Source organism: Streptomyces sp. NPDC038200, from assembly GCF_055600785.1.
On sequence record NZ_JBVJYH010000027.1, the window covers coordinates 7,434 to 65,104 of the forward strand.

Annotated in this window: 44 protein-coding genes and 1 pseudogene; 23 read left to right on the plus strand and 22 right to left on the minus strand. The window is 72.1% G+C overall.

From position 1 onward, the window contains the following. Window positions 1-248: 248 nt before the first annotated feature. Complete coding sequence (locus ACZ7KF_RS36970) at window positions 249-2,525, minus strand: FUSC family protein (RefSeq protein WP_471085461.1); 2,277 nt, start codon at window positions 2,523-2,525, stop codon at window positions 249-251. A gap of 641 nt (window positions 2,526-3,166) precedes the next feature. Between ACZ7KF_RS36970 and ACZ7KF_RS36975 the strand changes: the two genes are divergently transcribed. Continuing rightward, entirely contained in the window at window positions 3,167-3,352 is a 186-nt protein-coding gene (locus ACZ7KF_RS36975) for a hypothetical protein (RefSeq protein WP_471085464.1), read from the plus strand. Between the two features lie 287 nt (window positions 3,353-3,639). On the opposite strand, the gene ACZ7KF_RS36980 is transcribed toward ACZ7KF_RS36975, so the two are convergent. Further along, window positions 3,640-4,224 carry a hypothetical protein gene (locus ACZ7KF_RS36980; protein ID WP_471085467.1) on the minus strand — a complete coding sequence of 195 codons (585 nt, stop codon included), beginning with the start codon at window positions 4,222-4,224 and terminating at the stop codon, window positions 3,640-3,642. Window positions 4,225-4,676: 452 nt separating this feature from the next. Between ACZ7KF_RS36980 and ACZ7KF_RS36985 the strand changes: the two genes are divergently transcribed. The 3 genes from ACZ7KF_RS36985 (at window position 4,677) to ACZ7KF_RS36995 (ending at window position 7,508) form a co-directional block, all read left to right on the plus strand. Beyond that, window positions 4,677-5,846 (plus strand): sensor histidine kinase, encoded by a 1,170-nt coding sequence (locus ACZ7KF_RS36985; RefSeq protein WP_471085470.1) that lies wholly within the window; start codon window positions 4,677-4,679, stop codon window positions 5,844-5,846. Between the two features lie 227 nt (window positions 5,847-6,073). Beyond that, window positions 6,074-6,724 carry a response regulator gene (locus tag ACZ7KF_RS36990; protein WP_471085473.1) on the plus strand — a complete coding sequence of 217 codons (651 nt, stop codon included), beginning with the start codon at window positions 6,074-6,076 and terminating at the stop codon, window positions 6,722-6,724. Between the two features lie 97 nt (window positions 6,725-6,821). Further along, entirely contained in the window at window positions 6,822-7,508 is a 687-nt protein-coding gene (locus ACZ7KF_RS36995; RefSeq protein ID WP_471085476.1) for a YoaK family protein, read from the plus strand. A 93-nt stretch (window positions 7,509-7,601) separates the two neighbouring features. Here the strand turns inward: ACZ7KF_RS36995 and ACZ7KF_RS37000 are convergent, their stop codons facing one another. After that, window positions 7,602-8,468, minus strand: coding sequence for a YoaK family protein (locus tag ACZ7KF_RS37000; RefSeq protein ID WP_471085479.1), 867 nt, complete (start codon window positions 8,466-8,468; stop codon window positions 7,602-7,604). Between the two features lie 434 nt (window positions 8,469-8,902). On the opposite strand from ACZ7KF_RS37000, the gene ACZ7KF_RS37005 reads away from it, so the two are divergent. Beyond that, window positions 8,903-9,391, plus strand: a complete 489-nt coding sequence (locus ACZ7KF_RS37005) for a universal stress protein (RefSeq protein ID WP_471085482.1) — start codon at window positions 8,903-8,905, stop codon at window positions 9,389-9,391. Between the two features lie 160 nt (window positions 9,392-9,551). Further along, entirely contained in the window at window positions 9,552-11,744 is a 2,193-nt protein-coding gene (locus ACZ7KF_RS37010; protein WP_471085485.1) for an ATP-binding SpoIIE family protein phosphatase, read from the plus strand. A 35-nt stretch (window positions 11,745-11,779) separates the two neighbouring features. On the opposite strand, the gene ACZ7KF_RS37015 is transcribed toward ACZ7KF_RS37010, so the two are convergent. From ACZ7KF_RS37015 to ACZ7KF_RS37050, 8 genes are all read right to left on the minus strand, one after another. Then, on the minus strand, window positions 11,780-13,126 hold the full coding sequence (locus tag ACZ7KF_RS37015; RefSeq protein WP_471085488.1) for a vWA domain-containing protein: 1,347 nt from the start codon (window positions 13,124-13,126) through the stop codon (window positions 11,780-11,782). Beyond that, window positions 13,123-14,505, minus strand: a complete 1,383-nt coding sequence (locus tag ACZ7KF_RS37020) for an AAA family ATPase (protein ID WP_471085491.1) — start codon at window positions 14,503-14,505, stop codon at window positions 13,123-13,125. Before ACZ7KF_RS37020 ends, ACZ7KF_RS37015 begins: the two co-directional genes overlap by 4 nt. A gap of 107 nt (window positions 14,506-14,612) precedes the next feature. Next, window positions 14,613-16,103, minus strand: coding sequence for a hypothetical protein (locus tag ACZ7KF_RS37025; protein ID WP_471085494.1), 1,491 nt, complete (start codon window positions 16,101-16,103; stop codon window positions 14,613-14,615). Window positions 16,104-16,485: 382 nt separating this feature from the next. Further along, window positions 16,486-16,788, minus strand: a complete 303-nt coding sequence (locus ACZ7KF_RS37030) for a hypothetical protein (protein WP_471085497.1) — start codon at window positions 16,786-16,788, stop codon at window positions 16,486-16,488. A 114-nt stretch (window positions 16,789-16,902) separates the two neighbouring features. After that, window positions 16,903-17,478: a DUF1579 family protein gene (locus ACZ7KF_RS37035; RefSeq protein WP_471085500.1), complete on the minus strand. Its 576-nt coding sequence runs from the start codon at window positions 17,476-17,478 to the stop codon at window positions 16,903-16,905. Window positions 17,479-17,510: 32 nt separating this feature from the next. After that, window positions 17,511-18,266, minus strand: a complete 756-nt coding sequence (locus ACZ7KF_RS37040; protein WP_471085503.1) for an SDR family oxidoreductase — start codon at window positions 18,264-18,266, stop codon at window positions 17,511-17,513. Between the two features lie 73 nt (window positions 18,267-18,339). Beyond that, window positions 18,340-19,119: an SDR family NAD(P)-dependent oxidoreductase gene (locus tag ACZ7KF_RS37045; RefSeq protein ID WP_471085506.1), complete on the minus strand. Its 780-nt coding sequence runs from the start codon at window positions 19,117-19,119 to the stop codon at window positions 18,340-18,342. A gap of 54 nt (window positions 19,120-19,173) precedes the next feature. Beyond that, complete coding sequence (locus ACZ7KF_RS37050; RefSeq protein ID WP_471085509.1) at window positions 19,174-19,560, minus strand: cupin domain-containing protein; 387 nt, start codon at window positions 19,558-19,560, stop codon at window positions 19,174-19,176. Between the two features lie 336 nt (window positions 19,561-19,896). Here ACZ7KF_RS37050 and ACZ7KF_RS37055 point away from each other — a divergent pair, with 336 nt between their 5' ends. Both ACZ7KF_RS37055 and ACZ7KF_RS37060 read left to right on the plus strand, forming a co-directional pair. Then, window positions 19,897-21,375, plus strand: a complete 1,479-nt coding sequence (locus ACZ7KF_RS37055; protein WP_471085512.1) for an MFS transporter — start codon at window positions 19,897-19,899, stop codon at window positions 21,373-21,375. Between the two features lie 278 nt (window positions 21,376-21,653). Next, a complete protein-coding gene (locus tag ACZ7KF_RS37060; protein ID WP_471085515.1) occupies window positions 21,654-22,397 on the plus strand; it encodes a DUF2306 domain-containing protein in 744 nt (247 codons plus the stop codon). A gap of 53 nt (window positions 22,398-22,450) precedes the next feature. On the opposite strand, the gene ACZ7KF_RS37065 is transcribed toward ACZ7KF_RS37060, so the two are convergent. Further along, on the minus strand, window positions 22,451-22,870 hold the full coding sequence (locus ACZ7KF_RS37065; RefSeq protein ID WP_471085517.1) for an SRPBCC family protein: 420 nt from the start codon (window positions 22,868-22,870) through the stop codon (window positions 22,451-22,453). A 26-nt stretch (window positions 22,871-22,896) separates the two neighbouring features. Continuing rightward, entirely contained in the window at window positions 22,897-23,907 is a 1,011-nt protein-coding gene (locus tag ACZ7KF_RS37070; RefSeq protein WP_471085520.1) for an aldo/keto reductase, read from the minus strand. Between the two features lie 144 nt (window positions 23,908-24,051). Here ACZ7KF_RS37070 and ACZ7KF_RS37075 point away from each other — a divergent pair, with 144 nt between their 5' ends. Beyond that, the gene (locus ACZ7KF_RS37075) at window positions 24,052-25,032 is read left to right on the plus strand and encodes a LysR substrate-binding domain-containing protein (protein ID WP_471085523.1); all 981 of its coding nucleotides are present in this window, start codon (window positions 24,052-24,054) and stop codon (window positions 25,030-25,032) included. A gap of 67 nt (window positions 25,033-25,099) precedes the next feature. Here ACZ7KF_RS37075 and ACZ7KF_RS37080 read toward each other — a convergent pair whose 3' ends face one another. From ACZ7KF_RS37080 to ACZ7KF_RS37105, 6 genes are all read right to left on the minus strand, one after another. After that, window positions 25,100-26,527 carry an MFS transporter gene (locus ACZ7KF_RS37080; RefSeq protein WP_471085526.1) on the minus strand — a complete coding sequence of 476 codons (1,428 nt, stop codon included), beginning with the start codon at window positions 26,525-26,527 and terminating at the stop codon, window positions 25,100-25,102. A gap of 118 nt (window positions 26,528-26,645) precedes the next feature. Next, a complete protein-coding gene (locus ACZ7KF_RS37085) occupies window positions 26,646-27,338 on the minus strand; it encodes an SDR family oxidoreductase (RefSeq protein ID WP_471085529.1) in 693 nt (230 codons plus the stop codon). Window positions 27,339-27,450: 112 nt separating this feature from the next. Continuing rightward, window positions 27,451-29,958, minus strand: a complete 2,508-nt coding sequence (locus ACZ7KF_RS37090) for a sugar phosphate nucleotidyltransferase (protein WP_471085532.1) — start codon at window positions 29,956-29,958, stop codon at window positions 27,451-27,453. A gap of 82 nt (window positions 29,959-30,040) precedes the next feature. Then, the gene (locus ACZ7KF_RS37095) at window positions 30,041-30,484 is read right to left on the minus strand and encodes a nuclear transport factor 2 family protein (protein ID WP_471085535.1); all 444 of its coding nucleotides are present in this window, start codon (window positions 30,482-30,484) and stop codon (window positions 30,041-30,043) included. Between the two features lie 100 nt (window positions 30,485-30,584). Beyond that, a complete protein-coding gene (locus ACZ7KF_RS37100; RefSeq protein WP_471085538.1) occupies window positions 30,585-32,033 on the minus strand; it encodes an ankyrin repeat domain-containing protein in 1,449 nt (482 codons plus the stop codon). 39 nt (window positions 32,034-32,072) lie between these two features. Continuing rightward, a complete protein-coding gene (locus ACZ7KF_RS37105; RefSeq protein ID WP_471085541.1) occupies window positions 32,073-32,384 on the minus strand; it encodes a putative quinol monooxygenase in 312 nt (103 codons plus the stop codon). A gap of 461 nt (window positions 32,385-32,845) precedes the next feature. Between ACZ7KF_RS37105 and mdlC the strand changes: the two genes are divergently transcribed. The 14 genes and pseudogenes from mdlC to ACZ7KF_RS37175 all read left to right on the plus strand — a co-directional run bounded on the left by mdlC (window position 32,846) and on the right by ACZ7KF_RS37175 (window position 54,726). Beyond that, a complete protein-coding gene (gene mdlC, locus ACZ7KF_RS37110; protein ID WP_471085544.1) occupies window positions 32,846-34,498 on the plus strand; it encodes a benzoylformate decarboxylase in 1,653 nt (550 codons plus the stop codon). Window positions 34,499-35,161: 663 nt separating this feature from the next. Beyond that, window positions 35,162-36,061, plus strand: a complete 900-nt coding sequence (locus ACZ7KF_RS37115) for a LysR family transcriptional regulator (protein ID WP_471085547.1) — start codon at window positions 35,162-35,164, stop codon at window positions 36,059-36,061. Window positions 36,062-36,558: 497 nt separating this feature from the next. Then, entirely contained in the window at window positions 36,559-37,716 is a 1,158-nt protein-coding gene (locus ACZ7KF_RS37120) for an IS701 family transposase (protein WP_471085551.1), read from the plus strand. Between the two features lie 125 nt (window positions 37,717-37,841). Then, window positions 37,842-38,150: a muconolactone Delta-isomerase family protein gene (locus tag ACZ7KF_RS37125; protein ID WP_471085554.1), complete on the plus strand. Its 309-nt coding sequence runs from the start codon at window positions 37,842-37,844 to the stop codon at window positions 38,148-38,150. Between the two features lie 205 nt (window positions 38,151-38,355). Continuing rightward, window positions 38,356-39,051, plus strand: coding sequence for an EthD domain-containing protein (locus ACZ7KF_RS37130; RefSeq protein ID WP_471085557.1), 696 nt, complete (start codon window positions 38,356-38,358; stop codon window positions 39,049-39,051). A 384-nt stretch (window positions 39,052-39,435) separates the two neighbouring features. Continuing rightward, window positions 39,436-41,403: a maltotransferase domain-containing protein gene (locus tag ACZ7KF_RS37135; protein ID WP_471085560.1), complete on the plus strand. Its 1,968-nt coding sequence runs from the start codon at window positions 39,436-39,438 to the stop codon at window positions 41,401-41,403. Further along, window positions 41,400-43,184 (plus strand): annotated as a pseudogene (gene treS / locus ACZ7KF_RS37140) (maltose alpha-D-glucosyltransferase); the annotation flags it as partial. The gene ACZ7KF_RS37135 and the pseudogene treS, both read left to right, overlap by 4 nt. Before the next feature lie 326 nt (window positions 43,185-43,510). Beyond that, window positions 43,511-45,082, plus strand: coding sequence for a maltokinase N-terminal cap-like domain-containing protein (locus ACZ7KF_RS37145; protein ID WP_471085563.1), 1,572 nt, complete (start codon window positions 43,511-43,513; stop codon window positions 45,080-45,082). After that, window positions 45,079-47,262, plus strand: coding sequence for a 1,4-alpha-glucan branching protein GlgB (gene glgB / locus ACZ7KF_RS37150; RefSeq protein WP_471085566.1), 2,184 nt, complete (start codon window positions 45,079-45,081; stop codon window positions 47,260-47,262). Before ACZ7KF_RS37145 ends, glgB begins: the two co-directional genes overlap by 4 nt. Before the next feature lie 423 nt (window positions 47,263-47,685). Further along, the gene (locus ACZ7KF_RS37155) at window positions 47,686-48,510 is read left to right on the plus strand and encodes a type 1 glutamine amidotransferase domain-containing protein (protein WP_471085569.1); all 825 of its coding nucleotides are present in this window, start codon (window positions 47,686-47,688) and stop codon (window positions 48,508-48,510) included. A gap of 61 nt (window positions 48,511-48,571) precedes the next feature. Next, window positions 48,572-50,176, plus strand: a complete 1,605-nt coding sequence (locus tag ACZ7KF_RS37160; protein WP_471085572.1) for a thiamine pyrophosphate-binding protein — start codon at window positions 48,572-48,574, stop codon at window positions 50,174-50,176. Between the two features lie 522 nt (window positions 50,177-50,698). Beyond that, window positions 50,699-51,364, plus strand: coding sequence for a DJ-1/PfpI family protein (locus tag ACZ7KF_RS37165; RefSeq protein ID WP_471085574.1), 666 nt, complete (start codon window positions 50,699-50,701; stop codon window positions 51,362-51,364). Further along, complete coding sequence (locus tag ACZ7KF_RS37170) at window positions 51,354-53,204, plus strand: AGE family epimerase/isomerase (protein ID WP_471085577.1); 1,851 nt, start codon at window positions 51,354-51,356, stop codon at window positions 53,202-53,204. The genes ACZ7KF_RS37165 and ACZ7KF_RS37170 overlap by 11 nt, the downstream gene beginning before the upstream one ends. Window positions 53,205-53,283: 79 nt before the next feature. Then, window positions 53,284-54,726: an ATP-binding protein gene (locus ACZ7KF_RS37175; protein ID WP_471085579.1), complete on the plus strand. Its 1,443-nt coding sequence runs from the start codon at window positions 53,284-53,286 to the stop codon at window positions 54,724-54,726. 586 nt (window positions 54,727-55,312) lie between these two features. Here the strand turns inward: ACZ7KF_RS37175 and ACZ7KF_RS37180 are convergent. From ACZ7KF_RS37180 to ACZ7KF_RS37190, 3 genes are all read right to left on the minus strand, one after another. Beyond that, complete coding sequence (locus ACZ7KF_RS37180; protein ID WP_471085581.1) at window positions 55,313-55,861, minus strand: GNAT family N-acetyltransferase; 549 nt, start codon at window positions 55,859-55,861, stop codon at window positions 55,313-55,315. Between the two features lie 60 nt (window positions 55,862-55,921). Continuing rightward, window positions 55,922-56,761, minus strand: coding sequence for a class I SAM-dependent methyltransferase (locus ACZ7KF_RS37185; RefSeq protein WP_471085584.1), 840 nt, complete (start codon window positions 56,759-56,761; stop codon window positions 55,922-55,924). Between the two features lie 218 nt (window positions 56,762-56,979). Next, complete coding sequence (locus ACZ7KF_RS37190) at window positions 56,980-57,318, minus strand: non-heme iron oxygenase ferredoxin subunit (RefSeq protein ID WP_471085587.1); 339 nt, start codon at window positions 57,316-57,318, stop codon at window positions 56,980-56,982. Window positions 57,319-57,671 lie beyond the last annotated feature (353 nt).

Sequence of the window (57,671 nt, forward strand, 5' to 3'; positions counted from 1 at the left end):
CAACACCCAGGGCGGCACCCAGGGCGGCGGCAACGGCAACACCCAGGGCGGCACCCAGGGCGGCGGCAACGGCAACACCCAGGGCGGCACCCAGGGCGGCGGCAACGGCAACACCCAGGGCGGCACCCAGGGCTGAGGGGTGAAAGGAAAGGCGGCACCTCGCGGAGGACAACCTCTGCGAGATGCCGTCTTTTCGTGTGTTCACGGTTGCCGTGGGCCGTAGCGGCCGGGTCTTCTGCGACCGGGGTTCAGGTTCTGTGGGGGCGGGCCTCGGCGAGGGCGGCGGCGATCGCGCCGAGGAGTTCGACGACGGGTCCGTCCTCGCGGATCGCGGCGCGGGCCGGGGTGTCGCCGGTGCGTTCGGCGGCCAGTTCGCGCAGTCGCCGGGCGTGGAGTTCTTCGAGGTGCAGGGACATCTCTTCCAGGGCTCCGGTGAGGGCGTCGGTGTGGTGGGTCGTCTCCTCGGCGAACGTGCCGGCGAGTGCCGGTGCCGCGTGGTGGGTGTAGGTGGCGAGCGCGGGGATGCGGGGGGTGCGGGGAGTGCGGTGTGCGGTCAGGGCGGCGGTCAGCGGGACGAGTGTGTCCAGGGCGTCGAGGACGGCGGCCGCTTCGTCGAGCGTCGCCGGGTCGTGGCCGGGCTCGCGGCGAGCGTGCCGCAGAGTGTCCTGGGCCTGGGTGAGCGCTTGTTCCGCCGCGCCGCGGGCGCGGGCCGTCTCCGGTCGCGGGGCGGGACGGGTGAGGGAACGCAAGGCGGTGTCGAGGTAGGCGGCGGTGGTTCTGCGGGCATGGGTCGTGTGCGCGGCGAGGCGGGGGTGTTCCCAGCTGGGCCACAGCAGGCGGCTGCCGAGCAGGGCCGCGGTCGTGCCCAGGAGGGTCATGGCGATGCGGACGGCCGCGTCCAGCCAGTCGCCGGGGTGGGACACGTCGCCGATCAGCAGCACCAGGGGGGTGCCGAAGACGACCCAGAAGGCGTAGTTCACCGGCCGCAGGGTGAATCCGGCCGTGATGAGCACGAACAGGATCAGGCACAGGGCGGCCGGCTGGTGCACGGCGGCGATCAGCAGGGCGGCACACGTGCCGCCGACGACGTTGCCGACGACCCGCTGGGCGACGCGTTCGCGGGTGACGGCGTACTGGGGGCGCAGTACACGCAGGACGGCCAGGGTGGCCCACTCGCCGTGCGGGAGCGCGGTGGCCTGGGCGAGGGCGAAGACCGCGCCGCTGACGGTGGTGGCGCGCAGGGCATGGCGGAAGGTGGCCGAGGTGAGGGTCGTGGCATCGCGCAGGCGGGCCCGGTGGAAGGGTGCCGGCGCGGTGGCGGGCGTGGGCAGCCGGGTCGCCGCCAGGGCGGCGAGGGCGCAGGCGTCCTTCTGGGCGCTGGTGACGGTGGCGGTGATACGGGTCAGCAGGCGGCGCTGCCGGCCGGCGCGTGCCAGGTCGGCGTAGGCGTGCGTGGCGGAGGCGGAGGCGGTGGCGGAGGGCGTTGCGGAGGCGGTGGCGGTCTGGGCTCGCATGCGGTCGCAGGCGGCCTCCAGCAGAGCGAGCGGGGGGTCCGAGCTCGAGGTGGGTGGGTGCGGTGACGCCGGCGGGCGTAGCGCGGGGGGTGGGCGCGGCGGCGCCGGCGGGTCGATGGTGCCGGTGGGTTCAGGGACGCCGGTGGGTTCGGGGACGCCGGTGGTCGCAATGCGTCCGATGCCGCCGGCGGGTGGGGGGTCTCCGGTGGGTCCGGGGCGGCGGGTGGGTGCGGGGCGGCGGGTGAGGGTGTCGGCGAGGTGGGTGAGCCGTTGCCCGGCGTGGCCGGTGGCCGCGGTGCAGGGCGTGCGGACGGCGGCGGGGGGCGGGCCGGTCGCGGCCAGGGCGGTGGTGAGGTCGGCCAGGGCGGCGGCGTGGTGGACGAGCGGGTCGGTCAGGTCGGCGAGGTGTTCGCTGCCTCCTGGGCCGCGCAGTTGGCGTGTGGCCTCCTCCGCCCCGCGCAGCGCGCCGGCTACGGGCAGGAGGACGGCGTCGGCCGGGCAGGCGGCGAGGGCGCCCAGGTTCCGGCCGATGAGGCGGTAGGGCTGTGCGAGCGCGCCGAGCACGTCCCGCAGCCGGGCGTGCGGAGTCAGCACGGCGGTGGCGGCGGCGTACCACAGGCCGCCGAGCAGGACCAGCACGGTCGCCTGGGTCGTCCCCGTCGCGCCGGTGCCGGCCGCGGCGACGAGCAGCGCGGTGGCCGGCATCGTGCCGAGCCGTTCCAGCGCCGGGTGGATGCTCGATCCCATCGAGGCGAGGAAGACCAGGACGGCGAGCAGGACCAGCGTGAGGGGGTACAGCGCGGCCGTCCACGCGCCGGCCCCGAACGCGGCGGCGTTGACCACGGCGGCGACCAGCAGGCCGCGGGTACGAGGCCGGCGGGCACCGCCCTTGTTGGTGAACGCCGCCACGTAGGCGCCCATCGCCGCCCACGCCCCCGCCGCCGCGTCACCCGCGGCGATGCCGGCCAGCAGCGGCGCGCTGATCGCGATCCCGTTGCCCAGCCCGGCCATGGCGGCCGGCCGGCTCCCCGGTGCGGGGGTGAACAGCCCGGGGCCACGCCTGCCCGCGGTGCGCCGGGTCACGAGCGCCCAAGGCGGCCCCCAGGCGCCGCCCGGTACGGCACGTCCCCTCTCATCGTGGCCTCCCAATTCCCGTGGCCGGGCCGGGGCCGGAGCGGGAACGCCGGGACCGCGTCCGGGGCGTCGTGCGTGCGCGAGGGGGTGATGCGCTGCGTCGGGGGGCGTGGTGGCCGGGCCGGAACGAGTCCCGCCGTCCACCGCGTGCCCGGCAAGGGTCCGGCCCGCCTGCCGGAACGACGGACTGACTCCCGGTCCTCATACCGTCATCGTCCTCCACGCCGGACCGGCGGGCCTGCCCGCGCCGTCCCGGGCAGCGCGGCATGGGCCCACCCCGGCGGCGGGATGGGGCTCGTCGCAGCCGGCGGTGCCGGGCGGCGGTCCTTGTCCCGGCCCATCCACGAAGCCGCTCCCCCCGCCCCCGTCATGCCGTCATGCCGCCTACGGCGGATCCCCCCGACCGGTCCCCCAGTCGCCCGATCCACCGGGCCGGGGGCCGCGCACAGACTGTGAGCAGTTTCCCCGACGGGCTCCCCCGAAGCCCTTCGCACGGCACCGCAGAAGGGGCAGAAATCATGACGGCTCAGTACGCTCCCGCGCACCGCCGGGACGGTTTCACGATTCAGCAGATAGCCGACCGTTTCGAGGTCTACGACCCCAGCGGAGAGTTCTTCGGGGAGTACCTGGTCCGGGACGCGGCGGAAAAGCAGGTCGCCGTTCTCGTGCAGCGCGCCGAGCGCTCCTGCCGCAACGCCCGGTAGCCACCCGTCTCGGGCCGGCAAGGGCCCCGCGGGGCGGCTACGGGCTCATTCAGCCGGTGTCCCGCCGGGCCCGGGCCCTCGTCCAACTGGCGTGCAGGTAGGCGACATGCACGTCCGGTTGTGGGTCCCTCGCCTCCCGACTGCCCCACACCTCGCTGAGGGTCTGCTCTCGGTCGACGAGGAGGCCGACGATCACCGGTCCGGCCCGAGGTGACCTGGTCCGCCGTCCGGACGAAGCCGGCATCCCGCAGAGACTGTCCTCTGCGGGATGCCGGCTTCTTCAGTGATCAGCCCTGTGTACCGCCCTGCGTGTTCCCGTTCCCACCACCCTGCGTACCGCCCTGGGTGTTCCCGTTCCCACCACCCTGCGTACCGCCCTGCGTGTTGCCGTTGCCACCACCCTGCGTACCGCCCTGGGTGTTCCCATTGCCACCACCCTGCGTACCGCCCTGGGTGTTCCCGTTCCCACCACCCTGCGTACCGCCCTGGGTGTTCCCATTGCCACCACCCTGCGTACCGCCCTGGGTGTTCCCGTTGCCACCACCCTGCGTACCGCCCTGGGTGTTCCCGTTCCCACCACCCTGGGTGCCGCCCTGGGTGTTGCCGCCCTTCGGCATGTTCTTCGACGAGTTCGAGTTGTTGTCCTTGTAGGAGTTGCCGCCCTTCGAGTTGTCGTGCCGCGAGTTGTTGTGTTCCGAGTCGTCGTGGCTGCGTGAGCTGTTGTGGTGGTGATGGCTGGTCGCGTACGCGGCCGTGTGGTGCTTCATCATGGGCGCTGCGTCGGCGCCGGCCACCCCGATGGTTCCGGCGGCCAGTGCGGCGATGCAGGAAATACCGGCGATGCGGGCGATGTGACGTCGGGCGTTGAGCATGAGGAATCCTCGGATTTCTGAGTGGTGAGGGGGATGCGGTTCCCGCTGGGGGAACCTTGCGTAATTCATTTCAGCCGCTGCGGCCGCTGCTGTACGTCCCCCGGTCGGAGGAGCGGCAGGCTGAGGGGCGGGTCGGCTCGTCGGCCGGTGAGCGGGAGGGGGCGCGGGTCTTTCGCCGCCGTGGCGGTGTGCCTCGCCTGGCAGGCCGCGGGCCGCCCCGGGCGCGGCCTGCGGCATAAAATGGTCGTCCCGACGGGGCAGTGGCTGACGACCGCCGCCACAGCGAAGTCCGGGCTGCCGCCGGCTTCTTTCGGCCGCGGGCGGGGGGCCGGTCGGCCGTGGTCCGCTGCCGTGAGGCGCGGCGACAGCCGGTAAGGGATGACATGACACGTCCGGACGCATTCCCGACCGTTCGCGAGGGCTGCCGTGCCGATCGTGGGGGCGGGGGTGACATGCCGGCCCTGCATCTGCGGCGGGCGTTCCGGTGGCAGGCGGTGCTGCGTATCGCGATCGTCATCGCGTTCACGGCGGACCTGGCGGTGTTCCCGCCGTCCGAGCGGCTGCAGCTGTCGGTGGCCCTGGCCGCCGCGTACACGCTGTGGACCCTGGGGACGCTGGGGGCGGCCTGGAGGTCGTACCGGTCGTTCCCGAGCTGGGTCTATCCGCTGGTCGACCTGGCTCTGCTGACCGCGTTGATGGCGGTTTCCGGCAACTTCTCCGACCCGGACTGGAGTTCGCCGATATCGGCTGACATTTTTCTTTTCATCCCCGTCCTCGCATCATTTCAGATGCGGCCTGCCCTTACCGCGGCATCCGGGGTTCTGGCCGCGGCGAGCTATGCCATCGGCACGGGTCTCGGGCATCGGCAGCAGCCGTACTGGCATTTCGTGTCCGTGCATACCCTGTTCATTCTGGTGGTCTGTGCGGGGTGTGTCCTGCTGTCGGACGTCCAGCAGCGCAGAGTGAGGTCGATAAGGGAGCTGGCCGAGCATCGTCTGTGGCTGCTGGACCGCATCATGGCGGCGGAGGAGAGGGAGCAGCGGAAAATCGCGGAGGTGCTGCACGACGGAGCCCTGCAGAATGTTCTGGCGGCCCGGCATTTCATTGACGAGGCGGTATCCGGTCCTGAGATGACCGATTCCCTGCACCGCGCCGATGAGGCCCTCACGGCGGCGAGCAGGCAGCTTCGCTCGTCGGTGCGGACCCTGCATCCCGAGGTCCTGGTCTCGGGAGGTCTGGTGTCCGCTTTGGAGCATCTGACCCAGCAGGCGGCGGAGCGGGGAAAGTTTCGTGCGGAGGTCCACTCCGGCATCGCCTCCGCGGGTTCCGCCGATCGGCCGCTCTACTGGCTGGCCCGGGAAATCCTGGAGAACGTCGTGAAGCATGCGCAGGCGAAGAATGTCACCGTGACCCTGCAGGAGTGCGATCCGGGGGGTGTGCGGCTCTCGATTTCCGACGACGGTATCGGGATTTCGCGTGACGCCATGGCCAGGAGTCTGTCGTCGGGGCATATCGGGATCGCCTCGCACCGGGCACGGATCGAGGGCATGGGCGGTGTTTTCACCGTGCGGAACAACGCGTCGGGCGGTACGACGGTGGATGCCGTCGTACCGCTGCGGTGAGCGCCGTTGTGTTCGCGCGCGGCGCTCCGGTTTCCGCAGGACGGCGGGCCGGCCTGGTGCGCGCGGGGGCTGGGGGCCGGCCAGGCTCACTCGACGGGCCGGGCGCGGCGGGCCGGGCGCTGGCCGGGGGGCAACGGCTCACCTACGCTTGACGGAGCCCTCGTGAACCTGTCGGCGGCCATAACGCAGCAACGCAGGCAACGTGCAGACGAAAGGTCGGGATTGCCGTGGCGACGCCGAGTCCTGCCCGTATCAGAGTGGTAATTGCCGACGATCACCCTTTGTTCCGGGAGGGTATCTCACGTGCGCTGCAGCTCAGCGGGTTCATTGATGTGGTGGCCGAGGCGGAAAACGGGCGGGATGCGCTGGAGGTCATCCGGCGGGAAGTGCCGGAAGTGGCCGTGCTGGACTTGCGCATGCCCGAACTCGACGGAATCGCGGTGCTCCATGCGCTGGTCCGGGACCAGGTACGGACGCGTGTTCTTCTGCTCTCCGCTTTCACCGACAGTTCTTCCGTCTACCGTGCCCTGGAGGAGGGGGCCGCGGGTTTTCTGACGAAAGACAGCAAACGCTCGGCGGTCGTGGAAGCGGTGCGGGCGATCTCCCGGGGACAGACGGTCGTGCCGCCCGAGGTCACCGGGGGGCTGGCCGAGGAAATCCGGATGCGGCGGTCCCAGAACGCTCCGTCCCTCAGCGAGCGGGAACGCCAGGTGCTGGACGGCATGGCCCGGGGGCTGAGCATTCCGCAGATCGCCCAGGAGTTGTTTCTCGGCACGAGCACGGTGAAGACACACGCTCAGCGTCTTTACGAGAAGCTGAAGGTGTCGGACCGGGCCGCGGCGGTCGCGGAGGCCATGCGGCGCGGCCTGCTGGAGTGACCGGCCCCGCCCTTCTTTTCCGTCCAGCCCTTTCTTCCGACTCCGCTCTTTCTTCCGGTTCCGCCCTTTCTTCCGGTCCTCGTGCATGCTGTGGTGCATGGCCACGATCCATCGCCGCCCCGACACACTGGCCGTCGGGGTGCTTCTGGCGACAGCCGGTGGGTTTCTGGACGCGTACACGTTCGTCCGGCACAACGTATTCGCCAACCTGCAATCGGGCAACGTGCTGCTGCTCTGCGTGGAGGCCACCGCCCGGCACTGGCACCGGGCGGTGTTGCTGCTGATCCCGATCGCGGCCTTCAGCGTGGGGGTCCTCCTGGTGGAGGTGCTCGGCCTGCCCCGGCCGGCGCGGCTGCTGCGCCGGCCGCTGCGGCTGGTGCTGACGCTGCAGATCGCGGCCCTGGCCATGGTCGCGGCGCTGCCCGCCGACGCGCCGGAGCAGGTGACCACGGTGACGGTGTCGTTCGTGGCCGCGCTGCAGTTCTCCACTTTCACCACGCTGCGTGACGCCCCCTACACGACGCTGGCGGAGAGCGGGAACCTGCGCAAGGCCCTGGTCGCCGCGCACCAGTGGATGACGGCCGGGCAACCGGCGGCGGCGCGGCGCGCGGGACGGTACGCCCTGGTGGTCGGGGCGTTCGTGGCGGGCGCGGTGATCGGCGCGGTCCTGACCCGTCTGGTCGGGGCCCCGGCGGTCGGTGCGGCAGCCGGTCTGCTCGCCGCCGTGCTCGTGCTGCTGATCCGTGAGACGCGGCGGTTGCAGCGGCGCGGGCCGGGGACGTGAGCCGTCCGCGTCCCTCGCCTCCGCGTCTCTCGCCTCCGCGTCTCTCGCCTCCGCACCGCATGCCCTCCCCCACCCGCCCCGGTGCGGATGGGGTCAGCTCGCTGCGGCCCGGCCGGGCCTGCGTGCCGCGCGTTCGTCGTGCACGAAGAGGGCCAGGCCGGCCGTGAGGACGGCGCACGCGGCCCAGACCGCGTGGACACCCCATTCGAAGGTCAGCCAGCCGCCGCCGAACGCCCCGGCGAGGAAGGCGAGGACGACACAGGCGAACTGCCACGACCGGCGCCGGGCGTCCCGGTCGCCGGCGACCACCGCCTGATAGGCGTTCTGCATGGCCGAGCGGAGGTTCCCGGTGGTCATCGTGCTGTTGTAGACGCTGTCGACGAGGGTGCGGAAGGTCGACATCTGCACGGACGCCATGAAGGCGACCAGGACGGTGACGAGCGCGTCGGGGGCACCGGCGGGGATCAGTCCGACCACCGCCAGCACGGCGCATTCCAGCGCCATGGCCACACACGCCGGCCGGCGCAGCACCGCCGCCACCCGGGGCCGGCGCAGGGTTTCGGCGACCAGGACCCCGGCCAGGAAGGCGAGAACCGGTGGGAGGTGGCCCAGCGCCTCCCACCAGTGTTGCCGGGCGGCCGCCACTCCCAGCAGGACGACATTGCCGCTCTGGGCGCTGGCGAAGACGCCCCCGCGGCTGATGAAGGTGTAGGCGTCCAGGCCGCCGCCGACCAGCGCCAGCAGCATGCCCAGCCGCACCGACCGGTCCGTGGCCGGCCCGGCCGCCGCACCCACCGCCCCCGTCCCCGGCCCCACCGCCCCCGCCCCTGGCCCCACCTCCGCCGACCCCGCCGGTCCTGGCTCCGGTCCGGCCGGACCCGTTCCCGCACCCGCCGGACCGGGGGCGGGTGCGGGCCGGTGTTCCGCACCGCTGCCGTACTGCGGCGTGGCGTCCGACATGCCCGTGCACCTTTCGCGTTCGGCGGCCCCGCGGTGCCGTGCCGCCCGGCGGCCCCCGGCCGTGCTCGTCCCCGACCCGCCCCCGGCCGTGCTCGTCCCCGACCCGGCCCCGGCCGTGCTCGTCCCCGACCCGGCCCCGGCGGTGCTCGTCGCCGGCCCGGCCCGCTCGTCTTCTCCTGCCGGGGCGCGGCAGTTCACCGGCGGGCGGGGCCGGCGTTCCTCACCGGTCCGGGGTGTGCGCAGGGGTTCTCCGATCATCCCTCACCCCCGGGGCGGGTGCAGCGTCGTCCGGCGCCGCCTGCCGCTGCCGCCCGGCGGACGACAGGGCCGTCATCCACCCGTTCCCGCGGGCGGGGGACCCCGCGCGGCAGGCCGCGCTCCTAGCGTCGTGACGGCAACGTTCCGAGCCCGACCAGCGGTGAAGCGGGAGTGTCATGCGAAACGAACGAAACGACCAGCACCGGCGTGTCATCGTCGGTGTCGACGACCTGAGGGGAGGCGTGGTGACGCTGCGGTGCGCAGCCGAGGAGGCCCGCCGGCGTCGTGCCGTCCTCGTCGCCGTCACGGTGTGGAGTCCCTTCGGGGGCGACGTCGCCGAGCGCGCCTATCCCTGTCCCGAACTGGACGCGTCCCAGAAGGCATCGGCTCGGCACATGCTCGATGCCGCCTGCGAGCGCGCCGGCCTGCCGGGCGGCCTGCCGGTGGAGCACCGGGTGGAAAGAGGCCTTCTGGGACCGGTCCTGGCGAACCTGGCCCACGGCCCGCAGGACCTGCTGGTGGTCAACCTGCGCTATCGGCGGGCGTTCGCCTGGCTGCGTGTCCCGGCCGACCGGTCCTGCCTGCGCAAGGCGGCGGCGCCCGTGCTCGTCGTCCCGCCCGACTGGGCCTGCGGTGCCGGTGCGCCCGCGCCGGTGTTCCCGTAGCGCCCGGCCCGCCCCCGGTGCCGCGGAGCGTCTCCGGGGGCGGGCCGCGGGCGGGCCAGGCGGATGCGACCGTTCCGCGGCGGGAGGAGCATGGGAGGAACAGTGCCTGACATTCCGCCTCACCCCTGTCTCAGACGGGTGCTCGACCGGGGGCACGGCCATGACAGACCACAGGGACGCCCACGGAACCCTGCACCGTGACACCGCGCTCGCCGTCACCTTGCAGGACGTGATCGAGGAACTGGGGGCGAACACGGGCCTGGCCTATCTGCTGTCGGACGACGGCCGGACCCTGCGCAGTGTGGTCATCGGCGGCGCGCAGCCGGCGATCTTCACCATGCCGGAGCGGCTGGACGTCGACGCCCCTTACGCCACGGCGGCCGCGTTCCGGACGGGGGACATGGCCGTGGCCGGTTTTCCCACGCCCGCCTGTCTCGACCTGAGGCTCGCCAGCCGCATTCCTTTCCCGTATTCGGTGGTGGCCCTGCCCCTCGACCTCGCGAGCGGCCGGATCGGCGTTCTCACGTTCGTCTGGGTTCCGCCGCGCACCCGTTTCCTGCACACCCGGGAGGTGGCCTGGCTGAAGGACAGGGCCGAAGCCCTCGGCCGGGCCCTGCAGTCCATGGCCGGCAGGGCGGTCGACATGCGCCCGGGTATCAAGCCGGCCCTGCTGCCGCTGTACCGGCGCACGCCACGGCCGGTGGGCAGTGCCAACACCGGATGGGGCCTGCCGGACTTTCCCGGGTCCACGGAGGTCAGTTTCATGTACCAGGTGCACCAGCTGGCCGCCGAGCTGAACGAGGCCGCGAGCGTCGGTGACGTCATGGCCGTGACCCGGGCCCGGATCATGACACCGTTCGGTGCCAGCGCCTTCCTCGTCAGCACCCTGCGGGACGGCAGGCTGTGGGTGGCCGGGCACAGCGGATACCCCACCGTCGCCCTCAGGCTGCTGCACGGCGCGGCGGCCGGCCCGCAGCGCCCCGACGCCGACGCGCTGCTGACCCGTACCCCGCTGTTCTTCGAGGACCGCCACGGCCTTGTGCGGTCCTATCCCAGCGCCGTCGACGACGGCCTGGAGGCGAGCGTCCACCTGCCCATCGTCCTCAGCAGCCGGCTGGTGGGGGTCTGCACGCTCGGTTTCGGCCGGCCGCGGAGCTTCAGTTCCGAGGAGCGGGCGGTGGCCATGATGATGATGGATCTCCTCGGCCCCGCCCTGGAGCGGGCGAGCCTGGGTGAGAGCGCGCGCTCGCTGGCCGAGAGCCTGCAGAAGAAGCTGCTGCCCCGTGACCTGGTCGAGGTGCCGGGCATGATCACCACCGCCCGCTACGTGCCCGCTCCCTCCACCGCGGGACTGGGCGGGGACTGGTACGACATGGTGCCCCTGCCCGGCGGCCGGATCGCGTTGGTCGTCGGCGACGTCGAAGGCCACAGCATCGAAAGCTCCGTGGTCATGGGGCAGCTGCGCAGCGCCGTCCGCGCCTACGCCACCGAGGGCCACTCCCCCGGCGTCGTCATGGCGCGCGCCAACCGCCTGCTGTGCGAACTGGACACCGATCTCATGGCCACCTGCTGTCTGATCAGCTTCGACGCGGCGACCGGGCTCGCCGAGACCGCGCTCGCCGGCCATCCCCCGCCCCTGCTGCGTGCCGCGGACGGCACCGTCATCACTTTGCAGCTGCCCGCCAACGTTCCCCTGGGCGTGGACGCCGGCGCCCTGTACACCGTCACGGACATCGCTCTGGCCCGCGACACGCTGCTCATGCTCTACACCGACGGCCTGACCGAGTCGCGTCAGCTCGACACCGCCCTGTGGGCGCGCACCCTGCTGGCGCCCCCGTCCGTCTCCCTGGAAAGACTCGCCGACCACCTCATCGAGCGGGCGTGCGCGCAGGGCGTGCACCGGGACGACGTCGCCCTGCTCCTCGCCCGTTACGAAGGGCCGCAGGCCGGCCCCCACCGCCGTATCACGCGCATGAGTTTTCACCGGCACGATCTGCACGCGGTCAAGGCCGCCCGCCAGTTCGTCAGCGACAGTCTTCACCAGTGGGGACTGGACGAGATGATCGACAGCTTCCAGCTGGTCACCTCCGAGATGGTCACCAACGCTCTCATCCATGCGGACAGCGACGTCGATCTGCGCCTGCGCGAATATCCCGACCACCTCCGTCTCGAAGTACGCGACGCCGATCCCACCCCTCCCGTGCCGGCGCCGATCACCCTGACCGAGGAGTCGAACGAGTACGCCGAACACGGTCGGGGGCTCGTCATCGTCGACGCCCTGTGCTCCGAATGGGGCAACTCCCCCAGCGGCCGCGGAAAGACCGTCTGGGTCGACGTGTACAACAACGCCTGATCCGGGAGGGGGCGGCCAGGGGGGCCGGGGGCAGGTCAGCCGATGGTGACGACGCGTGCCCAGGGCGGTGGGGTGTCCGGGACGTAGTCGGGGTCGTTCTCGTCCGCGGCAGGGGCGGGGCGGGGGAAGAGACCGACGACCGTGCGGCAGGGCGGGGGCGCGGAGGGCCAGGGCGTCTGGCCGTCCGTGAGGGCGACGATCACGTCCGGGCGGGGCCGGGAGTTCAGCGCCCGGGTGAAGCCCGAGCGCAGGTCCGTTCCTCCGCCGCCGATCAGTTCGATGTTCTCGGCGCGGCAGAGCGGGAGGGCGACCCCGGCCGCCGCGTCGCAGGAGATGACGGAGATCAGCTCGCGCCGTCCGCCCACCGCCCGCGAGATCGCCGCCACCTCCAGCAGTGCGCTGCCCAGTTCGGCGTCGCTCACCGAGCCGGAGGTGTCGATCACGACGCAGACCCGGGGCGGGGTGCGGCGCAGGCTCGGCAGCAGCACTCCGGGAAGGGCGGCCGAACGCCGGGAGGGGCGGCGGTAGGTGTGGTCCTCGCCCGTGCCCGGCGCGGCCGCCGCGGAGCGCAGTGCCGCTCCCAGCAGCTGCCGCCACGGCTGTGGCGGGTGGAACGCCTCGTCCGCCCAGCGGCGCCAGCCCTCGGGTGCGTCGCCCGGCCGGCCTGTGATGGCCTCGGCGACGCGGAAGCGGACCGCGTCGCGCTGCTGTCTGCTCAGCCCGTGTGCGCCGGCCGGACCCCGCTCCCAGGGCCGGGGCTGTCCGTCGGCACCGCTGCCGCAGTCCAGCCAGGCCAGGTCCGCGGCCGGCCCGGTCATCGACGCCGTGCGCAGGTACTCCTCCATCAGCAGCCCGTCGGGCAGCCGCAGCAGGGAGGGGTGCACGGCCGCGGCGGGGCGGGGCAGACCGTCGCCGTAGATGTCGTCGTTGATCTCGAAGTCGGCGGCGATGTTCCGCCGCAGCCGCTCGCCCGGCCCGTGCTCGCCGGTGTCGCGGGCGTACCGCTCGCTCCGCCCGTGGTGGTCCCGGAGCAGGTGGGAGACCTCGTGGACCCAGACGCCGGCGAGTTCCTCCACCGCGGTCCGTGCCACGAAGCCGGGACAGACGTAGCAGCGCCAGTGCGCGTCCACCGCCATCGTGGGCACCGAGGGGTCCTCCACCACGTGCAGTGCGAAGAGCGCGCTGGCCAGGTAGGGGCGCACCTTCACCGCGTGCAGCCGGGCGGCCAGCAGCTTGTCGGTGTCCAGCGGCGGTCCGGGCCGGTGCCGGGGCCCGCCGGAGCCGGCCGGCGGCCCCGGCACGGTGGCCCGCACCGGGCGTGGGCGCGGGGGCGGGGGCATCGGGTGCGGCAGCGGGCGCGGGCGCCGGGCGGCCTCGGTCATCGGCGTGCCTTCCTTGCCCGCCCGGCGTCGGCCGCTGTGGCGCGTTGCACGGACTGGTCCGCCTGGCGGGCCAGAGCGATCACCTTGGCCAGCCGCTCCACGCTCCGCGGTACCTCCCAGTCCTCGCGCCGCAGTGCGGCGAGCGCGGCGGCCGGGCCGACCAGCAGGTCCGGGGGGCCGGTTTCCAGGGCCCGGGCCAGTACCTCCCAGCCCGCCTCCCAGCGCTGCCGGGAGGGGTGTGCGCCGACGGCGGCCACCACCGCCTCCAGCGCGGCCTGGCGCAGGTCGCCCCGCGCGGGCAGTTCGGCGCGGGAGGGCTCGGCCAGCAGCGTCTGCGGGTCCGGCAGATCCAACCGGTCCAGATGGGCGAGCAGTTCCAGGCCGGGCCCGTCCCCCACCGCGCCGCGCACCAGCAGTGCCAGCACCTCCCGGGAGACGTCTGCCGCCGTGCCGAAGGCCAGCAGGGTCAGGGCCGCCTGCCAGCTGCGGGGTGAGGGCCAGGCGCCGCCGCGCCGTGTCTCGGTGTTCGGCAGCCGGTGGATCAGCGTCGGGCGGGCTTCGAGGAAGCCGCAGATCACGCGCCGGGCGTGGGCCACCGCCTGCGGCAGCCGCTCCGGCACGAGCCGGGGCAGCTCGGCCCGGGGCCAGATGCCGCCCAGGCCGCGCACCACCACCTCCCGGTCGTGCACCCAGTACAGGTGCACGAACCGGTTGGCCAGGGGCGGGCTCAGTTCCCAGCCGTCCGCCGCCGACGCGCGGGGGTTGGCGGCGGCCACGATCCGTACGCCCGGCGGCAGTTGCAGCGCACCGACCTTCCGCTCCAGGACGACCCTGAGCAGTGCGGCCTGGACGGCCGGGGTGGCGGTGGACAGTTCGTCCAGGAAGAGCAGCCCCCGCCCGGCGTGCAGGAGGTCCACGGCCCACTGGGGCGGCGCCATCGGCACGCCCTGCACCGCGGGGTCCTCGCCCACGATGGGCAGCCCGGAGAAGTCGGAGGGTTCGTGGACGCTGGCGATGACGGTCGTCAGCGGCAGGTCGAGGGAGGCGGCGAGCTGGGTCAGGGCGGCGGTCTTGCCGATGCCCGGCTCGCCCCACAGCAGTACGGGCAGGTCGGCGGCGACGGCCACGGTGAGTGCTTCGAGCTGTTCGTCGGGGCGGGGCTCGGTGGTGGTCGTGCGCAGGAGGGCCAGGAGGTCGTCGGCGAGCGCGAGCTGGGCGCCGGCCGGCGCGGGAGCCACGGGGGCGGGCCGGCCGGTGGCCGCAACGGAAGCGGAGGCCGGAACGGAAGCGGAGGCGGTGGCGGGGGCGGGGGCGGGGGGCCCGTCGGTGGAAGCGGGGGCGGGCTGGTCGGGGGCGGGCAGGAGGGTGCTGGAGGTCATGGGCATCACCTGGGAAGGGGGTGGGGCGGACAGGACGGAAGGGCCCGTGCCGCGGGCCGTACGGCGCGGCGGGCGGGCTCGGGCCGGGTGCGGGCCGGGCGGGAAGGTCAGCGGGGCTGGCCGGTGCGGGGCCGGGCCCGGCTGCTTTGTTTGTGGCGCATCGCGGCAGGGACCCGGCGGTCGAGCCGGGGGCGGTGGCCCGCCTGCGTGCGCCCGGGGGTGGGGGCGCCGGGGTTCGCACCGCCACCGGCGGCGGGGTGTACGGGGACCAGGCCGGCGCGGAAGAGTCCGTGGTCGATGCGGCGGGCCGCGGCCGACTGCAGTGCCTCTCGCAGCGGTCCCTCCCGCAGGAGTGCCGCGGGGCCGAGCAGTCCTTCGACCACGGCCAGCGCCCCGGCGGTGTCGCCGTGGCGGAGCCGTTCGCGGACCGCGGGCAGTGCCTGCGGGGTGCGGTGGGCCTCGTCGATCGCCCGCAGACAGGGCAGTGCCGGTCCGCCGAGCGCCACCAGCAGTTCCTCGCGGCGCAGTTCGGCCGGGTCGTGGTCGATCGCGGTCAGTGTTCCCTCCCGCAGGGCGATGCGGTGGATCTCGCCCCGGCACGGCACCCGGTGCGGGTCGCCGGGCGGGCAAGCCGGCCGGCCGGTGTCCGCTGCGGTGGTGAACCCGGCCAGCGCCGCGGCGACGAGGGGATGCAGCCGATCGGCCGTGACCAGGCGGGCTGCGAGCAGTTCCAGATCCGGTGGGATCCGGGCCGCCGCCTCGGGCAGTACCGCGAGCGCGGCGACCTCCTGCGGCGGCAGTGTCTGCGGCAGGGCTCTGAGTGTGGGGGCGTGGCTGTCGTCGGGGGCGACGAGTTCGAGTACGGCGCGACGGCGCGCGCCGAGCCGCACGGTGAACGCCCCGCGGGAGCGTCCCTCGGCGCGCAGCAGCAGCTCCGCCTCAAGAGCCCAGTTCTCCACCGCCCACGAGGCATCCTGGGCGGTGGCCGGATCCGCGTCTCCGGCAAGGGCCTGGGCGGCACGGCTGCGCGCGGGGGGTGGCGCGGGCGGTGTGGGCCGGGCCGGGCACCGCCGGGCCAGTTCGCCGCTGCGCTGCCCGTCCCACAGATGCCGGTGCAGGTCGAGGCGGAAACGCCGGTCGGGGTGCGGGTGCGGGTGGTGTGCGGCGGTGGTGTCGCCGGGCCCCTGCCACAGGGCCAGGGACATCCGCTGACCGGCGTCGGCCCAGGGCGGCGGTGTGCGCACCACCAGTTGCAGCGTTCTGCCGTCCGGCGAGGGGTAGCGCGCCAGGCAGAGGGTCAGGCCCGGTCTGAGCCGCCCGTGCGGGGCGATCCGGGGCATGTGCCAGCGCAGCAGGTCCGGCGCCAGCCGGCGCAGGTCGCCGCGCAGGCGGCTGAGGGCTTCGGTGCCGTGGTCGGTGCGCACGGCGCGCAGATCGAAGTCGATGTCGATCCGGGCGGCGGCGCAGGCGCCCGCCCAGTCACCGGCCGCACGCCGTGCGGTCGCGGTTTCGATCAGGGACGGTGGTACGGCGTACTCGCGTACGCGCTGCCACATCGACAGGTGGGGCGGAATCGGGTCCGTGGGGTGAGGTGCCATCAGCACTCACCTTGCGCGGACGATTCCCCCCATCCGTGTGAGGAGAAGGTCTTCATCTCCGGCATGGTAATCACGGCGCCGGTGATCTGTCGCCTGTTTAACGATCACCGGTCCGCTGCCGCCGGGAGGCGGCCCCTGTTCGCTCCCGCGCCGCTTCGTGCCCCGCGTACCGTCGCCGTCGTGGGGGGGTTCCCTCCGGGGTGAGGTCGTCGTGTCCGACGGTGTGTGCCTCTGCCTCGAAGCCGGTCGCAGGCCGCGCTGGTGTGGCGCTCGCCGGCGTGGTCGCGCAGGTCGTCGGCTGTCAGCCGGCCGGCGTTGAGCGGCGCCGCCCCTGCCGCCCGTGGGACGGGGCGGGGCGGCGCCGGGCGCGGGGTGCGCGGACTTATCCGGGGAACGGCTTGCTGGCTTCGTCGTCGGCCTTGATGCACGCGTCGAGCCGCTTCTGCAGGGCGGCCGCGTCGGCGAGCGCCTTCCTGGCCGCCGCGGTCTCCCCCAGCTGCTTCAGCTTGGCGGCCTTGGACTTGAGGTCGGCGATCTGCTGGCGCATCTGGTGCTGGTTGCACGTGATGGTTGCCTTGGTCGTCACCGCGCCGGCCGGGGTGGCGGCGTGGGCGGGCACCGAGGTGAGGAAGAAGCCGCCGGCGACGGCCGCGGTGACGGCCAGGGCGGAAAAGCGCTTGGTCATGGGTTGTTTCCCCCGTATAGGGCGTGCAATGGGTCGAGTTGATCTTACTCAGCCCTGTGCAGCGGCCGGTGACCGGCCCCGGCCGTGGGGGTGTCGCCGGCGGTGGTGGGGGGGTCAGGCGGTGCGGCGGGTGCAGATCATGCGGTCGGCCAGGAACTCCGGTTCGCCCGGGGCGGCGAAGTGCATCTCGATGAGGTGCTTGCCGGGTTCGGCGAAGTGGATGCGGGTGCGGATGGCGATGTGTTTGCCGATGTAGTCGTCGCCGAGCACGCCGGGGTCGGTGAACTGCCCCGACATCCAGATGTCGTCGTCGCCGCCGCTGCCGGGTGCGCCCTTGAACTGCATCTGGGCGCTGGTGACGTTGTCGACGGTGACCCATTCGTAGCGGTCGTTCATGGTGGCGTAGCCGAGGGTGCCGCGGCGGAAGTAGGGCTGGCCCAGGAGCAGGCCGCTGTCCTCCACGGTCATGAACCGGCCGCCGGTCTCGGTCAGCCAGCGGATGTGGCAGGTCAGCTGGGAGTGGATGGGGTTGTCGGGGGTGCCGCCGAGGAAGTAGGTGAACTTCTCGACGTCGTACTCGCCCACGAGCTGGTCCAGCCGGCGGTGTCCCTTGCCGGGGATCCCGTTGCGGATCGCCGGGGGCAGGTCCTGCAGGGCCGCGTCGTCGAGGGCGGCGTGGTCGTCGGTCATGGCCGGTGCCTCCAATCTGCCAAGCGGGGTGTCTAGTTCGGGCCGAGGAAGAAGCCGCCGGTGGCCTCGATGGCGTGGCCGGTGATCCAGCGCGCGTCGTCGGAGGCGAGGAACGCCACGATGTCGGCGATGTCGGCGGGCTGTCCGATGCGGCCCAGCGCGGTGGTGGCGGCCACGCCGGCGGCCGCCTCGGGGCTGTCGCGCAGCCAGGCGTTCATGTCGGTGTCGGTGACGCCGGGCTGGACGGTGTTGACGGTGATGCCGCGCGGTCCCAGCTGCTGGGCCAGGGACCGTCCCAGCTGGTCGATGGCGCCCTTGGTCATCTGGTAGAGGGTCTGGGGGATGGCCAGGCGGGTGACGCCGGAGGACATGTTGATGATGCGGCCGCCGTCGCGCAGCAGGGGCAGGGCGCGCTGGGTGAGGAAGAACGGGGCGCGGACGTTGACGGTGAAGGCGTGGTCGAACTCTTCGGGGGTGGTGGTCTCGAACGGGCCGGTGAACACGCCGGCGTTGTTGACCAGGATGTCCAGGCCGTGTCCGGCGAGGTGGTCCTGGAGGGCCGTGAAGAGGGTGTCGAGCGCGCCGTCCTCCTCCAGGCGGGCGCCGAGGGCGAAGGCCTGGCCGCCGGCCTGCTGGATCTCGGTGACGGTCTGTTTGGCGCCGGTCTCGTTGCCCGCGTAGTGGACGGCGATGCGGGCCCCGTCGCGGGCGAGCCGCAGGGCCACTGCCCGGCCCAGTCCGCGGGAGGCTCCGGTGACCAGAGCGGTCTTGCCGGACAGATCTGGCATGGCTTGCTCCTTGGCTAGGTTCGTAGGCGAGCCGGTTGGAGGGGCGGGTGTCCGGGTGCGGAGCGGGCCGGTCTCAGACGGCCTTGAGCAGACCGCCGTCGATGACGAATTCCGAACCGTTGACGTTGTCGATGCGGCGGGAGGCCAGCAGCGTGACCAGGGTGGCGATCTCGGCCGGTGTGGTGGGGGTGCCGGTGGACAGGCCCAGCATGGCCGGGACCCCTTCCAGCAGCGCCGCGCGGCTGATGCCCTGCTGCTTGGCGAGTTCGTCGGCGATGCCGCCGTCGCCCGTCCAGGCGTCGGTCATGACGGGGCCGGCGGAGACGGTGTTGACGCGTACGCCCGCGGGGCCGAACTCCTCGGCGAGGGACTTGGCGAAGGAGAGCAGGGCGGCCTTGGCGGCGGAGTAGTCGATGACCACCGGCAGCGGCAGCCGGCCGTTGGTGCTGCCGATGTTGATCACCGATCCGCGGCGTTCGATGATGCTCGGCAGCATCGCCCGGGTGGCGCGGACGGCGATGAACAAGTTGGTGTCGAAGCCCTTGGCCCAGCCCGCGTCGTCGACGGCCAGGAATCCCCCGGTGCGCATGTCGGGGGCGCCGACGTTGTTGACCAGTACGTCGATCCGGCCGGTGGCCTCGAGCGCGAAGTCGGCGAGCCGGCGGGCGGCGTCGGGCACCGACAGGTCCACCGCCAGGGTGTGGGCGGTGATCTCCTTCAGTTCGGCGCTGAGGGTGCGGGCCGCGCCGACCACGCGGACGCCCTCGGCGGCCAGCGCGCGGGCGATTTCCAGGCCGATGCCGCGGCCGGCTCCGGTGACCACGGCCGTCTTTCCGGAAAGTTGCAGGTCCATCGTCGTTGTGCTCCTTAAGGCCCGGCCCGCCCGCGCAGCGCATGTGCGGGTGCGTCAGGAGGTGTGGGTGTAGTCGTAGGAGGCGTCGTCGTCGGTGTCGGGGTCGAAGACGGTGCGTACGCCGCCGGCGGCGTGGATGTTGACCATCCGCACCGGCGCGGTGCCGGCGTTGGTGAAGGTGTGCGGGGTGCCGGCCGGGACCACGGCGATCTCGTCCGGGGTGATCTCGTGCCAGGTGCCGGCGGCTTCCAGGCGGACGCGTCCGCTGACGACGACGAAGATCTCTTCGTAGGGGTGCTGGTGCCGGCGCGGTCCGGGCATGCCGGGGGCGAGGTGGACGATGAACGCCGAGGAGGCGAGCCCGCCGTTGTGTTCGCCGTCGAAGATGTGGGCGGCGATTTCCCCGCCGATGCGTACCACCGGAAGGCTTTCTTTCTTCACGATCCGCACGGGAACCTCGATTCCTCGCCTGCAGCACCGGAAACGGCTGTGCGCACCGCCCCGGGCCGGGTGCGGGCCGCGGCCGGGGGCGGGGTGATCAGAACGTAGCGCGGCTGCCGGGCGGTGCAGGGTTTCGGTGGCGGGGGCGGTGAGCAATTCGTTAAGTCCCCGGCCGCGCCTGCGGGGATAACCGTTGGTTATAGCGGAAGTCATTGGACGGGTTCCGTCGGGCGGCGGTTAACTGCTGAGGCTGGCCTTGCGGCGCGATTCTCACGCGCGCCCGCCCGCCTTATCTCACGCGCGCCCGCCCGCCAATTCACCGATGGGAGATTCCCCTTGACTACTCAATCCGGCCCCGGTGCGCTCGATGGTCCGTCACGGGGGCCGGGCCACCGTCGTGGTCTCGCGCTCGCCGTCCTGGCCGGGGCGCTCGGGCTCGATCTCAGCGCGCTCGGCGTCCTCAACGCCGCGCTGCCCAAGATCGGTACCGATTTCGACCTGAGCAGTTCCACCCTGCAGTGGACGATGACCTCCTACGCGGTCACCTTCGCGGGGTTCCTGCTCTTCGGCGGCCGGGCCGCCGATGTCCTGGGGCGCCGGCGGGTGTTCACGGTGGGCGTGGTGCTGTTCACCGTGGCCGCGCTCGGCGGTGCGCTCGCGCCCAGTGCCGCGGTCCTCATCGTGGCCCGGGCCCTGCAGGGCATCGGGGCGGCGCTGGTGGGACCGGCCACCCTGGCGCTGCTGGCCGAGGTCTTTCCCGAAGGCCCCGAGCGCAACCGGGCGATGGCCGTCTACGGCTCGGTGGGCGCGGCCAGCTTCAGCGGCGGTGTGGTGTTGGGCGGTGTGCTCACCTCCGCCTTCGGCTGGCGGGCCGTGATGGTCTTCTCCGTCGTCTTCGGTGTCGTGGTCCTGTCGGGGGTGAAGGCGGCGCTGCCCGACGGCGCGCGCCGGCCGCAGCCGCTGGACGCGCCCGGCGCGGTGCTGGTGACGGCCGGGCTCGTGCTGGCCGTCCTGGGGGTCAGCCGTGGCGGCGACGCCGGCTGGAGCGATGCCGGCACCCTGGCGGCGCTCGTGCTGGCCGTCGTGCTGCTGGCCGGGTTCGTGGGGTGGGAGCGGCGCAGTGCCGACCCGCTGCTGCCGCTGTCGCTGTTCAGGTCGGTCCCGGTGCGCATCAGTTCGCTGGCGGCGGTGGTGCACTACACCGCCGCGGTCGGCATGCTCTTCTTCGCCCCGCTGTACATGCAGGACGTGCTGGGCTATTCGCCGCTGGAGTCCGGTGTGGCGGTCGTGCCGCAGTCGATCATCCTGTTCTTCGTCTCCAACCTGCTGACCGGGCGTCTGCTGAGCAGCTACGGCCCGCGGGTGCCGCTGACGATCGGTCTGTTCTTCATCGGTGCGGCGCTGGTGGCGTGGATGTTCACGCCCGCCGACGGCAACTACTGGCTGCATCTGCTGCCCGGCCTGCTGCTGACCGGGATCGGGCAGGGGCTGACCTTCCCCGCCATGACGGTGGGCTCGCTGATGGGGGTGAGCGCCGAGCGGCACGGTGTGGCCGGTGCGGTCAACGTCACCTCGCAGCAGATCGGTTCCAGCGTGGGTGTGGCCGCCCTGGTCGTGGTCGCCTCCGCCGCCACCGGGTCCTCCGCCGTCTCCGACGTCCTGCACGGCTACCACGTCGCCTACCTCGTCGGTGCGCTGGTGTGCCTGGTGGGTGTGGTCGTGGTGGCCGGGGCGCGGCGGGGCTGGAGCGCGGGGGCGGGGCCGGCCGCCCCGAGCGCGGCCTCGGCGCCGGAAGGCGCCTCGGTGACTCCCTGACGGCCGGATGCGGTACCGGCGGTGCCGGTCGAGGCGTGCCGTTGAAATACCGTTGAAGTGCCGTCGAAGTGCCGTGTGGTCGGCCGCGGGCCGTTGTCGCCCGCGGCCGGCCGCCGTTTTCCGGCCCGGCCGCCGTGTGCGGCCCGTCGGCCGGGGGATGGCGGCGGCGGCCGGAGCCGCCGGGAAAGTGCCTGCGCAGTTCGTTAGGACGGCCTTGTCGCGGCCCCGCGGGGCCGCTGAGCATGGCCGCGGTCCCCGCTCACGAATGAGGTGCTCGAATGGTTGTCACCGTCGGCGAGGAGACACCTCCCGCCCACCGCACCGGCACACCCAAGGCGCAGGCACCCTGGTGGCGCCGTCTGTGGCTGCCCGCGCTGGCCGCCTACTGCCTGGCCTTCGCCGTCTACGGCGCCTACCGCTACGTCACCATGGATCCCGACCTGTCGCGGGTGCCGCCCCGCGACGACGTCCCCCTGCACTACCCCTTGCTCACCGCCCATGTGCTCACCGGTGCCGTCGCCATCTGTCTGGCCTGGCTGCAGGTGTGGCCGTGGCTGCGCGAGAACCATCCGCGGGCGCACCGCCGCACGGGCCGTGTGTACTACTTCGCCGGGGTGATCCCCTCGGGGGTGATGGCCTTTCCCGTCGCGGTGCTCACCCCGGCCGGGCAGGGCATCCGCGCCGCTCTGCTGGCGATGGCCACGTTGTGGGCGGCCACCACCGTCCTCGGCCTGCGTGCCGCCCTCGCCCATCGCTACGACGACCACCGTCGCTGGATGCTGCGCAACGTCGCCATGACCACCACCATCGTCACCTCCCGGATCATCGGCGAACTCGGTGTGTGGGTCACCAACCATGTGCTCACCGGCACCTACGCCGGCAAGCAGCGCCTGGTGTTCGAGGAGATGAACGCCACCGGCCTGTGGTCGGCCATCGCCCTGCACCTGCTGTTCGTCGAGTGGTACCTGCTGCGCCCGCGCCGGCGCCGGCGCCCGGCCCGCCCGGCTCCCGCCGCCGCCTGACCCCCCGCCCCGGCCCGGGGGCGGGCGGTGCGGGCGGTGGGCGGGTGCGGGGGTCACGCCCGCAGGGCGCGGGCCAGTGCGGCCAGTCCGTCGGTGTAGATGCCGTGGAAGAGGTCCTCGGCGTCGCGGTCGCCGACGCCGGCCGGGGTGAACGTCCCGGACCACTGCACCCGGCAGGTGTCCGGGGCGCCGGGTGTCTCGTGCACGGTCAGGGTGGAGCGGTAGCCGGTGACCGGGAAGGGGGCCTGCTCGATGGAGTAGGTGTAGCTGCGGGCGGCGTGGTCGAAGGACTGCAGGCGTTCGACGATGGTGGAGCCGTCCTGGTCGGTCAGCCTGCGGGTGCGGCCGCCCTCGCCGAGTTCGCCGGCGGGGATGTAGGGCAGCCAGTCGGGCAGCGAGCCGAAGCCGCCGATCAGCGCCCAGACGGCGTCGGCGGGGCGGGGCAGGTCGATGAAGGCGGTGGTGGATGCCATGGCGGGTGTTCCTCGGGTCGGTCGGGTCAGACGGCGGGGGTGGGGGCGTCGGCGGCGATGAGGTGTTCTGCGCGCAGGGCGTCCCAGAAGGCGGCCGGTACGCGTTCGCCCAGCGCGGCGACGTCCTCGGCGATGCGGCTGGGCCGGGTGGCGCCGGGCACGACGGCCGCGCTCTGGGGGTGGGCCAGGGCGAACTGCAGGGCGGCCGCCTTGACGCTCACCGCGTGCCTGGCGGCCAGGGCCTTGATCCGCTCGACCCTGGCGACGACGTGGGCGGGGGCCTGCTGGTACTCGAAGTGCCGGCCGCCGGCGAGGATGCCGGAGCTGTAGGGGCCGCCGACGACCATGTCGACGTCCTGCGCGGCGGCGGCGGGCAGCAGGCGCTGCAGCGACCGTTCGTGGTCCAGGAGGGTGTAGCGGCCGGCGAGGAGGAACGCGTCCGGCTGCGGTTCGTCCAGCTCGAGGGTCAGCTCGATGGGCTCCACCCGGTTCACGCCCAGCCCCCAGGCCTTGATCACTCCTTCGTCCCGCAGGCGCTGCAGGACGCGGAAGGCGCCGGTGCGGGCGCTTTCGTAGACGGCGAGCCAGTCGTCGCCGTGGAAGTCCTGGGCCGTGTCGTGCACCCACACGATGTCGAGGCGGTCGGTCCTCAGGCGCCGCAGGCTGTCCTCGATGGAGCGCAGCGTCGCGTCGGCGGTGTAGGCGTCGATCATCTTGTTCGGGCGGCCGTGCGCGAACAGGCCTCCCTTCTCGCCCAGGTCGCGTGCGGCGGGGTCCTCCGCCTCGTCGAGGATGACGCGGCCGACCTTGGTGCTGAGCACGTAGTCCTCGCGCGGCCGGCCGGCCAGGACCTCGCCGAGACGGATCTCCGACAGGCCCGCGCCGTAGAAGGGGGCGGTGTCGAAGTAGCGGATGCCCGCGTCCCAGGCGGCCTCGACGGTGGCGGCGGCCTCCTCGTCGGGGATCGCGCGGAACATGTTGCCCAGGGGGGCGGTGCCGAAGCCCAGGCGGCCCGGCAGCAGGGTCTTGATACCCATGAGAAGAAAATCCTCCGGTGATACCTCTCGCGGAGTTCCGGTTGGTTCGTCCGGCTCCGCGGCTCTTGCTCCACCGAGGCTAGGATCGAGGTGTCAGACTGTCCAAGACTTACTTGGACAGAGTTGAGTCCCGGAGAGTCTTACGTGCTTGACCTGCGACAACTGCGTTATTTCGTGGCCGTGGCCGAGGAGGAACACGTCGGCCGGGCCGCCGAGCGCCTGCACATCTCCCAGTCGCCGCTGAGCCGGCAGATCGCCCAGCTGGAGAAGAACCTCGGCCTCGTGCTGTTCGAGCGCACCCAGCAGCGCATCCGGCTCACCTCCGACGGGCGGATCTTCCTCACCGAGGCCCGGGCCCTGCTGCGCCACGCCGGCCGTCTGGAGAACCTCGGCCGGCGCCTGGGCCGCGGCGAGGAGGGCGGTCTGTGCGTGGGCTACGTCGGCGACGCCATGCACACCGGCGTGCTGCCCCGTGCGCTGCGCACCCTGCACGACGAACGGCCCGGTATCCACGTCGCCCTGTACGACCTGCCCGCGGCCGAGCAGTTCGAGGGCCTGCGCCAGCGCAGCCTGGACATCGCGCTCGTCCCGCAGGCACCCGGGCAGGACGATGGGGACCTGCGCGGTGCGCTGCTGCTGGAGGATCCGCTGCTGCTGGCCCTGCCCTGCGGGCACCCCCTGGCCCGGCGGCAGCGGATCCGGCCCGGTGACCTGGAGGGGCAGGCGTGGATCGCGGTGGAGGACAGCCGGGCCCCGGACTGGCGCGACGCCTTCGTCGCCTCCTGTGCCGCGGCCGGGTTCACTCCCGACATCCGCCTGGAAGCGCCCGGGCCGCTCACCGCGCTCGGGCTGGTCGCCTCCGGCCTGGGCTGTGCGCTGGTGCAGCAGAGCATGACCCGTGCCACCACGCCCGGCGTCACCGTCCGCGCGCTGCCCTGGCTGACGTCCTCGGTACGGCTGTGGGCCGCCTGGCACGGCACCGACCTGCGGCCGGTCGTCGCGTCCTTCCGCGCGATCGTGCTCGCCGCCCGGGAGGCCGGCACCGGGACGGAGCCGGGCGCGGAGGCGGAGCCGGGGGCGGGCGCGGGGACGGGGGCGGAGCCGGGGGCGGGCGCGGGGAGCTGACGGGCCGGGCCGGCGGGTCTGCCGGGAGTACGGCGCGGAGGGGGCGGTGGGGTGGGGTGGCTGGTTCTCAGGGGTGGGCGGGGGTGGGGTGGCCGTCGTCTTTCCAGGTGCGTTCCAGGGCGACCAGCAGTGCTCCGGCCAGGCAGGCGATGCCTGCTGCCGCGTAGGCGGCGTGGTAGCCGGTGACCTGGCCGGCCGTGGTGGGGGCGGGGGTGGCCGCGGCCGAGACCACGACGAGAGCGACGACGCCGACGCTGCAGCCGATCTGCTGGGCCACGACGTTGACCGCGCCGGCCACGCCGTGGCGGTGGGCGGGGACGCCGGTCAGGGCCGCCGCGGTCATCGCGGGGAAGACCAGGCCGATGCCCAGGCCGATGACCGCCAGGCCGGGCAGCATCTGGGTGAGGTAGGCGCCCTTGAGCGGCATCCACGCCCAGCGGGCCATACCGAGCGCGATCAGCAGCAGGCCGGCCACCAGTACCGGCTGCTGGCCGAAGCGGGCCAGCAGGTGCCGGGTGAGCAGGTGGGAGGTGGCCAGTACCACGCAGGACATCGGCAGCACGGCCAGGCCGGAGGCCATCGGTGAGTAGCCGAGCACGTCCTGCAGGTACAGGGGGGCGAAGAACAGCAGGCCCACGGCGGCGGCGTACTGGAGGAACGCGGTCAGGGACGCCGCGCGGACCGAGGCGGCGCGGAACAGGGCGGGCGGCAGCAGGGGGTCGGCCGTGCGGTGCTGGCGGACGGCGAAGGCGGCGAGCACCGCCGCCGCGGCGGCCAGCAGGCCGAGTCCGGCCGGACCGGGCCGGCCCGGCTGCCCGGCCAGGCCCACTCCCGCCACGGTCAGGACCAGGCCGGCGCTGACGGCGACGGCTCCGGGGATGTCCACCGTGCCGGGCCGGGCGGTGTGTCCGGGCGGCAGCACGCGGCGGGCGGGCAGCCACAGCAGGCCGGCGAGCAGGACCTGCACGACGAACACCGCGCGCCAGCTCGGCCATTGCACCAGGGCGCCGCCCAGGACCAGGCCCGCGCTGGCGCTGGCCGCGCCGACCGCGCCGTAGACGCCCAGTGCCCGCTCGCGACGGCGGCCGGCGGGGAACACCTCGGTCAGCAGGGCCAGGGCGGCCGGGCCGGACAGGGCCGCGCCCGCTCCCTGGGCGGCGCGGGCGGCGATCAGGACCGCGGCGGTGGGGGCCGCGGACGCGGCCAGGGAGGCGGCGGCGAACACCGCGACGCCGGCGGTGAACAGCCGGCGCCGGCCCGCGACGTCGGCCAGGCGTCCGCTGACCAGGAGCAGGCCGGCGAACGTCACGGCGTAGGAGGTCATGGTCCATTGCAGGCCGACGCTGCCGAGGCGGAAGTGGGTGGCGATGGCGGGCAGTGCGGGGTTGACGATGTTCATTCCGCTGACGTCGAGTGCCAGGGCGCCGGCCAGGACGGCGAGTGCGCGGCGCTCGCCGCCCGCGGGCCGTGCCGTGCCGTCCGTCCGAGCGGTCATGTCCGCCGGCCCCTTTCCCTGGTCTCCTCGGTGCTCTGTGCCGGTGCCGCCGCCCCCTGCCCCCCTTTTTTTTCTCCGGCGTGGGCGTGGGGCGGAGGGGGCGCGGGGGGTGGTCAGGTCACGAGTAGGAGCCGAGGAATTCGCCGCCGTCGACGTCGACGACGGTGCCGGTCACCGCCGGGTTGGACATCAGGGCCAGGGCCATCGAGGCGATGTCCTCGGCCCGGCCCGGGTGGCGGACCAGCTGGCGGTTGATGGGGGTGACTCCGATGCCGCCGGGGCTGATGGTGTTGACCCGCAGCGGGCTCAGCTCCCAGGCGGCGTTGCGGCCCAGCGCGTCGATCGATCCGTGCAGCGCGCCCCAGAAGCCGCGGCCCTCGGAGGGGCGGGTGCTGCTGGAGCCGGACAGCAGGGTGACCGAGCCGCCCTCGGGCAGGCGGCCGGCGGCGGCCCGCAGCAGGTTGTAGCTGAGCCAGAACCGGCCGAAGGAGGCCTGGGCCTCGCCGAGTTCGGTGGTGGCGATGCCGTAGGCGGAGCTGACGTGCCCGGCGCCCGCGAAGACGGCGATGTGGTCGGGCTGGACCTGTTCCACCAGGTGCGTGGCCTGCTCGCCGTCCTCGCAGTCGGCGACGTGGACGGTGACCGTCTCGAGCTGGGCCTCGATGTCGGCCAGGCGTGCGGCCGACCGGCCGGCCAGTGTGACCTTGGCGCCGGCGGCCGACGCCAGCCGGGACGTCGCCACCCCCATCTTGCCGGTGCCGACGACCAGTACGCGGGCACCGGCCAGCGGCGCTGCCGTGTCAGGGGACATGGGTGTTCCTTCGACTGGGGGAAAGGGGCGGGTCGAGTCGTGCGCGAGGTGATGCCCGCGAAGCGATCATCTCCCATGAAAGCACGGCTTGTTGACTTGTCGTCGGATTCTTTCAGCCCGCCTGTGTCGCCGCCCGGAGCACGTGTGTGCGCCAGTCCTGGAGGAGGGTGTGTGCCCTGGCGGCGGTGTCCGCTTCCGCCCACAGGCGCATCACCGGCCGGTGGGGGTCGGGCAGGATGAGTGTCCAGCCGTGCGGGTGCAGGATGCGGATGCCGTCGGTGGTGTCCACCTGTGCCGCTCTGCGGGCCGCTTCCTGCGTCACCGCCCGCATCACCGCTCCCTTCGCCGTCCAGGCGGTGGGCACCTGCCGGTGCAGGACGTGGGTGCGCGGGAGCGCGGCCTCGTGCTTGCTCAGTTGCGTCCCGGAGCGCGCCAGCAGTCCCAGCAGCTGGGCCAGTGCGGCGAACGCGTCGGGGGTGGGGGCCAGGGGGGCGACGACGAAGGCGCCGGCGCCGTCGCCGGCCCCGTCGGCGTGTTCGCGCCGCACGGTGTCGGCGAGGTCGAAGGGGGCGGTGGCGCAGCGGATCACGGTGGCGTCGTGCCGGTCCGCGATGCGTTCGGCGGCGCGGGTGAGGGGGGCGGGCAGCACGATGCGGGTGCCGGGCCGTTCGGCCGTCAGCAGGGTGAGCCAGGTCAGCAGTGCGCGGTCGTCGCCGAGGGGCCGGCCGCGCTCGTCCACCAGCCACAGCCGTTCGGCCACCGCGTCGAAGCGGGCCCCGAGCGCGGCGCGGGCGTCGGCGACCGCCCGGCCCAGGCGGGTCAGTGCGCTGCGGCGGCGTTGGGGGGTGTCGGCGGCGGCGTGTTCGTCGAGGCCGGCGCCCAGGACGACGGCCTCCACGCCGAGCCGGCCCAGCAGGCCCGGCAGGAGCGGGCCGGCGCTGCCGTGGGCGGCGTCCAGGACCACCTTCAGCCCGGCGGAGGCGATGCCGCGCAGGTCCACCGCGCCGTGCAGGGCCTGGAGGTAGGTGTCGCTCAGGTGGGCGGGTGCGTGCCGGGTGCCCAGCCGGCCGGGCGGGGCGTGGCGGAACTCCCCGCGGGCGTGGACGCGTTCGAGGGCGCGTTGGGCGGCCGGGGAGAACGTGGTGCCGCCGGAGTCGAGGAAGAGCAGGTCGATGCTGTCGGGGGCGTCGGGTGTGGTGCGCACCATGATGCCGCCGTCGCTGTGGTGGGCGGTGTGCCGGCGGGCCAGGGGCAGGGGGACGTGGGCCAGGTCGCTGACGTGGACGGCGCCGGCCTGCAGGGCGCTGGCCAGGGCGGGTGTCAGCATGCGGGCGCCGGCGGAGTGGTCGCGGGCGAGGGTGACCTCGGCGCCTGGGGGCAGGGTGGTGGCGAACGCGGCGGCCAGGCGCAGGGCCCGTTCCGGGGTGATCTCGACGTTGAGCAGCCCCGACACCCCGTCGTGGCCGAACAGCCTGGCGGGGGCGGTGGTGGGGTGGATGAGGGAGCCGGTGACGACGGCGTGGTCCTCGACCGTCCTGAAGGGGTGGATGCGGGCCCCGGCGGCGATGTCGGCGCCCTCGCCGATGCGGCAGGAGGCGCCGATGACCGCGCCCTCGCCGATCCGGGCCCCGCGCAGCACCTGGGTGCCGGCGCCCACCACGCCCGCCTGCAGCGAGGTGCGGGGGCCGAGGTAGGCGTGGTCGTGGACGACCGTGTGTGCCAGGCGGGCGCCGGCGGCGACGACGGTGTGGGCGCCCAGGACGGTGTGCGGGCCGATCTCGGCGCCCGCCGCCACGGTGGCGCCGGCGCCGATGCACAGCGGGCCGTGGAGGCGGGCGTCGGGGTGCACGCCGGCGCTCGGGGCGATCCACACGCCGGGGGCGTGTTCGCTGCCGTCGATGTCGAGGGCGACCCGGCCCTGCAGGGCGTCGCTCTGGGCCCTGGTGTAGCTGTCGAGGGTGCCGACGTCCTCCCAGTAGCCGTCGGCGATGTGTCCGTAGACGGGTCTGCCCTCGGCCATGAGGCGGGGGAAGACGTCGTGGGACCAGTCCACCGGTTCGCCGGGGGTGATGTAGTGCAGCACCTCGGGTTCCATGACGTAGATGCCGGTGTTGACGGTGTCGGAGAACACCTGGCCCCAGGTGGGTTTTTCGAGGAACCGTTCGACGCGGCCGTCCCCGTCGAGGAGGGTGATCCCGAAGTCCAGCGGATGGCGGACGCGGGCCAGGCAGACGGTGACCATGGCCTTCTTGCGCCGGTGGAAGGAGATGAGGGCGCTCAGGTCGATGTCGGTCAGCGCGTCACCGGAGATGACGAGGAAGGCGTCGTCCTTGAGGTGGGCTTCGGCGTTCTTGACGCTGCCGGCGGTGCCCAGCGGCTGTTCCTCGTGCACGTAGGAGAGGTCCATGCCCAGCTCTTCGCCGGTGCCGAAGCGGTTCTCCACGAGCTGGGCGAGGAACTGCACCGTCACGACGGTCTGCTGGAGGTGGTGGCGCCCGAGCAGGCGCAGCACATGCTCCATGATGGGCCGGTTGGCGACGGGGAGCAGGGGTTTGGGCAGGCCGGAGGTGAGGGGGCGCAGCCGGGTTCCCTCGCCTCCGGCCATGACGACAGCCTTCACGGCAAGGGCTCCTTCCAGCGTCCCAGCGGGGCTCTGTCCAGCGTCACAGCGGAGCTCTGTCCAGCGTCATGGCGGGGCTCTTTCAGGAGGGCCGGTAGGTGATGTCGGCCAGTGCGAAGGCCTGGCCGGCTTCGATCGGGTCGAAGTACTCCCAGTACTCGCGGACCTTGCCCTGCGCGGTGAAGCGGAAGATGCCGATGTAGCTGTTGCGGTAGGTGCTGCCGTCGCGTTTGACCAGTTCGCCGTCGAACCGGCACACCACGCCGTCGCCGCCGGTGAAGATCTCCCGCACCGGGAAGCGCATGCTGCGGAACATGCCGGGCAGGGCGGCCCAGCGGGCGTGGATGGCGTCCTTGCCCTTGATGCGGGCGGGGAACATCTTCGTGCCGTAGGGGTAGATCTGTTCGGCGTCGTCGTCGAAGAGGCTGATCCAGGAGTCGATGTCGCCCTGCTCCAGGTGGGTCAGGAACGCCCGTACGGTGGCGATGTCGCCGCTGGTGTCGGGGTGGTCGGCGGTGTGGGCCATGGTGGTGTCGTCTTCTCCCGTGGCGGAGCGGTCGGCCCCCGCGGCGCGCGCCGGGGGGCGAGAGGGGGCGTGAAGCGGGGGTGGGGGTGTGGGTGGGGGGTCAGGCGAGCCTGGCGCGGAGGGACTTGGTCACGCGGTGCTCGGGCCCGAACACCTCCACCGCCAGGTCCAGCGGCCTCTTGCCGTCGTGGCCGACCAGGTCCAGGCGGGCCCCGGCCTCCAGTACGGCCAGGGAGCATTCCTCGTAGCCGTGCCACAGGGCGTCGTGCAGCGGGGTGTAGCCGTTGGTGGCGCCCTGGAAGTCGAGGTCGACGCCGGGCCAGGCGGCGATGATGCGGGTGGAGGCGGCGTGCCCGTTGTAGACGGCCTTGTGCAGCGGGACCGCGCCGAACGTCGGTTCGGTGGCGTTGACGTCCGCGCCGGCCTCCAGGAGCAGCCGCACGATGTCGGTGTGGCCGTCGCGGGCGGCGACCAGCAGCGGGGTGTGGGCGTCGTTGAATCCGTTGACCACGGGGAACCGCTCGTCGACGGTGGCGCCCTGGGCGAGCAGGGTGCGTACGCGGTCGGTGTCGCCGGTGGTGACGGCGGCCATCAGCTGCTGGGCCTCGGCGGCGGCCGCGTCGGCGGCCTTGCGGTCGCTGAGGTAGCGCTCGGCGCGCAGGAGGTCTTCCTTGCCGACGGCGTTGACGTTCAGCTCGTAGTCGAAGTGCTGCTGCAGGGAGAAGCCGTAGTGGGTGCTCAGGTTCAGCCCGGCGCCCTGGTCGACGAGGTACTTGGCCAGCTCCGGGTACTTGAACCACACCGCGTCCATCACCGGGGTGTGCCCGGTGGTCGCGGCGACGGCGTCGAGGAACGCCCCGGCCTCGACCAGGGCTCGGACCACGTCCAGGCTGCCGCCCTGGCAGGCCTTGTGCAGGGCGGTGGCGCCGGCGCCGCTGTCGGTGTTCCAGACGTCGGCGCCGGCGTCCAGCAGGAGGCGGACCAGGGCGGCGTCGCCGCGGCCGGCGGCGATCATCAGGGGGGTCAGGCCGCTGGCGGCGTCGCGGTGGTCGACGTGGGCGCCGTGGCCCAGCAGTTCGGCGGCCAGCTCGGTGTCGCCGGCCCACGCCGCGGCCACCAGCCGCTCCTCGCGGTCCTTGGTGAAGGCCGCGATCTCGCCGTTGGGGTCGAAGTAGGCCTTCCAGCGCACGATGTGGCCGCTGTCGTCGACGACGAGGGTGTGGGCGTCCTCGATCTCGAACTCCTCGCGGGTGCGGGTGTGTGCCGCCTTGGTGTAGACGATCGCGATCGCGGTGTCCGCTTCGGCACGCAGGTCCCGCAGCGCGTAGTCGAGGATCTCGGTCGTCTGGGCGCGGATCTCGAAGGCGCGCTGCACGGCGGCGACGCCGACGTGCCGGCCCAGGTAGGGGATGACCTTGTTCCACTGGTCCAGGGGGAGTTCGAACTCGATGTCGGGTGACAGTGCCGCGAGCGCCGCCGGCAGGTCACCTCGCTCCAGGTCGGTGAAGTACTTCTCGACGACCTGCCGCGTGCGCTGGGTGCTGCTCATGGGGGCGGCCCTTTCGCTGGGTGGTGGCCCGTGCCCGGTTCAGGGGCGGGGGCGGGGGCTTTTGACGTGCATGACGTGGGTGTCGATGGCGCGTTCCGCGAGGTCTTGCAGGGCGGTGGTGGCCTGCTTCGGCTCCTCCCTGCCCAGATGGGTGTGCAGGTGGGTGAGGGACTGCCAGATCTCGTGGAAGACCAGGAGGTTGGGGTCCTGCATGTCCTGGTGGACGTGGAAGGCCAGGCAGCCGTCCTCCTCTCGTGCGCGCTGCGCCAGCGCCAGCAGGATCTGTTCGGCCTGCGGGTAGCGGCCCGGCCGGACGGGGACGAGGCCCATCACCGCGACGGGATTGTCCATGCGCTCTTTTCCCTTTCCGGAATTCCTGCGGCCGGCTGCGCGCACGAGGCGGGGCACGGCCGCTTGCGGGGTGAACGGGGGCTGAAAAAAGGCACGGGAGGAAGAAACAGCGAGGGTTTCGGCGGCTTTCCGGGGCTTGGCGGGGCTTGCCCGCCTCTTTTCCCGGCCTCACCGCCCCGACTCTAGGGACGCGGCCCGGCACCGGGCACGGCATGGCACGGCACGGGCCGTCAGGTCGTTAAGTCGCCCGCCCCGGCCGGGGTGCAGGTGACGAAGTATCCCGGTCGAGGGCCCGTTTCCTTGTCCGCTCCCCGCGGCGGGGCCGAGGCTTCCAACTGGCCACCACCACATGTCGACGCCTGCCTGGGGCGGGCGCTCAGAGCGCGACACCGTTCCCTCGCGCCCTTCTTTTCGACGACGACCGATCTTTTCGACGACGACCGAGCAGGAGTGTGTTGACCGTGACCCAGGAGCAGACGAGCTTTCGCACCGTGCGGGACGCGACGCTGGATCTCTTACGGGATCTGGAACTGACCACCATCTTCAGCAATCCCAGTCACACCGAGATGAAGCTGTTCGACGACTGGCCCGCGGACTTCACCTTCGTGACCGGGCTGCAGGAGGCCACCGTCGTCGGCATGGCCGACGGCTACGCGCAGGCCACCGGCCGCCCCTCACTGGTGATGATCAACGGCGGGCCCGGGCTGGGCAACGCGATGGGGTCGGTCTACACCGCCGCCAGCGCCCACACCCCGATGGTCATCGTCGGCGGCCAGCAGGCCCGCAAGCTGCTGCTGGGCGAGCCGTTCCTCAACGCCACCGAGGCCCCCTCCCTGCCCCGGCCCTACATCAAGTGGTCCGCCGAGCCGGCGCGTCCGCAGGACGTCCCCGCCCTGCTGGAGAAGGCCTACCACATCGCCCGGCAGGAACCGGCCGGCCCGGTGTTCGTCGCCGTTCCCGAGGACGACTGGATCCGCCCCGCCTCCCCCACCCCGCTCAAGCCCCGCACCGTGCGCAGCGCCGTCGTGCCCGACCCGGCGGTCGTCCAGGAGATCGCCGCCGCCCTCAACGGCGCCCAGCGGCCCGCGCTGGTCGCCGGCCCCGGCGTGGAGAAGGGCGGCGCGCGCCGGGAGCTGGTACGGCTGGCGGAGAAGCTGAACGCCACCGTCTACGGCAGCCCCGTGTGGCCGCGCGGCAGCTTCCCCGAGACCCACCCCCTCTTCGGCGGCGTCCTGGCCCCGATGCCCGAGCTGATCAACCAGCGGCTGGCCGAACACGACGTGGTCGTCGTGCTGGGCAGCCCCGCCTTCACCCTGTTCACCACCGCCGACCTGTTCTCCACCAGCCCCGCCCCGCTCGACGAGAGCGACCAGCCCGCCCTGCCGGAGAACACCCGCGTCATCCACGTCACCGACGACCCCACCGCCGCGGCCTGGTCGATGGCCGGCACCGCCGTGATCTGCCCGCCGGCCAGGGCCGTCCGCGACCTCGTCCCGCTCGCCGAGGAGGGCCGGCGCAGCGCGTTCACCGTCGCCCGGCCCGAGGTGGCGGTGCCCGAGCCGTCCACGCCGCTCACCCAGGCCTACCTCTTCCACCTGCTGGCCCAGGAACTGCCCGAGGACGCCCAGCTGTTCGAGGAACTGCCCATCGCCCGGGCCGACTTCCACGAGCAGATCCCGCTGGGCCCCGACAACGGCTACTTCGCCACCGCCAGCGGCGCCCTCGGTTTCCCCTTCGCCGGCGGTGTCGGCTACGCCCTGGCCCGCCCCGACCAGCGGGTCGTCGTCGTCACCGGCGAGGGCTCGGCCCAGTACACGCTGCACGCGCTGTGGACGGCGGCCAAGTACAACCTGCCCGTCACCTTCGTCATCCCGAACAACTCCGGCTACCTGTCGCTGAAGTACTACCTCGACCAGGGCGCGCAGAACGCCTGGCAGGCCGGATGGGACCTCAGCGACGTCGACATGGCCCAGCTCGCGCGTGGCTTCGGCTGCCCCGCCGAACGCATCGAGACGCCGCAGCAGCTGCGTGACGCCCTCAAGGGCGCGCTCAGCGCCGACGGCCCCATGCTGCTGGACGTCGTCGTGGCCGATCCCGGACTGTTCCGCCTCTGACCCCCGCTTCTCCGTCACGCGAAAGGGGGACCGCGCCCGGCGGCCGGCGGGCGCCCCCGATGACAGGGGGCCGGCCGGTGCCGGATGCCGCACCACCGCACCGCCGCACCGCACAAAAAAAAGGGGGGCCGCCCCACGCCACAGCGCGTGGGGCGGCCCCCCGCTGTCATCCCCGCCAACCACCCTCCCCCTCATTCCCCACCCCCGCTCTTCCTCCCCCTCCCCCATCCCTCTTCGCGCTGCTTGCCTGCACGCCCGTCGGTCACCGGCCCGGAGCGGAACCGGGGGGGCAGCCGGGGCGAGGGCCGGTATGGGGAGCGGCCGAGGGTAGGGCGGGGGGCCGGTGTGCGGCCCGGGGGTGCGGCCGGTGTGCGACCGGGGGTGGGGCCGGTGTGCGACCGGGGGGTGTGGCCGGTGTGCGACCGGGGGTGGGGCCGGTGTGCGGTCAGTGCGCGGCCCGGTGGTGGGGCCGGTGTGCGACCGGGGGTGGGGCCGGTGTGCGGCGCGCGGCCGGCGGGGGCGTGGGGCGGGCCGGGGGGTGGGCCCGGGGGGTGGGGACCTCACGAAGTGGGCGCGCGGCTGCGTCCTCGCGCGGGTGCGGCACCGGCGTCTGTCATGTCTTCCTGCTATAGCTGGAGTTCCACGCCGACCCGGGGGCCCGTCATGGACGTCAGGACACGGACGATGCGGTACTTCGTCACCGTGGCCGAGGAGATGAGTTTCAGTCTCGCCGCGGTGCGCCTGGGTGTCTCCCAGCCGGCGATCAGCCGCCAGATCCGGCAGCTGGAGGACGACCTGGGCACCCTGCTGTTCCGGCGCGGCAGCCGCGACGTCCAGCTCACCGCCGCCGGCTCGGCGTTCCTGGAACCGGCCCGGCAGCTGCTGTCGGCCTGGGAGTCGGCCCAGCGCGCGGCCCGCACCGCCGCCGCGGCCGAGGCACTCGTCCTCCGGGTCGGCTACGACGTCACCGGCGCCGCTCTGCTCGCCGCCCGCGCCGAGAGCGCCTTCGCCGCCCGCTTCCCCGACGTCGTCGTCAAGCCCGAGCAGTTCGGCTGGGGCGGTGAGGTGGAGGCCCTGCACCAGGGACTCGTCGACGTCGCTTTCGTCTGGCTGCCGGCCGACACCACCGGGCTGGTCACCGAGGTCGTCGCCCACGAACCCCGGGTGGTCGGGGTGTGCGCCACCCACCGGCTGGCCGGCCGGGACCGGGTGCGGACGGCCGACCTGCGCGGCGAGGTCGTCCCGCGCGCCCGCCGCCTGCAGGTGGAGTGGGTCAACCGGTGGGCCGAGATCCCCCTGCCCCCCGACGGCGGGCCCCGGCCGGGCCCGGAGGCCGACAACGCCGAGGAACTCCTCGAATACGTCGCCGCCGGTCTCGGTATCTGCATCGTGCCCCGCGCCATGGCCGACTGCTTTCCCCGCCCCGACCTGACCTGGCTGCCGCTGGCCGACGCCGAGCCCCTGCGCATCGCCGTCGTCCGGCCCGCCGACAGCCGCAACACCCTGGCCGCGCACTTCGTCTCCGTGGTCAGCCAACTCGCCCCGCCCCAGCCCGCCTTCTGACCCCGCCGGGGCGGACGGGACACCCCCCGCCCCCTGACGGGACGACCCCCACCCCCTGGGGACGGTCCCCTTCTCCCCCTGACGGACGCTCCCCACCCCCTGGGACGCTCCCCACCCCTGACGGCGGGGCGGCCCTCTCCCCCTGGCGGGAGGGTCCCCTCTCCCTGGTGGGGCGGGCGGGCGTGGCGCGTTCTCATGCACACTCCCGGCGGCCGGCAAAGCCGGAAATCACGATGTCGCACCCGTTTTCGAGCAGGTCACGATGTCGTACGGCATATTCGACGTAGTACTCCGGCGCGCTGGCGCGCCCGAACTCCTTTTCGCCAGTATGAATCCGACGGCAGGAACAGCACGGACACAAAACAGTCCGGCTCCTGTCTCCTCGCCCCGGGAAATGTGCGAGAGGAGCGACGGAGCGGATCGATGCCGCACCAGATCTTGTCGGGTCGCAGCGATACGGAGGAACAATGCCCGCCCCCCATGCCGGACCAGATGCGATGGACCTGCCGAGCGTTCCACGGTTTTCGGAGTTCTGCCGGGACGTTTTCAGTTCGATGACACGCTCGGACCAGAGGCGTTGGGGTGAAGTATACGCGCGGGGGCTGCTCAGCGTACCCGGGCGGAAGTCCATCCGGCGTATCGCCGACCTCGCGCCGGGCACCGACTCCATCCAGTCTCTGCAGCAATTCGTGAACCAGAGTCCGTGGGAATGGAGTTCGGTGCGCCAGGCCCTGGCCCGGCGTATGGACCGCGTCCTGCGCCCGAAGGCGTGGGTGGTGCAGGAGGTCGCCTTTCCCAAGAACGGCGACGGATCGGTGGCCGTCGCCCGCCAGTACGCCTCCTCCGAGGGCAGGGTCCTCAACTGCCAGCGGGCGCTGGGGGTGTTCCTCGTCGGTGAGGACGGCATCAGCGCGGCCAACTGGCGGCTGGTGATACCGCCGAGCTGGAACCGGGAGGGGCACCGCCGGGCCAAGGCGCGGGTGCCGCAGCACGAGCGGTCCCGGCCGGACTGGCAGTATCTGCTGGACGCCCTGGACGAGATGGTCGACGTGTGGAACCTGCCGCCCGCGCCGGTGATCGTGCAGGTGGACAACGAGCGTGACGTCCAGCCGCTGCTGGGCGGGCTGGAGGAACGCAACCTGTCCTACCTGGTGCAGGTGCCGCCCTCCACGCCCGTCGCCGGCACCGGCGAGCCCCGCTCCACCGTGGGCCGGCTCGCCGCGCTCGCCGCCCGCCAGGGCCGTACGACGCTGTCGCTACGCGAGCACCCCCAGGGCCGGCCCACCCGGGCCCGCTATGTCACCACCACCGTCCCCGGGCACAGCGCGGTCGGTATCAGCCACGGCCGGATCCACCGCCGCTCACGCCGGGTGCTGGCCGAGTGGCCGGCCGGCTCGCTGCGGCCGGGCACGGTGTGGCTGACCGACCTGGTGGCCTTCGGCACCGCCGAACTCGCCGCGCTGCTGCGCACCACCCGCCGTCTCGACGGTGACCTGCCCGAGCTGACCGAGGGCGTGGGACTGCGGCACTTCGAGGGCCGCTCCTTTCGCGGCTGGCACCACCACGTCACCCTCGCCTCCGTCGCCCACGGATACCGGCTCGCCCGCCGCCTGCACCACCGCCTGGGCGATCGCCTGCTGTCCGTCCCGGCATGACCGCTCACCCGGCGCACCGGGGCACCGCCTGAAAGACGCTCCGCCCGAGAGGCGACCTGTCCGAAAGGTGCCCTGTCCGAAAGCGTCTTCGTCGTGAAGACGTCTCGTTTCGATCGGAGAAACAGATGCTGTTCTACGTCCAGATGAAGTGGAAGCACGAGGGGCGGATCAGCCTCGACGAGCTGTGGGAGATCGAGGCCGAGGAGGCCGAACACGCCCAGGAGACCGTCGATTCCGGTTTCTGCGTGGGGATCTGGAAGGTCGCCGCGCAAAAGCGTGTCATCGCGATCATCGACTCCCCCGACGCCGAGGAACTGGACCGGACCGCCCTGGGCCGTCTCCCCATGCGTGAATACCTGGAATTCGAGGAGGTCTGGCCGCTGCGGGACTACGTCGGCTTCGCCGAGGACGTCGTCAAGCGGTACAAGGTCTGACCCGCGCATTCCCACACGGTCTGACCCGCGCATTCCCACACGGTCTGACCCGCGCATTCCCACACGGTCTGACCCGCGCATTCCCACACGGTCTGACCCGCGCATTCCCGCACGGTCTGACCCGCGCATTCCCGCACGCGCCCGAGAACGGCACGACTGTCCTGTCCTGCCTGTCCCTTTCTTTTTCTTCTCCCTGGAGCGGACAATGATTCATCAGCTGATCTTCGCCGCGCCCAAGCCGGGCATGTCCGAAGAGGAATTCCAGCGGTACTGGCTCGAGGTGCACGCCGTCCGGTACGCCAGCAAGATCCCGCAGATCAGGAAGTACATGATCGACACGCGGATCCCGTTCGGCAGCGAGGACGGTGAGCCGCTGTGGAGCGGCGTGGCCGAGATCTGGCTGGCCAACGAGGAGGAGCAGCTCGCCTCCCTGCAGACGGAGGAGTTCTTGCAGGGCGCCCGGCTGGACGAGCCGCGCTGGGCGGCGTTCTGGCGCACCGTCGTGCTGGACACCGACGCGCACGTGCTGCGCGAGCCGCCCGTGCACGAGGGCCGTGGCGCGGGTGTGAAGCTGCTGCGCCTGGTCAAGCGCCGCCAGGGCCTTGGTCTGGCCGAGTTCCGCGAGCGCAGTCTGGGCCGCTACGCCGAGCTGCTGCTCGAGGTGCCCGGGCTGCGCGGCCATGTGCAGGGCCACACCCGTGACGGCGCCTACGGCATCGGCGAGGCCGTGCTGGACGCCGCCCACCAGCTGTGGTTCGACAGCACCGACGCGCTCGCCGCGGCGTTGGACTCCCCCGAGTTCCTCGCCGCGGACAAGGAGCTGGCCACGCTGATCGAGCCGCGTTACGACCACCGGCTGGTCACCCGCGAGCACTGGGTCATCGGCCCGGACAGCCGCTGAGAGCGCCGCACACCCCAGGGACCGCCGTAAGCCCGCGGGCACGCACCCCAGGGACCCGTCGTGGCCCGCGGGTGTGCCCGGCCGCTGGTGCGGCTGGCGGGCGCGGCTGGCGGGCGCGGATGGGGGGCGCGGATGGGGGGGGTGGGGGTGGGGGGTGGGGCCTGCCCGGCGGGAGGGGGCGCCGGGCAGGCCGTGCGGTGGCGTGGCCTCGCCAGGGGGTCCGGGCGCGGATCCGGGCGCCCCTGAAAAGGGGTGGCCCCCCCGACGCAGCCGCCCCGACGCGGCCCCCGTCGGGGCGGCTGCGGGGGGGTGGGCTGTGGGGGCCGGTCCGGTCCTCGGGGCGGGTGGGCCGGGGTGCAGGAAAGACAGAGGGAGGGGACGCGTATGAGGAGAATCGCCGTCGAGGAGGTTGCGCCGGTGGTGGCCCGGGGCCGGTACCCGAGCAAGGCCGTGGTCGGTGAACTGGTGCCCGTCACGGCCACGGTGTGGCGTGAGGGGCACGAGGCGGTCGCCGCCACGATCGTCTGGCAGGGTCCGGGCGATGCGCGGGGGCGGCGGACGCCGATGACGCCGGCCGGTGCGGGCACGGACCGCTGGCAGGGGGTGATCGAGCCGGACGAGGAGGGGCTGTGGACGTTCAGGGTGGAGGGCTGGGGTGATCCCTGGGCCACCTGGTGCCGGCTGATCGAGGCGAAGGCGGGGGCGGGGCAGCACCCGGCCGAGCTGGCCGCCGATCTGGAGAGCGGGGCGCGGCTGCTGGAGCGGGCCGCGCGTCGCCCCGGGCATCCGCTGCGCCCGGAGCTGCGGGCGGCGGCCGGGCGGCTGCGTGATGCGGGGCTGGTGCTGGCTGAACGGCTGGAGCCGGCGCTGTCGCCGCCGGTGCGCCGGGCGATGCGGGAGCATCCGGTGCGCGAGTTCGTCACCCGCGGCCCCGAGCAGCGGATCCGGGTGGAGCGGCGGCGGGCGGCGTTCGGGTCCTGGTATGAGTTCTTCCCCCGTTCCACCGGCGGCCGGGACGCCGCGGGCGCGGCGGTGCACGGCACGTTCGCCACCGCCGCCGCCGAGCTGGAGCGGGTGGCGCGGATGGGTTTCGACGTCGTCTACCTGCCGCCGGTCCATCCCATCGGGCAGGTCAACCGCAAGGGACGCAACAACGCGGTCGTCGCGGCCGAGGGGGACGTCGGCTCGCCCTGGGCGATCGGGTCGGCGGCCGGCGGGCACGACGCCGTCCACCCCGAGCTGGGCACCCTCGCCGACTTCGACGCCTTCGTGGAGCGGGCCGGGCAGCTGGGTCTGGAGGTGGCGCTGGATCTGGCGCTGCAGTGCGCCCCCGACCACCCGTGGGTGCGTGAGCACCCGCAGTGGTTCACCACCCGCCCCGACGGCTCGATCGCGTATGCGGAGAACCCGCCCAAGCGGTACGAGGACATCTATCCCCTCAACTTCGACAACGACCGCGACGGGCTGTATGCGCAGGTCCTGCGGGTGGTGCGGCACTGGGTCGCGCACGGGGTGCGGATCTTCCGTGTCGACAACCCCCACACCAAGCCGCCCGGCTTGTGGCACTGGCTCATCGGCGAGGTGAAGCGGACGGCGCCCGACGTCCTCTTCCTCGCCGAGGCCTTCACCCGCCCGGCCCGTCTGTACGGGCTGGCCCGGCTCGGTTTCAGCCAGTCCTACACCTACTTCACCTGGCGCACGAGCAAGCAGGAGCTGACCGCGTTCGGGCGGGAGCTGGTCGCCCACGCCGACGAGGCCCGCCCGAACCTGTTCGTCAACACTCCCGACATCCTGCCCGCGCATCTGCAGCACGGCGGGCCCGCCGCGTTCGCGATCCGTGCCGCGCTCGCCGCGACACTGTCGCCGGCCTGGGGCGTGTACGCCGGTTTCGAGCTGTATGAGAACCAGGTGCTGCGCGAGGGCGGTGAGGAGTACCGGGACTCGGAGAAGTACCAGCTCTACGCCCGTGACTTCGCCGCCGCGCTGGCCCAGGGCCGCTCGCTGGAGCCGTGGATCAGCCGGCTCAACGCGGTGCGCCGTGCGCATCCGGCGCTGCAGCAGCTGCGCGACCTGCACTTCCACCCCACCGACAACGACGCGGTGATCGCCTACTCCAAACGGGACGCGGCCGGCGACGACACCGTGCTCGTCGTGGTCACCCTCGATCCGTATCAGACCCAGGAGGCGACCGTGAGCTGGGATCCCACCCTGCTCGGCCTGGCCGGCGACACCCCCTCGTTCACGGTGTCCGACGAGGTCGGCGGCGAGCAGTACACCTGGGGGCGGGCGGCGTACGTGAAACTGGACCCCCACCGGCAGGTCGCGCACATCGCCCAGGTGGTGCGCCCATGACCCCCGCCACCCCCGGCACACCCGCCACCCCCGGCACTGCCGCCACTCCCGGCACTGCCGCCACTGGTGCCACTGGCGCTTTCGTGCCGGGGCCGCGTCCGGCGCAGGCGTCCGGGCGGGCCCGGCCGGTCCAGGCCGATCCGCAGTGGTTCAAGCGGGCCGTCTTCTACGAGGTGCTCCTGCGGGCGTTCCAGGACTGCGACGGCAACGGCACCGGTGACCTGGCGGGGCTGACCGCACGCCTGGACTATCTGCAGTGGCTGGGGGTGGACTGCCTGTGGGTGCCCCCCTTCTACGCCTCGCCGCTGCGCGACGGCGGCTACGACATCAGCGACTTCCGCCAGGTGCTGCCGGAGTTCGGCACGGTCGCCGACTTCGTGACGTTCCTGGACGAGGCCCACCGGCGCGGCATCCGCGTCATGATCGACATGGTCCTCAACCACACCTCCGACGAGCACCCGTGGTTCGTGCAGTCCCGGAGCGATCCCACCGGCCCCTACGGCGACTTCTACATGTGGGCCGACGACGACAGCGGCTACCCGGACGCCCGGATCATCTTCGTCGACACCGAGTCCTCCAACTGGTCCTACGACACCGTGCGCGGCCAGTACTACTGGCACCGCTTCTTCCACCACCAGCCCGACCTCAACTACGACAACCCCCGAGTGCAGGAGGCCATGCTCGACGTCCTGCGGTTCTGGCTGGACCTGGGCGTGGACGGACTGCGCCTGGACGCGGTGCCCTACCTGTTCGCCGAGGAGGGCACCAACTGCGAGAACCTGCCGCGCACGCACGCCTTCCTCAAGCTGTGCCGCAAGGTCGTGGACGACGAGTACACCGACCGGGTGCTGCTGGCGGAGGCCAACCAGTGGCCCGCCGACGTGGTGGAGTACTTCGGGGACGCCTCCACCGGCGGCGACGAGTGCCACATGGCGTTCCACTTCCCGCTCATGCCGCGGATCTTCATGGCGCTGGGCCGCGAGTCGCGCTACCCCATCTCCGAGGTCCTCGCCCAGACCCCCGCCATCCCCGACGGCTGCCAGTGGGGCATCTTCCTGCGCAACCACGACGAACTGACCCTGGAGATGGTCAGCGACGAGGACCGCGCCTACATGTACGCCCAGTACGCCGGCGATCCGCGGATGCGCGCCAACGTCGGTATCCGCCGCCGGCTGGCGCCGCTGCTGGGAGGCGACCGGGCCCGGCTGGAACTCGTCAACGCCCTGCTGCTGTCCCTGCCCGGCTCCCCCGTGCTGTACTACGGCGACGAGATCGGCATGGGCGACAACATCTGGCTCGCCGACCGGGACGCGGTCCGCACGCCCATGCAGTGGAGCGCCGACCACAACGCCGGGTTCTCCGGCGCCGACCCCGGCCGCCTGTACCTGCCGGTGGTCATGGACAGGGTCTACGGCTATCAGTCGGTCAACGTCCAGGCGCAGCGCAGCGTGGCGGGCAGTCTGCTGCACTGGACGCGGGACATGCTGCACCTGCGTGCCCGTCACCCGGCTTTCGGGCTGGGTGATTTCACCGAGGTGGACAGCACCAACGTGCACGTCCTCGCCTTCGTGCGCGCCCACACCCCGCCCGGCGGGCAGGGTGAGGAGAGGGTGCTGTGCGTGTACAACCTCTGCGCCCGTCCGCAGTCGGTCCGGCTGGATCTGTCCGCGCACGCCGGGCGGGAGCTGGTGGAACTGACCGGCGGGGAGAGCTTCGGCCCGGTGACCGGGGAACCGGTGACACTGACCCTGCCCCGGCACGGCTGGTGCTGGCTGTCCCTCACCACCACGAGGACGGCGACGGCGACACCCGCGCCGGACACCGGCCCGGCCCGCACCCCCACGGCCCCACCGGACACCGACACCAACACCGACACCAACACCGGCACCGGCACCGGCACCGGCACGCACACGGCCGGGACGCACACGCCGACGGGGGAACCGGAGGTAGGCCCGGCGGAGCCGGGTGGGGAGCCGGGCGCGGGCCCGGCGGGGCCGGGTGGAAGGCCGGCGGGGCCGGGTGGAAGGCCGGCGGGGCCGGGTGGAAGGCCGGTCGAACCAGGTGGGGGGCCGGGTGGGGGGCCGGGCGGGCCGGGTGGGGTGGCCTCGTGAGGGGGCTGGCCGGGCAGCTCGCGCGGTGGCTGGTGGCCCAGCGCTGGTTCGCCGGGAAGAACCGTCCGCTCGCGGGGGTGGACATCCGCTCGCGGACCGAGATCGTGGACGAACGCGCCCACGGCGGCCCGCTCGGCCTGGTCCTCATCGTCACCGCGCGTTTCACCGACCACAGCCCCGCCCAGCACTACCAGCTGCTGCTGGGCGTACGCGCGGCGCTGCCCGCCTGGCTGGACACCCCGGTGGTGGCCCGGGCGGGCGCGGCCCTCTACTACGAGGCGAGCGCGGACGCGGAACTGATGACGGCCCTGCTCGCGCGCCTGGCCGCCGCACACACGCACGCGGGCATCACCTTCCGCCCCGACAACCCCCGCGCGCTCACACCGGCACAGCGGGCCGCGCTGACGGTACGCGCGCAGCGGGCGGAGCAGTCCAACACCTCCGTCGTCTTCGGCGACCGGTTCATCCTGAAGCTGTTCCGCCGCATCATGCCGGGCGTCAACCCCGACCTGGAGGTCCACCGCCGGCTCGCCGGCCACGCCGCCGCCCACCTCGCCCCCCTGGTCGGTGCCATCGAGGCCGACACCCCCGAGGGACCGGTGACCCTGGGCCTGCTGCAGGAGTTCGCCGCCGGCGCCGCCGACGGCTGGCAGCTGGCCACCACCACCGGCCCGGACGGCACCCTCCTGCTGAGCGAGGACCGGCTCACCCACCTGGGCGCCACCGTGCGCCGCGTCCACGACGCACTGGCCGACGCCTTCGGCACCACCCCCCTGAGCCAGGACGCCCTCACCGGCATCCGTGCCGGCATGCACACACGCCTGGCCGCCGCAGCCGACGAAGTACCCGCGCTCCGGCCCCTCCAGCCACGCCTGCACAGCGCCTTCACCCGGCTGACCGCCACCGTCCCGCCCGGCGAGACCCTCCAGCGCATCCACGCGGACCTGCACCTGGGACAGGTCCTGCACACCGGAACACACTGGCTCGTCATCGACTTCGAGGGCGAACCCTCCGCACCGATCACCGAACGCACCCGCCCGCGCCCCGCCCTGACGGACCTCGCCGGCATGCTGCGCTCCCTGGACTACGCCCAGGCGTACACCCACCTCACCCCCACCCCACCCCACCCCGCACACCCCTCGCACCCCGCGCACCCCGCGCAGCCCGCGCATGTGCATCCCGCGGGCTGGGCCGGGCGGGCGAAGACGGCGTTCCTCACCGGCTACGGCGAGATCGCACCCGCCCGCCGGGCCCTGCTGCGCGCCTACGAACTGGACAAGGCGGTCTACGAAGTGACCTACGAACACCGCAACCGGCCCGACTGGGCCGACGTCCCCCTCACCGCCCTGCGCACCCTGACCACCACCGACACCGGGACGGATGCAGGCACAGCCACAGGTACGCGGACCGGCACAGACGCGGGGACGGACACAGGTACGGAAACAGGCACAGGTGCGGGCACCGGCACAGGTGCGGGCACCGGCACAGATGCGGGCACCGGCACCGGCAGTGGCAGTGGCAGTGGCACCGGGGCGGGTGCCGGCGGGGTGCGGGGGTGGCGGGGGTGAGTACACCGGTGCTCGATGCCGCCGCCGTCCCGGCCCAGGAGGTCCACCGGCTGCTCAGCGGCCGGCACCCCGACCCGCACGCCCTGCTGGGCGCCCGCCCGGCGGGAGCGGACATGGTGGTACGCACGCTGCAGCCCGGCGCGGACAGCGTGGAGGTCCACACCGCCGCCGGGCAGCTCTTCCCCCTGCGCCAGGTGCACCCCGGCGGGCTGTTCGCCGCCCGGCTCCCGGTGCCCGTACAGCCCTACCGCCTGCGGGTGCGCCGCGCCGGCCGGGACCGGCTCCTGCAGGACGGCTACCGCTTCGCGCCCACCCTGGGCGAACTGGACGTGCACCTGATCGCCGAGGGCACCCACCGCCGGCTGTGGCAGGTACTGGGCGCCAACCGGCGCCGGCTCACCGCCGGCGCCGGCGAGCCCGTGGAGGGAGTCGCCTTCGCCGTGTGGGCACCGGCCGCCCAAGGCGTCCAGGTCCGCGGCGACTTCAACGACTGGGACGGGCGCGGCCATCCGCTGCGCCGGCTGGGCACCTCGGGAATCTGGGAGGTGTTCGTCCCGGGCGTGGCCGAGGGATCCCGCTACCGGTTCGCGGTCCGGGGCGCCGACGGGCACTGGCGGGAGAAGGCCGACCCGATGGCCCGCGCCGGCGAACGGGTGCCCGCCAACGCCTCCGTCGTCCACACCCCCGCCCACCGCTGGCACGACCACACCTGGTGCGAACGCCGCGCCGCCACCGACCGGCAGCAGCAGCCGATGAGCGTCTACGAGGTCCACCTGGGATCCTGGCTGCGCGGGAGCGACCACGGCTGGCTCGGCTACCGCCGCCTCGCCCACCACCTCGCCTCCTACACCAAACGGCTGGGCTTCACACACGTGCAGCTGATGCCCGTGGCCGAACACCCCTTCAGCGGCTCCTGGGGTTATCAGGTCACCTCCTACTACGCCCCCACCGCACGGTTCGGCACCCCCGACGACTTCCGCTACCTCGTCGACCACCTGCACCACCACGGCATCGGCGTGCTGATGGACATCGTCCCCGCCCACTTCCCCCGCGACGCCTGGGCACTGGCCCGCTTCGACGGCACCGCCCTGTACGAGCATCCCGACCCGCGCCGCGGCGAGCACCCCGACTGGGGCACCCTCATCTTCGACTACGGCCGGCCCGAGGTCCGCAACTTCCTGATCGCCAACGCGCTGTACTGGCTGGAGGAATTCCACGTGGACGGCTTCCGCGTCGACGCCGTCTCTTCCATGCTCTACCTGGACTACTCCCGCGGCGAGGGACAGTGGACGCCCAACGCGCACGGCGGCCGGGAGAACCTGGAGGCCATCGCCTTCCTGCGCGAACTCAACCGCACCGTCCACGAGGAGTACCCCCACGCCCTGGTCATCGCCGAGGAATCCACCGCGTTCGCCGGCGTCACCGACACCGCCGGCCTCGGCTTCGACCTGAAGTGGAACATGGGCTGGATGCACGACACCCTCACCTACCTGAGCACCGACCCCGCGCAGCGCTCCCGCACCGACGGACTCGGCTTCTCCTTCGTCTACGCCTTCCACGAACACTTCATGCTGCCGCTGTCCCACGACGAAGTCGTCCACGGCAAAGGCTCCCTGTGGCAGAAACTGCCCGGGACCCGGACCGAGAAAGCGGCCGGGCTGCGGGCACTGCTCGCCTACATGTGGGCCTACCCGGGCAAAAAACTGCTGTTCATGGGCGGCGAGTTCGGCCAGAACAGCGAATGGGACGCCGAACGGCAACTGCCCTGGCAACTCGCCGACACCCCGCCCCACACCCGGATACGCCTGCTCGTGACCCGCCTGAACACCCTCTACCGGCAGCTGCCCGCCCTGCACGCCGGCGACCTGCGCCCCCAGTCCTTCACCCGCCTCCCCCACGACACCGACGACGCGGCCCTGCAGATCTTCGCCCGCCACCACGAGGACCACACCCTGGTGTGCGTGGCGAACTTCTCCGCCACCGACCACCCTGCCGTACGCGTGGCCCTGCCCCGGCCCGGCCTCTGGCAGGTCCTGCTGGACACCGCCGCGCCCGCTTTCGGCGGCACCCGGCCGGCCCGTACCACCGTCACCGCCCAGCCCCACCCCTTCGAGCACCACCCCGCCTCAGCACAACTCGACATCCCCGCCTCCACCGTGCTCTGGCTACACACCCCCTAACCCCCACCCCCACACCCACCCCGCACCACTTGGGCCGCCCCGCACCACCACCGGCCCGCCTCGCCCCGCCCCCCTGCCCGGACCTGCCCTGCCCTGTCCTGTCCTGTGCCGGGCCGTTGTCCTCGATGGTTCCCGAAGGCCCGTTTCCCTCATTTCTCGTGCGGCAGACCCGCGGAATTCGAGGGAGACGGGCCTTCTCCGTGCACGGATCCACCGCCCCCGCTCTCCCTGCCCGGGGGGACTTAATTGAGTACGCAAGGCGGCGGAGCGATCCCTTGCCGCCCGGAACACACCGGCGGTTTCCTTGTCAGGACCGGCCAGGAAACACCCTTTCCCGGGACAGGGCGGAAGCCGGAAAAACGACACCCCCCTGCGTTTCCCCGGGCAGCCGGTACGGGCTTTCACCACCCCTAAGGAGAAGGAATGCCCAGGAAGATCCTGACGATTCTCTCGGAATACGGGTACTGGGGGGAGGAACTCCTCGGCCCGCTGGTCGCGTTCGACCGGAAGGGCTACGAGACCGTCTTCGCCACCCCCACCGGCAAGCGGCCCCAGGCACTGCCGCCGAGCCTGGACCCCGGCTACATCGACCCGCCGCTGGGCCGGTCGGTGACCACCCCCGAAGTCGCCGTGGCCGCCCGCGAACTCGACGAGTCCGACCGGCTCGCCAACCCCCTGGACCTCTCGGCGTGGATCCCCGAACGGCCCTACGACAGCGACCCCAACCCGCTGCGGCTGATGGAGGCCTACTACCGGGAACTGGCCACCCTGGACACCGACATCGAGCAGTACGACGCACTCGTCATCGTCGGCGGCAGCGGACCCATCGTGGACCTGGCCAACAACGGCCGGCTGCACGAACTCATCCTGGCCTTCGTACGGGCCGACAAGCCGGTCCTGGCCGAATGCTACGGAGTCGCCGCCCTCGCCTTCGCCCGGGACTGGGACGACCGCGCCAGCATCATCTGGGGCAAGCACGTCACCGGGCACTGCAAGGAATACGACTACAAGGACGGCACCGGCTTCATCGGCGTCGACTTCAACATGGGCCCGCCGCCGTACCCGCTGGAGTACATCCTGCGCGACGCCACCGGCCCCGACGGCCGCTTCCACGGCAACGTCGGCAAGGAAACCTCCGTGATCGTCGACTACCCCTTCATCACCGCCCGCTCCACACCCGACTCCTTCCTCGGCGGGGAAAAACTCGTCGAGGCCCTCGAATCCGGCCTGCGCCGCTTCGGCTGGTAACCCCCGCACACCCCCGCTCCGGCCCGCCCGGACCGGCACGAGTGGAAGGACCCCCCATCTCATGAGCGCGCGGCCGGCCAAGGAAGCGATCTTCGAACAGTTCCGAGCCGACAACATCACGCGGATGTTCGGCAACCCCGGAACCGTGGAACAGGGCTTCCTCGACGTCCTGGAACAACTCCCCGACTTCGAATACCTCCTGGCCCTGCACGAAGGCGTCGCGGTCGGCATCGCCGACGGCTACGCCCGCGCCAGCGCCGGCCCCGCGCTGGTCCAGCTCCACACCGGCGTCGGCCTGGGCAACGGCATCGGCATGCTCTACCAGGCAAAACGCGGACACTCACCCCTCGTCGTGATCGCCGGAGACGCCGGCGTCGCCTACGACGCCATGGACGCCCAGATGGCCGTCGACCTCGTCGAAATGGCCCGCCCCGTCACCAAATACGCCACCCGCGTCACCCACCCCGACTCCGTACTACGCGTCCTGCGCCGCGCGGTGAAAACCGCCATGACCCCACCCCGCGGCCCCGTCTTCGTCGCCCTGCCCATGGACATCCTCGACGCCGACACCAGCGAAGCGGCACGAGCCAGCACCCTGCCCACCCGACGCGTGGTACCCGTACCCGCCGAACTCGACGCCGCCGCCACCGCCCTCGCCCGAGCCGAACACCCCCTGATCCTCATGGGCGACGGCGTCGCCGTCTCCGGCGCCCAGGACGAACTCGTCCGCATCGCCGAACTCCTCCACGCCCCCGTCTGGGGACTGGACAACTCCGAACTCAACATGGACACCACCCACCCCCTCTACCGCGGACAACTGGGCCACATGTTCGGCGAGGTCAGCGCCGCCGCCGTCGCCGACGCCGACACCGTACTGATCATCGGCACCTACGTCTTCCCCGAAGTCTTCCCCTCACTGACCAACCCGTTCCGCCCCGACGCCACCCTCATCCACATCGACCTCGACGACTGGGAAATCGCCAAGAACTTCCCCGTCGACATCGCCCTCGTCGCCGACCCCGCACCCACCCTCGCCGCACTCGCCGACCGCCTCACCCCCCACACCCCCACCCCGCCCCCACCCCCCGCCCCCCACCGGCCGGCCCTCACCCCGAACAGCCCGATCATCGAACACTTCGCCGCCGAACTCGCCACCCAGACCCACCACAACCTCATCGTCTTCGACGAAGCCCTCACCGCCTCACCCGGCCTCGTCAGCCAACTCCCCCCCACCACACCCGGCAGCTACTTCCTCACCCGCGGCGGCTCCCTCGGCATCGGCATCCCCGGCGCCATCGGCGCCAAACTCGCCCGCCCCGACACCCACGTCGTCGGCTTCACCGGCGACGGCGGCAGCATGTACACCATCCAGGCCCTGTGGACCGCCGCCCACTACAACATCGCCGCGAAATTCGTCATCTGCAACAACCACCGCTACCAACTCCTCGACCACAACATCGAGCAGTACTGGCGCGAACGCAACATCCCCACCCACACCCACCCCCACGGCTTCGACCTCACCCAACCCGACATCGACTTCACCCAACTCGCCACCTCCCTCGGCGTCCCCGCCACCCGCGTCGACACACCCGAACAAATCAAAAACGCCATACACCACATGCTCACCCACCCCGGCCCCTACCTCATCGACCTCATCACCACCTAACCCACCCACCCACCACACGCGCCAACCACCAACCAGGGCCACGGCCACGGCCACGGCCACGGCCACGGCCACGGCTACGGCTACGGCTACGGCTACGGCCAGCACACACCACGCGCGCCACACACACCACGCGCCTCAGCCCACACCACAGAGCACCGGGCACACAGGCCCCGGCACCGGCACCGGGGCACAGGCGCAGAGCACAGAGCACAGAGCACAGGACGCAGGACGCAGGACGCAGGACGCAGAGCGCAGGACGCAGAGCACAGGACGCAGAGCACAGGACGCAGGACGCAGGACGCAGGACGCAGGACGCAGAGCGCAGGGCGCAGGGCGCAGGGCGCAGGGCGCAGGGCGCAGGCAGACCACACATACCGCACGCCCACAGCCCACAGCCCAAGCCCCAGCCCCAGCCCCAGCCCCAGCCCAAGCCCAAGCCCAAGCCCAAGCCCAAGCCCACAGCAAGATCACACACGCCGCGTGCCGCACACCACGGCCACAGCAAGGAGAGGGGGAAGCATCATGCCGGACATCACACCGCTCGACGGCGGCCGGCTCACCGGACGCACCATCGCCATCCTGATGGAAAGCGACTACGTCGAACCCGAACTCGACTACTACCGGCGCCGCTTCGCCGAAGAAGGCGCACACGTCCGCCTGCTGACCCGGCTATGGGGACAGGACCACATGGTCTTCACCGGCCACGAACACCAGATCCCCCTCACCGTGACCGGCGACCTCGAAACCGTCGACGACGACACCCTGCGCAGCCTCGACTGCCTCATCGTGCCCTCCGGCATGGTCGCCGACCGGCTCCGCTACGCCGAAAAACCCGGCGACCTCGCCCCCGCCGTCACCCTCCTCCAACGAGCCTTCGACGAACCCTCCGTACTCAAAGGCATCATCTGCCACGGCATGTGGCTCCTGGCCCCCATCCCCCACACCGTCACCGCACGCCCCGTCACCTGCCACCACAACCTCATCAGCGACGTCACCAACATGGGCGCCCACTACACCGACCAGGACGTCGTCGTCCACGGCGACCTCGTCACCGCCCGCAGCGCCGACCACTGCCACCTCTTCGCCAAAACCCTCATCGACCTCCTCGCCGCACGCGCCGCCCCCCGCGACCGACGCTGGTGGCGCACCACCACCCACCCCACCCCGAAGGGACACCGTGCCCACTGACCAGCCACACGGCCCCACCACCGGCTACCAGCCCGACTTCACCTTCTCCGACCTCATCGCCGGCTACGTCCACCACCACGACACCGCCACCCACACCCTGCACCTACGCACCAGCGACGGACGCCACATCCCCACCCACTACACCGGCGCCACCGCCGAACACCTACGCAACCTCGGCGAACCACCCCACGACGCCACCCACGAGATCGGCCAACTCCTCACCCCCGGCCGGCACCTCTTCGTCCGCGGCATCTTCTACCCCGGCCCCCACGGCTACACCATCGAAGCCAAACACCTCCTGTTCACCAACCACGAAAACGGCCGCCACACCTTCGAAGACCCCACCTGGTGGCCCAACCAACTCAACGAACTCGCCCGCTTCTACCGCACCGCCCAATTCGCCGACAACCCCACCCCCGACTTCACCGACTACCGCACCATCCTCCGCCTCGGCGGCGACAAAACCACCAACCACATCCAGGAAACCGACACCCTCTCCCGCCTCGTCTACGGCATGGCCACCGCCTACCTCCTCACCGGAAACGACGACTACCTCGACACCGCCACCCGCGGCACCGAATACCTCCGCGAACACATGCGCTTCGTCGACCGCGACAACGACGTCGTCTACTGGTACCACGGCATCGACATCCACAACGGAACCGAAACCAAACTCTTCACCAGCGAATTCGACGACGACTACCACGCCATCCCCGCCTACGAACAAATCTACGCCCTCACCGGCCCCACCCAGACCTACCGCATCACCGGCCAACCCCACATCCTCAACGACATCGAAGCCACCACCCGCCTCTTCCAACGCTACTTCCACGACCCCACCCACGGCGGCTACTACTCCCACATCGACCCCGTCACCCTCAGCCCCCACCACCCCTCACTCGGCCCCAACCAATCCCGCAAAAACTGGAACTCCATCGGCGACCACGCCCCCGCCTACCTCTTCAACCTCTACCTCGCCACCCACAACGAACAACACGCCCAAACCCTCAAAGAATGCTTCGACCTCATCGTCCGCCACTTCCCCGACCCCACCAGCCCCTTCGTCAACGAACGCTTCCACCAAAACTTCCAACCCGACCCCCACTGGGGCTGGCAACAAAACCGCGCCGTCATCGGACACAACCTCAAAATCGCCTGGAACCTCCTCCGCATGCACAACCTCCACCCCCACCCCACCTACCGACAACTCGCCGAAAAAATCGGCGACACCCTCCCCACCCACGCCAACGACCCCCAACGCCACGGCTGGTACGACGTCATCGAACGCACCCCCCACCCCCACGAACCCTTCCACCGCCTCACCTGGCACAACCGCAAAGCCTGGTGGCAACAAGAACAAGCCATCCTCGCCTACCAAACCCTCGCCCACCACACCCACAACCCCCACCACCTCCGCCACGCCCGCGAAACCGCCGCCTACTACAACGCCTACCACCTCGACCACGACGAAGGCGGCATCTACTTCAACACCCTCGCCGACGGCCACCCCTACCTCCACGGCACCGAACGCCTCAAAGCCAGCCACTCCATGAGCCTCTACCACACCGCCGAACTCGCCCTCCTCACCCACACCTACGACCGCCTCCTCCACCACCACGAACCCCTCCACCTCCACTACAAACCCCACCCCCAAGCCCCCCGCACCCTCCACATCACCCCCGACACCCTCCCCCCCAACACCGCCCAACTCACCCACGTCACCATCAACAACACCCCCCACCACAACTACAACCCCCACACCATGACCATCACCCTCCCCCACACCAACCACCCCCTCACCATCCAAGCCACCCTCACCCCCACCAAAAACAACAACTGACGGACGCTGGGCCGCTCCGCTCCATGTCCGTCCGCTGCTTTCTGTTCCCTTCTACTTCCCGACTCGATTGAGGACCGGTATGTCTAGGCGTTTCGTGGGAAGGTCCGAGGAACTGGCGTACCTGGCCGAGGCTTTGCGCAGCCCCTCGTGCGGACCCGTCATCGTCACCGGTGAAAGCGGCGCCGGTCGCAGCAGCTTCCTGCGTCAGGCCGCCCGCCTGGCCGACCCCGTACACGACGAAGTCACCGTGGTGGACCCCACCTGGGACGCACACCAGGCAGCCGCTCTCCTCGAACGGCTACGCATCCGCCGCCAACACCGCGGACCACGCCCGGTGCTGGCCCTCGACGACGCCCACCAAGCCGACCACGCCGTCATCCGTATGCTGCGCCAGGCCCACCAAGAGCTCGGCGCCGCCGTCATCGCCAGCCGCCGCGACGGCGCACCGGAGGGTGCCCTGGACTGTCTCCGCTATCAGCACGGCGCCCGCTTCATCACCCTGGCCCCTCTGACCGTCCAGGACGTGACAGCAGTTCTCACGCACCTCATGGGCGGCCCCGTCCACCCCGCCACCGCGAGCGCCATACACGCCGCCACCGCAGGAAATTGCCGCCTGCTGGCCGACTTGACCGAGCAGCAGGCGCTGCCTCACCTGATGACCCGCCACAAGGGTGTCTGGCAGCTGGACACCGTCGAGCCCGGCTCGCTCCAACTGAGCCGACGTGGGGAGCGCACCCTGACCCGCGCGCTCACCCATGCCTGGCAGAGCCTCGCCCTGGACCAGGCGTACCCCCTGAGCATCCTGGCCCTGGCCCAGCGCCCCACCGAACAAGCCGCCACCATCCACGCCTTCCTCACCCTGCTGAACGGCCGGCACACCCAGGGCCTCGCCTTCCTCGATCACCTCACCCTGCCCACAGCGCCCCCAACCCCCTCAGCCCCACACCCCCACCTCACCCTCATGCGGGCCCTCCTCCTCGCCCTCGGCCACGGCGACGTCCATCAAGCCCTCACCCTCCTGTCCACACAAAGCAGCACCCACCCCACGGCCGGCCCCCAACTGGACGCCTACCGAGCCTGGCTCCTGGCTCTGACCGGCCACATCACCGATGCCAAAGCCGTCCTCACCGAGCAGCCCCCCGCCTCCGACGATCCCGAGACCACACTCTTCACGCACGCCACTCACGCCCTCACCGCCCTCGCCGACAACCAGCCCACCCACGCCATACCCCACCTTCGCCGCGCCCTGATCACCGCCCACCAGCCCACCCACCCGCACCCCTGGCTCACAGCCCTGCTCACCGCAACACTCATCGACGCCTCCCTCCTCGCCGGACGTGTCAGCGAAGCGACCCTCCTCGCCGTCGACTTCCACGCCACCGCCCAAGGCAGCGCGTGGAACACGTCCGTCGCCCTCTCCACCCTCACCACCACCGTCAGCCAGCACACAGGCGGCGCCCTCACCGACACCACGAACAGCGAGATCTCAAACAACGCACCGCACACGCTCGAGCGCGAGTGACGGAACAGGTGCTACAGGAGCTGTTTCAGCGGGGGATGTCGCCGGCTCCGATGAGGCCGCAGGCCCGGTGGCAGACGCCACGGTGACGGGGAGGTTCCGCCGGGCCATCGTGTTCGTCGCCCCGTCGTACCGCGCACGAGGCCGGGTTTGGCCCGTCGCGTGTGAAACAGGCTGAATCCCAAGCGAACCACGAGCGGCTTCCCCCACTCGAAGCAGTGTTGGGGCACATGGTGTCTCTGTTCGCAATGTTCGGCCCGCCTGCGATCACTCTCCTCCTCTTCGCCCTCGGGGCATTCCCGTACGCGTTGTGGGTGACCCGGAGGAACCCCTCGCAGCCGGCCCGCTGGGCCGTGATCGGCAGCTCGGCTCCTCTTCAACCTACGGCGGAGGCCCTGAGCATCTCGCACCTTGTTCATCCTTGCGGATTCCGGGAAGGGCAGCAGGACGCAGACCATGCCAGGGGACAACACGAATGGGACGACGCGGTGGGGGCCGGCACCGGAACCGATGCGCGCAGCCGCCTGGCGAGGCGGATTGGCGGCCCGCCTCCGCAGCCGGTTGTGGGCGCCTTGAAAGGGAGCACGGCTCAACCGGACGGCGTCACCGAGGACCACACTCCGAACCACTGCTCGGTGCCGTACTCCTCGAACCGTTCCACCTCGGTGAACCCCAGCTTCGTCGCCAGGCGCATGGCCCGGTCGTTGGCGGTCTGGGTGCAGAGCACCACCGGCTCGCCGGGAAGCACGTCAGCAAACCAGTCGAGTGCCGCTGCGCATGCCTCTTCGGCGTACCCGCATCCCCACGCCTCCGGCAGGAACAGGTACCCGAGTTCGGCCTCTCCGGCACTCGGACGAAGGTGTCCCGGACGCTCCGCATCGCGCCGATCGAGCGTGATCATGCCGATCATCGCTCCGTCGAGATCGATCACAAAAAGGCCAGGGCGCCGCCCGGGCACCTCAGGCACCGCGCGCTCGAGCTCATCACGCGGTCGAGGGCCACCGATGTAGGTGCCCACCTCGGGCGACGCGAACAACTCGATGAACGCTGCACGGTCCCGGGCCTCGGACTCGCGGAGCACGAGCCGTTCGGTCATGATCGGGGCAGGCGGCCAGGCGTCGGATCCGAGTTCAGTCATGACGGGCAAACTATCGCCCGCCCGTCAGAGTGCTCCGAGAGAGGCCGGGGCAGGCGGGGATCAGGGCGTGCCGGCGCTGCCCACAGCCAGGACACTGCCCTCGCTGATGTAGCCGTCCGCGGCGCGCAACGGGTTCTGTTCACCGTCAGGTTCCAAGAAGGGCTCCCACTGCGGCCCCAGCCCCAGCCGCAGCGCCGTACGAGCAGCCTGCGACCAAGCCGGTCCGTAATAGCGCACCACATCAGATGACAGCGGTGCATAGTGCTCGATCAACACCGTGCGCTGACGCACCATGGTGAAGCCCGCACCCTCCAGCCACCGATGCAATTCACGGGACCTGAGCAAATGCCGCGCGCACGCCACATGCGCAGCAACCGCACGGTAGTAGTCCAAGAAGAGGTACGGATCTCCGGGCCGCACCATTACCAGACTCGGATCCCACTCCCTCACCGCAAGGACACCACCCGGCCGCAACACCCGCCGGAACTCCCCCAACGCCACGCTCAACTGACCGTCGTCGAGATACCGGACCGTGTCGGAGCACCAGACCGCATCGAAACTGTCGTCCTCGAACGGCAGGCACAAGACATCGCCCTGCCGCACCTGAACCCCGCACGACGGATAGGACTGCCCGATCCGCGCGGCAGCCACGGCGACCTGCCGCTCATCGACATCCATGCCCACGGTGAGCCCCAAGCGACCCACCAGCCGCGCGATCCACGGCAAGAACAGACCACTGCCGCAGCCGGCATCGAGCACCCGCCACCCGGGCAGAATCCCCACCTCGTGCAACGCCTGCCGATACTGCCCCGCACACATACGAAAATAAGCATCCTCAGCAGCCGGGCCACCCGCCAAACCCAAATCCGCACAAGAAATGCCCGAGCCGGGCCCGCTCACCTGCCCTCCTCATTCCAGACCACACGACAAACCCCACCGGACACCGCGAAGAACCTCACTCGAGCCGATCGATGGACAGATGGGCAGATGGGTAGACCAGTCCGTCCGGCGGGCAGAGTGGTGCACCTCTCAGATGTGCCTGCCCCCGGGTCGGCCCGCGGGCCGACCCGCAGGCCGATGACTCCGGCTGACGGGCGAGCCGGCAACGGCCCACACGCTCAACGGCCCTCGCCGGTGTCCAGCACCAGCCACACCGCCCCGTCACGGACCTCGACCGGATACGTCACCGCGTCCACCGTCACCGGCGCACCGAGCGCCTGCCCCGTCTTCAGACAGAACCGGCCCGCATGCACCGGGCACTCCACCTCTCCGTCCTCCGCCCAGCCCTCCGACAGCGAAGCCTGCGCGTGCGTACACGTGTCTCCAAGGGCATGGAACACACCGCCCTCAAGGAACACAGCGATCGCATCCCCCGTCCCGGTCACCTCCGCACCGACACGAGCTGCCTCTCCCTCGTCCAATTCCCCCACGTCACACACGCGCACAAGACGTGCCACTGTCCCCCACCCTCCTCACGACTCGAAGCCCACCTATGTCCGGGCCTCGGAACCTACGGAACCTGACTCCTTGCCCCGGCGATGCTGCCCGGCCGCGACCACCCACCACAACACACTCTTAACGCAATACAGCCCGCCCCACCTGCGGCCAGCCGGCATGCTCTCAACGGGGGATGAAGAAAGAACATGCCGGCCGACCGGGCGCACACGAGACAACACCGGCGCAGGCCCCACGCCATCCACGACACGTCACACACCACCGCGCCGCAGACCACCGCGGAAGGCCCCCACCGCGCGCCCCGCACACCCAAGTAAACCCACCCCCCATCACACCGTCCAATATCTCCCCCTAT

Bases quoted from the DNA above. Each gene is read 5' to 3' on its own strand.
- ACZ7KF_RS37095 (WP_471085535.1), bottom strand. From the start codon at position 30,484: ATGGCCCACACCGCCGACCACCCCGACACCAGCGGCGACATCGCCACC.
- ACZ7KF_RS37115 (WP_471085547.1), top strand. From the start codon at position 35,162: ATGGACGTCAGGACACGGACGATGCGGTACTTCGTCACCGTGGCCGAG.
- ACZ7KF_RS37130 (WP_471085557.1), top strand. From the start codon at position 38,356: ATGATTCATCAGCTGATCTTCGCCGCGCCCAAGCCGGGCATGTCCGAA.
- ACZ7KF_RS37015 (WP_471085488.1), bottom strand. From the start codon at position 13,126: ATGACCGAGGCCGCCCGGCGCCCGCGCCCGCTGCCGCACCCGATGCCC.
- ACZ7KF_RS37065 (WP_471085517.1), bottom strand. From the start codon at position 22,870: ATGGCATCCACCACCGCCTTCATCGACCTGCCCCGCCCCGCCGACGCC.
- ACZ7KF_RS37035 (WP_471085500.1), bottom strand. From the start codon at position 17,478: ATGACCGACGACCACGCCGCCCTCGACGACGCGGCCCTGCAGGACCTG.
- ACZ7KF_RS36970 (WP_471085461.1), bottom strand. From the start codon at position 2,525: ATGGCCGGGCTGGGCAACGGGATCGCGATCAGCGCGCCGCTGCTGGCC.
- ACZ7KF_RS37030 (WP_471085497.1), bottom strand. From the start codon at position 16,788: ATGACCAAGCGCTTTTCCGCCCTGGCCGTCACCGCGGCCGTCGCCGGC.
- ACZ7KF_RS37080 (WP_471085526.1), bottom strand. From the start codon at position 26,527: ATGACCGCTCGGACGGACGGCACGGCACGGCCCGCGGGCGGCGAGCGC.
- ACZ7KF_RS37060 (WP_471085515.1), top strand. From the start codon at position 21,654: ATGGTTGTCACCGTCGGCGAGGAGACACCTCCCGCCCACCGCACCGGC.
- ACZ7KF_RS37100 (WP_471085538.1), bottom strand. From the start codon at position 32,033: ATGAGCAGCACCCAGCGCACGCGGCAGGTCGTCGAGAAGTACTTCACC.
- ACZ7KF_RS37005 (WP_471085482.1), top strand. From the start codon at position 8,903: ATGCGAAACGAACGAAACGACCAGCACCGGCGTGTCATCGTCGGTGTC.
- ACZ7KF_RS37180 (WP_471085581.1), bottom strand. From the start codon at position 55,861: ATGACTGAACTCGGATCCGACGCCTGGCCGCCTGCCCCGATCATGACC.
- ACZ7KF_RS37025 (WP_471085494.1), bottom strand. From the start codon at position 16,103: ATGGCACCTCACCCCACGGACCCGATTCCGCCCCACCTGTCGATGTGG.
- ACZ7KF_RS37160 (WP_471085572.1), top strand. From the start codon at position 48,572: ATGAGCGCGCGGCCGGCCAAGGAAGCGATCTTCGAACAGTTCCGAGCC.
- ACZ7KF_RS37105 (WP_471085541.1), bottom strand. From the start codon at position 32,384: ATGGACAATCCCGTCGCGGTGATGGGCCTCGTCCCCGTCCGGCCGGGC.
- ACZ7KF_RS37045 (WP_471085506.1), bottom strand. From the start codon at position 19,119: ATGGACCTGCAACTTTCCGGAAAGACGGCCGTGGTCACCGGAGCCGGC.
- ACZ7KF_RS37175 (WP_471085579.1), top strand. From the start codon at position 53,284: ATGTCTAGGCGTTTCGTGGGAAGGTCCGAGGAACTGGCGTACCTGGCC.
- ACZ7KF_RS37085 (WP_471085529.1), bottom strand. From the start codon at position 27,338: ATGTCCCCTGACACGGCAGCGCCGCTGGCCGGTGCCCGCGTACTGGTC.
- ACZ7KF_RS36985 (WP_471085470.1), top strand. From the start codon at position 4,677: ATGCCGGCCCTGCATCTGCGGCGGGCGTTCCGGTGGCAGGCGGTGCTG.
- ACZ7KF_RS37010 (WP_471085485.1), top strand. From the start codon at position 9,552: ATGACAGACCACAGGGACGCCCACGGAACCCTGCACCGTGACACCGCG.
- ACZ7KF_RS37120 (WP_471085551.1), top strand. From the start codon at position 36,559: ATGGACCTGCCGAGCGTTCCACGGTTTTCGGAGTTCTGCCGGGACGTT.
- ACZ7KF_RS37165 (WP_471085574.1), top strand. From the start codon at position 50,699: ATGCCGGACATCACACCGCTCGACGGCGGCCGGCTCACCGGACGCACC.
- ACZ7KF_RS37135 (WP_471085560.1), top strand. From the start codon at position 39,436: ATGAGGAGAATCGCCGTCGAGGAGGTTGCGCCGGTGGTGGCCCGGGGC.
- ACZ7KF_RS37155 (WP_471085569.1), top strand. From the start codon at position 47,686: ATGCCCAGGAAGATCCTGACGATTCTCTCGGAATACGGGTACTGGGGG.
- ACZ7KF_RS37070 (WP_471085520.1), bottom strand. From the start codon at position 23,907: ATGGGTATCAAGACCCTGCTGCCGGGCCGCCTGGGCTTCGGCACCGCC.
- ACZ7KF_RS37040 (WP_471085503.1), bottom strand. From the start codon at position 18,266: ATGCCAGATCTGTCCGGCAAGACCGCTCTGGTCACCGGAGCCTCCCGC.
- ACZ7KF_RS36980 (WP_471085467.1), bottom strand. From the start codon at position 4,224: ATGCTCAACGCCCGACGTCACATCGCCCGCATCGCCGGTATTTCCTGC.
- ACZ7KF_RS37000 (WP_471085479.1), bottom strand. From the start codon at position 8,468: ATGTCGGACGCCACGCCGCAGTACGGCAGCGGTGCGGAACACCGGCCC.
- ACZ7KF_RS36995 (WP_471085476.1), top strand. From the start codon at position 6,822: ATGGCCACGATCCATCGCCGCCCCGACACACTGGCCGTCGGGGTGCTT.
- ACZ7KF_RS37125 (WP_471085554.1), top strand. From the start codon at position 37,842: ATGCTGTTCTACGTCCAGATGAAGTGGAAGCACGAGGGGCGGATCAGC.
- ACZ7KF_RS36975 (WP_471085464.1), top strand. From the start codon at position 3,167: ATGACGGCTCAGTACGCTCCCGCGCACCGCCGGGACGGTTTCACGATT.
- ACZ7KF_RS37020 (WP_471085491.1), bottom strand. From the start codon at position 14,505: ATGACCTCCAGCACCCTCCTGCCCGCCCCCGACCAGCCCGCCCCCGCT.